Consider the following 57,360-nt stretch of genomic DNA (forward strand, 5'->3'; position numbering starts at 1 on the left):
GCCACCCGCTGAGCCTAAAACCCGGGCTGTTAGTGCGTGAAATCAGCTCGATCACGGCGAGAACCAGCAGGTCACAGACGTGAGCCGTCGTTCATGCCGAATACGTGAGCCAACTCAGGACAGGACGTGCTTCCCGTCTTCGAGGAATCCGTGCCCGAGGACCGTCGTCCACGTTCAGCACTCGATGCGGCGCGAGAATTCGTCGACGGTGCGCGACGAACGAGACTCCAGCGCGTCGCCGCCCTGGATGCCCACCGAGCTGCGAAGGATGCACCGACGGAAGCGGCTTCCCTCGCCGCGCGGTGTGCCGGCGATGCCGCCGCGGCTGCCTATCTGCACCCGATCGCGAAGGCCACTCAGGTCGGGCACATCCTGCGTACCGCTGCGAGTGTCGCTCGCATCGCCGAACTCCGTGCGGGCGGAGACCCGACGGCAGCTGAGGACTCGCTCGACGACGCCCGGCGCCGTGCGACCCCCGTGGTGGTCGACGTCCTGTCCAGATATCCGATCGCCCCTACCTCGAGAAGTCGTGTCGGACAGTTGATGAGCGCACTGGATGCATCTCTGCGCCCTCGGAACTAGGCGGTCGGTGCCGGGGGAAGCTCTCGCGTGCTCAACCACGCCTCCCACAGCGGCCGGAGCGAGACGTCCGAGAAACGTGCGGCGAGATCCTTGAACTGCGCCGTTGTCACGTTGCCGTGCCGGTGTTCCGCGGTCCACGTCCGTAGGAGGGTGAAGAACGGCTCGTCGCCGAGCTGCACTCGCAGGGCGTGCAAAGTCAGTGCTCCGCGCTTGTAGATGCGGTCGTCGAACATGTCCTTCGGGCCCGGATCCTCGAGCAGGATGTCCTGCGGCTTGCGGGCCAGACCCCGGTGGGCGTCGAGCGCATGTGCATGCGCCGACCTGCCGCCCGAGTTCTCCGACCACAACCACTCCGCGTAGCACGCGAATCCTTCGTGGAGCCAGATGTCGCACCAACGGTTCAGCGTGAGGCTGTTGCCGAACCACTGGTGCGCCAACTCGTGTGCGACGAGCCGTTCCTCGCGGCCGGTGCCGTCGCAGAAGTTCGCGCCGAAGATCGACAATCCCTGTGCTTCGAGGGGGATCTCGAGGTCGTCGTCGGTCACCAGAGCGGTGTAGTGCGCGAACGGGTACGGGCCGAACAGGAGCGTGAACAACTCGAGCATCTCGGTCTGGCGAGCGAAGTCCCGATCGAACGCCGCGCGCAACCGAGGCGGATGGATGCCGTACTGGGGCACGGGTTCGTTTGAGAGGGTGCGTATCTCGTAGTGCCCGGTCTGGACCGTGGCGAGATAGGTCGCCATGGGTTCGGGTTGCTCGTAGACGCGGGTGGTGCGACTCGCCTTCGTGGTCTTGTGCACGAGGGTGCCGTTCGCGATCGCGACGAACGGAGCGTCGGTGGTGACCGCGATGCGGTAGGTGGCTTTCGAACCGGGATGGTCGTCGCAGGGGAACCAGGTGGGTGCGCCGTTGGGCTGACTCGCGACGAGCGAACCCTCGTCGAGTTCTTCCCAACCGACCTCACCCCACATGGTCCGCAGTGGGGTGGGGGTTCCCGAGTACTGCACACCGAAGACGAGGACCGCCCCGGCAGGGAGTTTCTCGGCGGGGGTGACGGTGAGCTTGCCGCCACGATGCGCGAACTTGGCGGGACGTCGCCCGTTGACGGTCACCTTCGTGACTCGCATCGACTGCGCGAGATCGAGCGAATACTTGGCGCGCACGTCCGTAGTCGTGGCGATGATCTTCGCCCGGCCGTCGAGCCGATTGGACACGACCTTGTAGGTGAGTTCGAGTTCGTAGCGGGAGGCCCGGTAGCCGCGGTTCCCGCTCTCGGGCAGATAAGGGTCGAGCGGCCGGTCCGCGGCGACCGGCGCGACGGGCTTGGCGGCCTTGATGGGCTTCACCGCGGCGACCAGTCGTTCGGCGTGGTCCACGGCGTGATCGGATTGCCCTGCCAGCGAGTGGACGGCGGGACGACGTCGCCGCGCATCACCAGCGAGGCCGGGCCGACGGTGGCACCGTCGCCGATGCCCGAGGCGGGCAACGCGACGCATTGGGGGCCGAGCGTGGCGCCGGCGCCGAGGGTCACGGTGTCCATGGACATGATCCGATCATGGAACAGGTGGGTCTGTACAACGCAACCGCGTTCGACGGTCGCACCGTCGCCCAGGGACACCAGGTCGGCCTCGGGCAGCCAGTAGCTCTCGCACCACACACCGCGCCCGATCCTCGACCCCAGCGCGCGCAGCCACAGGTTCATCACGGCGGTGCCCGCCGCGGCCCGGGCGAACCACGGTGCCGCCACGGTCTCCACGAAGGTGTCGGAGACCTCGTTGCGCCACACGAACGAACTCCACAGCGGGTGCTCGACGCGTCCGATCCGACCGACGACGAGCCATTTCGCGATCACGGTCACGAGGCACGCCACGGCTCCGGCCACCATGAGCACGAGACCGCCCAGCAGCGCAGCGGCGAGATAGCCCCAGTGCACGGCGAGGGTGTTGAGTGCGAAGAGCACACCGAGCCCGATGCCGTAGGTGACGACCATGGGCACGAGCCGGAAGGTCTCCACCGCGCCGCGCGCGATCTTCAGTTTCAGCGGCGGTGCGAAGGTGCGGCTCGCGTCGCTGTCACCGCTTGCGCGCCGCAGGCGCACCGGGGGACTGCCCAGCCACGACGAGCCGGATTTCGCCTTCTCCGGAGCCGCGGAGAGCACCGCGACGAGCCCGTGCTTCGGGACGCGCCGACCCGGCGCCGCCATACCCGAGTTGCCGAGGAAGGCACGCTTGCCGACCTTCGCATGCGAGATGTACAGCCACCCGCCGCCGAGTTCGTAGGAGGCGACCATCGTGTCGTCGGCGAGGAACGCTCCATCGGCGACCTTGGTGAACTTGGGAACCATCAGCACGGTCGACGCCTCGACGTCCTTACCGATGTCGGCGCCGAGCAATCGGAGCCAGATCGGGGTGAGCATCGACGCGTAGAGCGGGAACAGGAAGGTGCGTGAGGAGTCCATGAGGCGCTCGGTGAACCACACCTGCCAGCCCACGCGGCTGCGCACGGGATGCCAGCCCTCGGTCATCCCGACGGCAAGCAGTCGCACGGCCGTCAGGGTGAGCAGGGCGAAGACGAACATCGTCAGCAGCGCCGCGACGGGCAGCATCGCCAGGGAGTGCACCACGGCGTCGGAGACGGTGGGGGTGTCGTGCACCCACCACACGAGCAGCGCGACCCCGGCGGCGATCGAGACGACGGGCAGACCGCCGAGCAGGATCGACGACAGCGCGTAGACCGGCACCCACCTGCCGCCCCGCGGCGGTGTCGCGGCGGGCCACGGCCGGTCGGCCTTGCCGGCCTTGCGGGCGGGGGAGCCCGACCAATTCTGCCCGGCCTTCACGCGACCGAACACCGCGGATCCGGCCTCCACTTCGGCGTCCTTACCGATCCGCGCGCCGGGGGCCAGGAACGAGCGGGCGCCCACCGTGGCGCCGGCACCGATCCGGATGCTTCCGATGTGGACGAGGTCGCCGTCCACCCAGTAGCCGCCGAGGTCCACCTCCGGCTCGACGGCACACCCGTCGCCGAGTTCGAGGAGACCGGTGACCGGTGGAAGACTGTGCAGGTCGACGTCGCGGCCGACCTTCGCTCCCAGCGCCCGCGCGTACTGCCGCATCCAGGGAGCGCTCGAGATGTTCACGGCACCCACGGCCTCGGACAGTCGCAGAGCCGTCCACAGCCGGAGATGGACGCTCCCACCGCGTGGGTAGCTTCCGGGCTCTATGCCGCGCAGGAGCAGACGCGAACCCGCGACGGAGATCGCCATGCGCCCGACGGGCGTGAGGAACAGCAGGACACCGAGCGCGACCCACCACCACGACAGGGTGACGGTCCACGGCACGTCGACGACGAGCGCGACGATGTTGTTCAGGATCGCCAGCCAGGTCACCCACTGCAGTCCGGTGAGGGTGGTGAGGACGGCGGTCACCGCGATCTGCCCGAGCTGGGCGAGTCGCGGCACCGGCATCACCTCTCGCGGTGTCGCCGCTTCCGTCGGTGCGAGTTCGTCGAGATAGACGGCGAGCGATCCGAGCCTCGGGTGGTCGTACAGTTCTGCGACGGTCATCTCCGGATACCGGCTCCGCAGCGCCGTGACGAGTTGCGCCGCCGCGAGGGAACCACCGCCGAGTTCGAAGAAGTCGTCGTCGACGCCCTCGATCCGGGCGCCGAGGATGTCGGTCCACAGTTCGGCGACCCATTCGGCGGTGGGATCGAGACCGAGTGCTTCCACCGAGTCGGCATCGGCGCCGGGCAGCGGCCACGGCAGAGCGTTGCGGTCGACCTTGCCGGACGTGCGGGTGGGCAGTTCGTCGACGAGCGCGAGTCGGGGGACGAGCGCGGCCGGGAGTTGTTCGGACAGCAGGTCGTGGGCCGACGCGATGTCGAAGTCCGGATCGGTGGAGGCGAGGTATCCCACGAGGATCGAATGTCCCGCGGCCGTCTTGCGGACCGCGCACGCACCGCCCGCCACGCCGGGCAGGTTCTGCAGTGCGTTGTCGACCTCGCCGAGTTCGATGCGGCGGCCACCGATCTTGACCTGGTCGTCGGCGCGTCCCTGGAACAGCAGACCGGCGCGGTCGAGCGTCACGAGATCACCGCTGCGGTAGGCGCGGTCCCAGCCGAGCGTGGGCATCGGAGCGTACTTCTCGGCGTCCTTCGCCGGATCGAGGTAGCGCGCGAGGCCGACACCACCGATGACGAGTTCACCGGTCGCGCCCTCCTCGACGGGGTTGCCGTCGGCGTCCACGACGGCGAGATCCCATCCGTCGAGGGGCAGGCCGATGCGGACCGGTCCGGTGCCGTCCATCAGCGACGCGCAGGCCACGACCGTCGCCTCGGTGGGGCCGTAGGTGTTCCACACCTCGCGTCCCGGAACCGCGAGACGTTCGACGAGATCGGGTGGGCAGGCCTCGCCACCGAAGATGAGCAAACGCACCGCCTCGAGGGCTTCGGCCGGCCACATCGCCGCGAGGGTGGGCACCGTGGAGACGACGTTGATGTTGCGCGAGACGAGCCACGGCCCGAGGTCCATGCCGGAGCGGACGAGCGCGCGGGGCGCCGGAACCAGGCAGGCGCCGTGCCGCCAGGCGAGCCACATCTCCTCGCACGAGGCGTCGAACGCCACGGACAGCCCGGCCAGGACCCGGTCGCCGGGACCGAGCGGCTCCCCTTGGCAGAACATTCGCGCTTCCGCGTCGACGAAGGCCGCCGCATTGCGGTGGGTGACGGCGACACCCTTCGGTGTTCCGGTTGAACCGGAGGTGAAGATGATCCACGCGTCGTCATCGAGGTTCGGGCCCCGCACCACCGGGGTGCCCGACGGCGCGGCCGTGCCCGGTCCGATGCCCTCGTCCGTGACGATGGCGGTGACCTGCGCTTCCGAGAACACGAGTTCGGCCCGCTCGTCGGGATCGTCGGCGTCGACGGGGACGTACGCGGCGCCCGCGGCGAGAATGGAGAGAATCGTCACATACAGGTCGCTGCGCCCGGAGGTCATGCGGACCCCGACCCTGTCGCCGGCCCCGACGCCCGCGTCGTTCAGCGCATACGCACCGGCGATCACCGCCTCGACCAGTTCGGCGTATTCGAGGACCGTCGCGCCGTCGTCGATCGCGGGGGCGTCGGGATGTGCTTCGGCAGTGCTCCGCAGCAGGTCGACGAGGGTGCGGGCGGGTGGAGTGTGCGACGCGCGGAGGAACTCGTCGGGGATGGGGGACCGGCCGACGGGGGTCGAGGTTATGGCTGGCAATTCCGCGGGTCCTTCTGCTCGATGGTGCTTCCGGTTATCTCACGTCCGGGTGGACGGCAGGTGAACGTTCGGCGCGCAGAACGCGTGTCGGCGTCGTGCGGTGCCGGGCGACGCGGAGCTGTGCGGGGTTGACACGGCCCGGTCGTCCTGCCATTCTCTTCGCCAGGTCATGAGTACCAGCGTCAAGCCCCGGCTAGCTGGTCGGCAACCCTCCAACCGCGGTGGGGTGCTCCGGGTGACGACCGGGCCGTGAATCCACTACCGGACACGGCAAGCGCGGACTCCGCCGGCGACGAGAATTCTCCGTCGTAGGCGTCACCGGCGGGTCCCCGAGTACACAAGGGATTTGTCATGACTGCTGTAGCCACCACCACCTGCATCGCTCCCTTTGCCACCGTTTCCGGCTGTGACGTGCAGGTTCCGCTCGTCCAGGGGGGTACCTGCACCTATGCGAACTTCGACTACGCGGCGAGCGCACCGGCGCTGTCCGCCGTCACCGACCGCATCACCGAGCTGCTGCCCTTCTATGCGAGCGTGCACCGCGGCGCCGGATACGCTTCGCGGATCAGCACCACCGCCTACGAGGACGCCCGCTCCTCCGTGTCGCGCTTCGTCGGCGCGGCCGACGACCAGGTCGTTGTCTTCACGCGCAACACCACCGATTCGCTGAACCTGCTCGCGAGTGCGGTGCCCGGCGATGTCGTGGTGCTCGACATCGAGCACCATGCGAATCTGCTGCCCTGGAAGAACTCTCGCATCGTCGAGGCTGCGGACACCGTCTCCGAGACGGTATGGCGTCTCGCGGTCGAACTGCAGCGCGCACCCGCGGCCCTGCTCGCCGTCACCGGTGCTTCCAACGTCACCGGTGAGGTCTTGCCGATCGCCGAACTCGCCGAGCTCGCACACGCTTCCGGTGCCCGGATCCTCGTCGACGGTGCGCAGCTCGTGCCCCATCGCCGTGTCGATCTCGTCGAGCTCGGTGTGGACTACCTCGCCTTCTCCGGCCACAAGCTGTACGCGCCGTTCGGTGCGGGAGTGCTCGTCGGCCGCCGAGACTGGCTCGACGCCGCCGAGCCGTACCTCGCCGGTGGCGGCGCGGTGCGCGAGGTGCGCCTCGATCACACCGAATGGTCCTGCGCCCCTGCGCGTCACGAGGCCGGCACCCCCAACGTGCTCGGCGTCGCCGCCCTTGCCGCCGCGTGCGATGCGCTCGCCGGTTTCGACGCCGACGCGGTGATCCGTCACGAGGAGGCCCTGTGCGCCCTGCTCGTCGACGGTCTGCAGGCCATCGACGGCGTGGAAGTGCTTCGGCTGTGGAACGATTCGGCCGACAGTGTCGGGATCGTCACCTTCACGGTCGACGGCTACGAGCCCGGCCACGTCGCCTCCTATCTGTCCGCCGAGTACGGCATCGGCGTCCGTGACGGACGCTTCTGCGCCCACCCGCTGCTCGCGCGGGTCGGTCGTGCCGGCGGAGCCGTCCGGGCGTCGCTCGGACTCGGCAGCTCGTCCGACGATGTCGAGCGGCTCCTCGGAGCGCTCCGGTTGCTGGTCGAGAACGGGCCGACGTGGGTGCACGCGAAGACCGCCGGCGTGTGGAACCCCTCGCCGGAGACGCGTCCCGGCCTCGGAGCGACCGACGGCGACGCATCTCCGTGCGTCTAACGGTCGACAATTCCCCATAGGATCAGTAGGGTAATTCGCATGGGACGGGCGAGGACGATCGCTGCGGCACGCTGGTGCCGTCGCCATGTCGACCTCTGCCGTACGGCATCGGGAATCTGTCCGGACTGAAGGTCTTCTCCCTCACAGTCTTCCGGCTCACAGGCCGATCCCTCCGTGCCGCTCCGCGGCCCGTACCGAGAGGTATCCCATGTCCGTCGCATCCACCGTCACCCCTGTATCCGCAGACCCGGCCGTCGTCGAGTCCGCCGCGATCCGGCCGTTGCGCGTCGCCGTCGAACTCACCGGTCACTCCGGGCCCGACTACTGGGCCGACCTGACCCTGGGACGTGTCGGCGACCCGCCGCTCGACCTCAGCGCCGATGTATCCAACGTCGTGCGGGTGCGTGCCGCCGACCTGCGTGAAGCCGGGAAACTGCGCGACCGCATCCGCGCAGAGGCCGCCGAGGGGGGCCGCGATCCCGATTCGGTCACGGTGCTCGTCGACGTCGAGATCGTCCTCGCCTCCGATGCCCGCACCGCCCGCACCCGGCGCACCCGCCCGGAATCGACTCGCGGGGAGGCCGGCACGCTGTCCTATGTCGGAACGCCGCACGGTCTCGCCGGGCTGATCGCGGACATCCATGCCGTGCAGGTCGCCGACGGCGTCACGCTGATCCCGTTCGCCGCGCCGTTCACCGTCGAGCATCTCGTCGACGGAACGCTGCCGTGGCTGGAGTCGCGCGGCCTCGTCGAGGTCTCGCCGACCGTCGTCGAGGTCCTGCGCCGGTTCGGTGAGGGCGCTCGGACATCCGTGCGCGCTTCCTGACACGCATCGGTATTGCGAAGGAGGGGCAGGAGTTTCGACTCCTGCCCCTCCTTCGCATGCGTTCACGCCGTACGGCGGTCGAGTGATTCGACGACGTGTACGCGCGGATCGGGATCGAACCGGTAGCCCGACCTGCGGACAGTGGTGATGATGTTGCCGAAACGTCCCAGCTTGGAACGGATCCGGGAGACATGGACGTCGACACTGCGGTTGCCGCGGTCGGTGTCGAAGTCGTCGTTCTCCGAGTATCCGGCGCCGAGCGGCCTCAATGCCGCGCGGGACACCACGACGCGGGGCCGACGCACCAGGTGCGCGAGGATCTCGAATTCGCTGTGACTCAACTCGACCCGCTGATTGTCGAGCACCAGCCCCCGGGCCGGCAGATCGATGACCAGAGGGGTCGGGCCGGGGCTGAGAAGAGTGTGGGTGCGCGCACCCGGGAGCAGATCGAGCGCGGTCTCCCGCAGAGCATCGGCGAGGGCGGCGAGATCGCCCGCCGACCCGGCGTTCGTGTCCGAGATCTGCACGATGAGAACGAGTTCGGGGGAATCGACCGAGCTGCCGGCCGGGTTCTCGATGGAGGACGTGGTCATGGAAGGGCTCCGCTGGTCGGAAGGTGAACGGCGCCGGGCAGGCAACTACCCGCAGCAGTGCGGCGCCGGAAAAGAGGAAGGGATGGTGCGGATCTCAGAACGCACAGAGGCACGAGCGGGTACGACACAGGTCGACATGCCTGCGGCTCCACGCTCGGACTGTCACGACGGAAAGTGTACCCGGATGGAGATGCCGGTGTACCGGTAGGTGGACGGTCTCAGTCCACGTCGACGTCGATCGCCGCGGTGATGCGCATGAGCTCCGAATAGACGGTCCGGAACAGTGTGTTCGGGCATCCACCCGACGCCCACAGATCCGGGTGGAGCTGCAGCGCACGGTCGATGTAGGTGGGCAGGTTCGTGGGATGACCGAGCGGTGCGACGCCACCGAGCGGCTGGCCGGTGACCTCCGTGACCAGGTCGGAGGAGGCCGGCACGAGTTCGCCGCCGAGCCGGTCGCCGGTCCGCTCGACCGACACGCGATGCGCCCCGGACACCAACAGCAGGATCGGGTCGTCATCGAGCAGGAAGACGAGCGACTTCACGATCGCGCCCACCTCGACACCGACCGCGGCGGCGGCCTGCTCAGCGGTGTGCACGGTCTCCGGCTGCTGGACGATCAGACCGTGATGGCCGCGGGCGATGAGCGTGTCCGAGACGCGGTGGGCATTCGGATGCAGCGACCTGGTCATGGATCAAGAGTAGGAAAATCGCCGCCGGATGGGCGCGGTTCCGAGGACGCGTCGTCGTCGTGTCGTGTCGTGGGGTGGCTCGATACAGTCCGTACGTAAACAAGTTACCCTTCGGTATTAACGCCTCTCCTGCCAGAAGGCAGGAGATCCCCGGCTCGGACCGCAACCGAACCACCCAGGAGGTGATCCGCCTGTCTGACGTCGTCGACACCGGTGTGGCCACGCTCCGCTACAGCCAGAATCACTCTGGCAGCGTTCCGGTCCCGGCATGCGCTGTAGTCGCAGGCCGAGCATCGGAAGGTTCGTTCGCCGAGTTCGAGGCGTTGCTTGGCTCTCGCGAAACATCTCGAACACGTCATCGACGTGTATGCGGGCCGTACCAGCACCACCTTCCGGCCGGCCCGCGTGCCCTGCTCGACGAGTTCGCGCTTCGCAGCGCCGATCGCGGCGTCCGCCGCTTTCCTCGCCATCGTGGATCGGGCGAGGAACTGGGGGCGGAAATCCTCCACGGCGATCAGTGCGTGGTGTGCGACCACCCCGCGCGCCCACATCCGTGCCTCGTGCTGGTTCCGCCGAGCGGCCTTCTTCTGCACCTGCGACGCACGTTTGCGGGCTCGCCGGTATCCGTTGGACGGTCGGCTTCCCTTGGGTCTGCGTCGGCGAGCCATGGTTCGTTGCGCCTTCGCCAGCTCCGCCGCGCAACGCTTGCGATGACCCCGGTGCGGCAGGTCGAACCGCTCGTCGGTGGTGGTCGCCGTGTGGGTCACTCCCCAATCGACACCGATCGCCGAACCAGGCGGCGCCGGAGCCGGAGGTTCGGTGCTGCGGGTGACGACGAACGACGCGTACCAATCTCCGACCGAGTCGCGGGTGATGCGCACACTCGACGGTTCGGATGGCAGTTTCCGCGACCACACCACCGGAATTGTGACGCCCTTCGGCAAGCGCAATCGGCCTTCCTGGATCCGGAAGCTGCGACGGGTGTACTCGAGAGTCGGCGACGTTTCCTTCCGGGACTTGAACTTCGGGCGGTTGCGTCCTTTCACCGCGAACGACGAGTCGAGCGCACGAGCGTAGGTCCGCAACGTCTGTTGTTGAGCGACCTGGGAGCCGGCCCGCAACCACGCCGATCGTCTGCGCGTCTCGGTCAGCTGTTTGCTCAGCTTCCCGGAAGTGGGTCGTGCGCCCGTCTTCTGGAGGTGCACGGCTTCGTTCCACAGGAACCTGCAGCGATGCCATTCGTCGAGCAGCGCGCGTTCGGCGTTGCTGCCCGCACGCAACCGGAAGTTGTAACGCACAACCTCGACCCCCATGCCCGGGCACGCTATCGACGCCCACCGACAGATTCCGTCGTCACCATCACAAGCCCGACCCTGGAAGGAGGACGGCGGTTCTCACCCTTGTGAGGGCCGAGAGCCGCCGAACACACATTGTCCGATCTCTCGCCTTGGAAAGCGTTCACCGTCGAACGCAAGGATCACGTCGCACAGGTCACGCTCATCGGCCCCGGCAAGGGCAACGCCATGGGCCCCGACTTCTGGGCGGAATTGCCCGTCCTGTTCGGTGAGCTCGACGCCGACCCCGAAGTCCGCGCCGTCGTCCTCGCCGGTTCCGGCCGGAACTTCTCCTACGGCCTCGACCTCGTCGCCATGGGCGGCAGCCTCGGCGCCGTCGTCTCCGGCAAGGCGCTCGCGAAGCCGCGCACGGACTTCCACACGTTGATCAAGAACATGCAGGCGGCCATCACGGCCGTCGCCGACTGCCGCAAGCCGGTCGTCGCCGCGGTCCAGGGCTGGTGCATCGGCGGAGCGGTCGACCTCATCTCCGCCGCCGACATCCGCTACGCGAGCGCCGACGCGAAGTTCAGCGTCCGCGAGGTCAAGGTCGGAATGGTCGCCGACGTCGGCACCCTCGCCCGGCTCCCGCTCATCATCGGCGACGGTCACGTCCGCGAGCTCGCGCTCACGGGCAAGGACATCGACGCCGCCCGCGCCGAGAAGATCGGTCTCGTCAACGACGTCCACGACGACGCCGATGCAGTGCTGGCCGCCGCTCACGCGACCGCCGCGGAGATCGCCGCCAACCCGCCGCTCGTCGTCCAGGGCATCAAGAACGTCCTCGACCACACGCGCTCGCCGCAGGTCGACGACAGCCTCCGCTACGTCGCGGCGTGGAACGCGGCGTTCCTGCCGTCGGAGGACCTCACCGAGGCGATCACCGCCGTCTTCGAGAAGCGCCCGCCGCAGTTCAAGGGCGAATAGACCCCGCAGACGACGGATCCCCCGGACGATCGCATCGTCCGGGGGATCCGCGTTGTACAGGCTCGGTGTCAGTGCCCGCCGTTGTTCTTCAGGCGCTCGACCGACGCGGTCACCTCGGCCTCGGCCTCGGCGCGACCGACCCAGTCGGCGGCCTCGACGTGCTTGCCCGGCTCGAGATCCTTGTAGTGCACGAAGAAGTGCTTGATGGCGTCGAGCTCGAACTGCGAGACGTCGCTGATGTCCTGGACGTGATCCCACCGCGGGTCGCCGGCCGGGACGGCCAGGATCTTGTCGTCGCCACCGGCCTCGTCGACCATCTTGAACATGCCGACGGGGCGGGCCTCGACGATCACGCCGGGGAAGACCGACTCGGGCAGCAGGACCATGCAGTCGAGCGGATCGCCGTCCTCACCGAGGGTGTTCTCGATGTAGCCGTAGTCGGCCGGGTAGCCGAACGAGGTGTACAGGTAACGATCGAGCTTGACGCGTCCGGTCTCGTGATCGACCTCGTACTTGTTCCGCTGTCCCTTGGGGATCTCGATGGTGACCTCGAACTCCACGCCTTGCCTCACTTCGTCGGTGTTTTTCCGGCGGATACGACATCCGTATCTGCGGTGATGGTCCGCAGAGAGGATAACGGTCGCGGCGCTAGGCTGGAGGTGCAGGTACCGGGGCCCCGAGTGCGTCACAGCAGTGTGCGGCCGGCAGCGGGAAGTGCGGGTAGCTGGTCGACCAGTGTGTGCAGGATGCAGCGGAGGCGTGTTGACGGGGCAGGGCGGCAACAAGAAGCAGGGTTCACTGGCAACCAGGCGACGACGGAACATGAAGATCCTCTTCGGGATCTGGGGAGCGGGTTTCCTCGCTCTCGTCGTGGGCGGAGCCTTCGCGATCTACGACGTGCGGGCGTCCGCCGGCGCGGTCGTGCTCCCCGCACCGGCACCGGTGATCGCGACCCCCGCGGTCGCCGCGGTCTCGCCCGACGCTCCGACGCCCGACCCGACCTCGCTGGCGGCGGCACTCGACCAGGCGGTGAACAATCCCGGCCTCGGTGACTTCGCCGGGTCGATCACCGACCCCACGACCGGCACGGTGCTGTGGTCGAAGGACGCCGATCGCGCGCTGATCCCGGCCTCCACCACGAAGATCCTCACCGCCGCGGCCGCCATGCTCGTGCTGCCCTCCGATCATCGGATCACCACGCGTGTCGTCGAGGGTTCGAAGCCGGGGGAGATCGTCCTCATCGCGGGTGGCGACCCCACCCTCTCGGCGATGCCGCCCGGCGAGGAGAGCTTCTACCCCGGTGGTCCCCGCATCGCCGACCTCGCCGAACAGATCCGGCGCAGCGGCACGACGGTCGAGACGGTCCTCGTCGACACGAGTCTGTACAGCGGGGGTCCGCTCGCGCCGGGCTGGTTTCCCCAGGACGTCGGCGACGGTTACGTCGCACCCATCGAACCGGTGATGCTCGACGGCGCCCGGTCGAACCCACTCGAGGACGAATCGCCTCGCAGCGCTACGCCCGCCCTGGACGCCGGTCGTGCACTGGCGACGGCGCTCGGTGCCGACCCCGCGCGGGTAGCGCTCGGATCCGCCTCACCCGGTGCGGCGCCCATGGCGTCGGTCCAGTCGGCGCCACTCACTGTGCGTCTCGGTCAGATGCTGCGCCGATCCGACAACGTCCTCGCGGAGACCATCGGACGGGAGGTCGCCGTCGCGACGGGCAACGAGCACTCGTTCGAGGGCACGACGAAGGCGGTGACCGGTACCCTGCAGCAAGCGGGTCTGGACGTCACCGGTGTGACGTTGCGCGACGTCAGCGGGCTCTCGGTCGAGAACCGGATCCCTGCTCGTACGCTCGATCGCGTGATCTCCGAGGCGGCCGGACCGAACAGGACGGAGCTGCGGCCCATGCTCGACTATCTTCCCGTCGCCGGAGCGACCGGCACGCTCGCCGACCGCTACGGCACCACGACCCGTGCCGGAGCCGGATGGGTGCGGGCGAAGACCGGCACTCTGACCGAGGTCAACGGACTCACGGGATACACCGTCGACTCCGACGGCCGCGTGCTGTCGTTCGCTCTGCTGTCCAACGGCCGGTCCCCGAGCGAGGCTCGGCCCGCCCTCGACGCCGTGGCGTCGGTACTGCGTGAGTGCGGTTGCCGATGACCGGCAAGGAGCGGGCACTCGGCGACGCGATCGACTGGTCGTTCGCGGCCGGGGTCGGCGTGCGCCTCACCCGCTCCGAACCCGCGATGTCGCGGTACACCCGCGATGCGGTGCAGGACGAGTTGTTCTCGGCCGCCGCGCGCGCCGAGGGACCGGTGCGCGAGCACACGCGTCTCGACGACGGAACCGAGCCGCCGCCCGCGCAGGTCGTCGACCGGCCGGGCTGGGTACGTGCGGCCGCGGCGTCGATGGCCGACCTCACCGCGACCTCGGGCGAGGATCCGGCCGGCTCCTCCCTCCGCTGGGTGGGCAAACCGGCGGGCGCGCAGGCCGGCGCGATGCTCGCCTACCTGTCGTCCGCGGTGCTCGGACAGTACGACCCGTTCTCTCGTTCGCTGCTGCTCGTCGCGCCCAACGTCGTCGCGGTCGAACGCGCCCTGAAGGTGCCGCCCGCCGACTTCCGGCTGTGGGTGTGCCTGCATGAGGTGACCCACCGCGTGCAGTTCGCACAGGCACCGTGGATGGCCGAGCTGATGCGCGAGGCCGCCGCCGACCTCGCCACCGCGGTCGACGAACCGATGGGCGACGTCGCGACCCGCGTGGTGTCGGCGGTGAAGGACCTGCGCACTCCCGGCGACAAGGCGATGTCGGAGCGGGGCATGCTCGGTGTCGTGCGGGCGCTGCAGGCACAGTCTCAGCGCGAGTCGTTCGATCAGATCCTCGCGCTCGGAACGCTGCTCGAAGGCCACGCCGATCATGTAATGGACGGTGTCGGCCCGGCCGTGGTCCCGTCGGTCGCGCGGATCCGGCGGGCGTTCGACAACCGGCGGCACCGCAACAGCAGCCCGGTGCATCGCCTCATCCGGCTCGTCCTCGGCATGGACGCCAAGATGGCCCAGTACGTGCACGGCAAGAAGTTCGTCGACGCCGTCGTCGCGAAGGTCGGCACGGACGACTTCAACGCCGTGTGGTCCGGTCCGGACGCCCTGCCCACCCTGACGGAGATCGACCATCCCGATGCGTGGATCGCGCGGGTGCTGAGCTGATCGTGGCTTCACCGTCCAACGATCGTCCGCTGCTGCCCGAAGCCTCGGCGATCCACGAGGTGCGCCTCGCCGTGCGGGCCTGGCTGGGCGCGCACCCGGCCGACGCGGTGACCGTCGCGTTGTCGGGCGGGGCCGATTCCGCCGCCCTGACCGCCGCCGCCGTCGCGGAGACCGAGGCGGTGCACGCCGTCGTCGTCGATCATCGCCTCCAGTCCGGTTCCGAGGTCGTCGCCGCGCGGGCCGCGGAGTTCGCCCGGGCCCGCGGCTGCGCGACCGTCATGGTGGTCGGTGTGGACGTCACCGGTGGGGGAGGCCTCGAGGCCGCCGCGCGCGCGGCCCGCTACCGGGCGCTCGACGAGAACCGCGACGACCGGACCGTGTTGCTCGGGCACACCCTCGACGACCAGGCCGAGACGGTGCTGCTCGGTCTCGGCCGCGGATCGGGGCTGCGTTCGATCCGCGGGATGGCACCCTTCGACCCGCCGTGGGGCCGGCCGCTGCTCGGCGTGCGCCGCGACACGACCCGCCGGGCGTGCGACGAACTCGGCTACCGCCCGTACGAGGATCCGCACAACACCGACGACCGGTTCACGCGCGTGCGTCTGCGCCGTGAGGTACTGCCGCTGCTCGAGGACGTGCTCGGTGGGGGCGTCGCCGAAGCCCTCGCGCGCACGGCCGGGCAACTGCAGGACGACGGCCACGCCCTCGATGTCTGGGCCGGCGACCTGCTCGCGACAGCGCGGCGCGAGGACGACCTGCTCGACACCGACACTCTCGCGGCGGCTCCCGCCGCAGTACGACGCAGAGCCCTCCGATCGTGGCTGATCGATCACACCGTCACGCCGAACGAGACGATGCTGCGGACGGTCGACGATCTAGTAGCGGCGTGGCGCGGACAGGGCCCGGTCGCTGTCGGACGGGGCCCGCGGACGGGGACGAGGTTGGTGGTGTCGCGTCGGCGTGGCACGCTTGCCGTGGAGTACGTCGACCGGGCGAAGGTCCGGGCGACCGGCAGCAGAAGGTAGGGAAGGACCCCGGTGTACGAGAACGACATAGCGTCGGTGCTGATCTCCGAAGAACAGATCAAGGAGCGGACCGCAGAACTGGCGCAGTCGGTCGCCGAGCGTTACCCGGTGGGTGCGCCGGAAGGCGATCTGCTGCTCATCGGGGTGCTCAAGGGCGCCATCTTCTTCATGACCGACTTCGCGCGCGCTCTGCCGATCCCGACGCAGATGGAGTTCATGGCCGTCAGTTCGTACGGGTCGTCGACCTCGTCCTCGGGTGTCGTGCGCATCCTCAAGGACCTCGACAAGGACATCGCCGGTCGCAACGTCCTCATCGTCGAGGACATCATCGACTCGGGTCTGACGCTGTCGTGGCTGCTCAAGAACCTCTCGACGCGCAACCCCGCGTCGCTCGAGGTCGTCACGCTGCTCCGCAAGCCGGAGGCCGTGAAGATCGACGTCGAGGTCAAGGACGTCGGATTCGACATCCCGGACGAGTTCGTCGTCGGCTACGGACTCGACTACGACGAGCGCTACCGCGACCTGCCCTACATCGGCACGCTGGATCCCAAGGTCTACAGCAGCTGACCTCCGGTCGAGCCGCGTCGTGAGGTCCCCGGCCCGGGGAACTCCGGTTCCGTCCCGATCGTTGTCGATTACGACGTATTCCCGGTGTCGGCTCCGGCCGGTGCCGGGGCGACCGCTCGTTGCTGCGCGGTAACCTTGCGTTGCCTGGTCAGTGACCGTCGCGGCGTGCGGCCACCCCGGGCGCGAAGCGCCGCGACTGCGAGACCCCGACGAACTCGATCGAAAGGACCGGCCGCTCGGGCCGAACCTGTATGAACCGCAAGACAGTGTTCCGTAATCTGGCGATCGTCGCCGGCATTCTGCTGGTGATCTACGCCTTCAGTTACTTCGGCGACGACACGCGCGGTTTCACCCAGGTGGACACGTCCGTCGCGGTGTCCCAACTCGAATCGCAGAACGTCAGCGAAGCCCGCATCGACGACCGCGAACAGCAGGTGCGTCTGTGGCTCGAGAACGGCAACGACGCGACCGAGGGCAGCACCGAGATCATCGCGAAGTACCCCGCGTCGGCCTCCGAACAGATCTTCGACCTGGTCGCCGCGTCGGGCGCGCAGAAGTACGACACGAGCGTCACCCAGGAGAGCTGGCTGACCTCGATCCTCATCTTCGTCCTGCCGATGATCATCCTGCTCGGCGTGTTCTTCTTCGTGATGAGCCGCATGCAGGGCGGTGGTCGCGGCGGCATGATGGGCTTCGGCAAGTCGAAGGCCAAGCAGCTGTCGAAGGACATGCCCAAGACGACCTTCGCCGATGTCGCCGGCGCCAACGAGGCCGTCGAGGAGCTCTACGAGATCAAGGACTTCCTGCAGAACCCGGCGCGCTACCAGGCGCTCGGCGCGAAGATCCCCAAGGGCGTACTGCTCTACGGTCCTCCCGGCACCGGTAAGACCCTCCTCGCGCGTGCCGTCGCCGGCGAGGCGGGCGTCCCGTTCTTCACGATCTCCGGTTCGGACTTCGTCGAGATGTTCGTCGGTGTCGGCGCCTCCCGCGTGCGCGATCTGTTCGAGCAGGCCAAGCAGAGCGCTCCCTGCATCATCTTCGTCGATGAGATCGACGCGGTCGGCCGCCAGCGCGGCGCCGGCCTCGGCGGTGGTCACGACGAGCGTGAGCAGACCCTCAACCAGCTGCTCGTCGAGATGGACGGCTTCGGCGACCGCTCCGGCATCATCGTGATGGCCGCGACGAACCGCCCCGACATCCTCGACCCGGCACTGCTGCGTCCCGGCCGTTTCGACCGTCAGATCCCGGTGACGAACCCCGACCTCGCCGGTCGCCGGGCGATCCTCGCCGTGCACTCGAAGGGCAAGCCGATCGATCCCAACGCGGATCTCGGTGCGCTCGCCAAGCGCACGGTGGGCATGTCCGGTGCCGACCTCGCGAACGTCGTCAACGAGGCCGCGCTGCTTACCGCCCGTGAGAACGGCACGGTGATCACCGAGGCGATCCTCGAGGAATCGGTCGACCGTGTCATCGGCGGTCCCCGCCGCAAGAGCCGCATCATCAGCGAGCACGAGAAGAAGATCACGGCCTACCACGAGGGTGGTCACACCCTCGCCGCGTGGGCGATGCCCGACATCGAGCCGGTTTACAAGGTCACCATCCTCGCCCGCGGCCGCACCGGCGGTCACGCGATGACGGTGCCCGAGGACGACAAGGGCCTGATGACGCGTTCGGAGATGATCGCGCGCCTCGTCATGGCGATGGGCGGTCGTGCCGCGGAGGAACTCGTCTTCCGCGAGCCCACCACCGGCGCCTCGTCCGACATCGACCAGGCCACGAAGATCGCGCGCGCGATGGTCACCGAATACGGCATGAGCGCGAAGCTCGGCGCCGTCCGCTACGGCCAGGAGCAGGGCGACCCCTTCCTCGGCCGGTCGATGGGCGTGCAGTCCGACTACTCGCACGAAGTGGCACGCGAGATCGACGAGGAGGTCCGCAACCTCATCGAGGCCGCGCACACCGAGGCGTGGGCGATCCTCAACGAGTACCGCGACGCCCTCGACGTGTTGGCGGGCGAGCTGCTCGAGCACGAGACGCTGACCCGCAAGGATCTCGACCGGATCCTGGCCGACGTGAAGAAGCGTCCGCGGATCACGACCTTCAACGATTTCGGTGATCGGGTCCCGTCCGACAAGCCGCCGATCAAGACGCCCGCCGAGCTCGCGGCCGAGCGTGGCGAGCCGTGGCCGCCGGAACCGCCGTCGCTGACGAAGCCGGCGCATCAGCACCCGCAGTATCCGGGCCAGGGCGAGGCGCCCGCTCCCGCCGGCTACCAGCCCGGCGCGCAGCCGCAGTACCACCCGGCGAACGGCTACCCCCAGCCCCAACAGCAGTCGCAGCCCCAACAGCAGCCCCAGCCCCAACAGCAGCCGCAACCCCAACAGCAGTCGCAGCCGGTCCCGGCCTCCGAGCCGCTTCCGGGCTTCCAGCCGACGGCTCCGTATCCGGGTGGTCCGCGGCACGCGACGCGTCCGGACTACGGTGCTCCCGCCGGATGGTCGGCTCCCGGCTGGCCGCCGCGCGAGCAGACCCCGCAGGAACAGCAGGGTCACGGGCCGCAGGGCCCCGGACAGCCTCAGGGATACGGATATCTGCAGGGCCATCAGGGGCAGAACCCCCAGAGCTACGGACAGCCCAGCTACGGACAACAGGCCCAGGAAACGCAGAGTTTCGGGCGTCCGCAGGAGCCGCAGGACGCCGACCGTCCGTCGGACTCCGGCCAAGACGGTGCGGCAGATGCGCACCGTGGTGAGAACCACGTGGGAGACTCGCAACCGCGCGATGGTTACGGCGCTCCCGAACCCCCTCCCACACAGCGGTGGGAAGGCCCGGCCGGCCGGCACTGATCCGTGTCGGTGAGTCGGTACGGGGCGCGCATCGGGGCCGTCGGTTCCGATGGAGACGAGTGAGCGAAGAGTGGAGGGCGAGCGGGTGTCGGTGAACCACCTGAAGTCGGATACGGGTTCCGACCCGGAGGATGTGACGACCCACGAATTGAGCGTGGACGCGGGTCGTACGTTCGACCAGGCCCGAGCCGAAGCGGCCGTGCGTGAACTGCTGATCGCGGTGGGTGAGGATCCGGACCGCGAGGGCCTGCGCGACACTCCCGCCCGGGTGGCCCGTGCCTACCGCGAGGTGTTCGGGGGACTGTTCACCGACCCGGACGAGGTCCTCGACACGACCTTCGACGAAGGTCATCAGGAACTCGTCCTCGTGCGAGACATCCCGATGTACTCGACGTGCGAACATCACCTCGTGTCGTTCCACGGCGTCGCCCACGTCGGATACATCCCGGGCCCCACGGGCCGCGTCACGGGTCTGTCGAAGCTGGCGCGTGTCGTCGACCTCTACGCCAAGCGTCCGCAGGTCCAGGAACGCCTCACCCGCCAGATCGCCGACGCCATGATGCGCAAGCTGCAGCCGCGCGGCGTGATCGTCGTGGTCGAGGCGGAGCACCTGTGCATGGCGATGCGCGGCATCCGCAAGCCCGGTGCCAGCACCACCACCTCCGCCGTGCGCGGGCTGTTCCAGACCAGTTCGGCGTCGCGTGCCGAGGCCCTGGACCTGATCCTGCGCCGGTGACCGTCTTCCCCGCCGAACAGTGGCCTGTCGTGATGGGCGTACTGAACGTCACCAGTGATTCCTTCTCCGACGGCGGTCGATATCTGGACTGCGAGACCGCGATAGCCCGCGGCTTCGAGCTGCGCGAGCTCGGCGTCGACATCGTCGACGTGGGAGGCGAGTCCACCCGGCCCGGGGCCGTGCGCGTCGACCCGGAGGTCGAGGCGTCCCGCGTGGCGCCGGTCATCGCCGCTCTGGCGGAGGCAGGCATCCCCACGAGCGTCGACACGATGCGCGCCTCGGTCGCCGAGGCGGCCGTGGAGGCCGGGGTGACCATGATCAACGACGTCTCGGGTGGGCGCGCCGACGCCGACATGGCCGCGGTGGTCGCCGAGGCAGGGGTGCCGTGGATCCTCATGCACTGGCGTTCCCTCGGCGAGTTCGTCCACGCGGGCGGTTCGACGCACTACGAGGACGTCGTCCGCGAGGTCCGCGACGAGCTGCTCACGCAGGTCGACATCGCGGTGGCCGCAGGCGTGGACTCCGACAAGATCGTGCTCGATCCCGGTTTGGGTTTCGTGAAGGAACCCGACCACAACTGGCAGTTGCTGCAGCGCCTGCCCGAACTCACCGAACTGGGTTTCCCGGTGCTCATCGGGGCGTCCCGGAAGCGATTCCTCGGATCGCTGCTCGCGGCGCCCGACGGCACGGTCCGCCCGCCCTCGGGTCGTGAGGTCGCCACGGCCGTCGTCTCGGCGCTCGCCGCCACACACGGCGCATGGGGCGTACGCGTCCACGACGTGCAGGCATCCCGCGACGCGCTCGCGGTGGTGCGTGCCTGGCAGCGCGGCAGCGCGGAAGGAGTGCACGCGTGAGCGACCGCATCGAACTACGGGGACTGACGGTCCGCGGCAACCACGGCGTCTTCGAGCACGAGAAGCGGGACGGTCAGGACTTCGTCGTCGACATCGTCGTGTGGCTCGATCTCGCGCCGGCCGCGGCATCCGACGAGCTGGCCGACACGCTGCACTACGGCGAACTCGCCGAGCGAGCCGCGGCGATCATCGCCGGTCCGGGCCGCGATCTCATCGAGACGGTCGCGGGGGAGATCGCCAACGAGGTGCTCACCGACCCGCGTGTCGCCCGGGTGGAGGTCACGCTCCACAAGCCGTCGGCGCCGATCCCGCTGACCTTCGGCGACGTCGCCGTGGTGATCGACCGCTCCCGCAGCGATGTGACGGGGAGCGCCTGATGAGTCGTGCCGTGCTGTCCATCGGATCGAACATCGGCGACCGGCTCGCGCACCTGCGGTCGGTCGTCGACGCATTGGGCGAGCGGGCCGTCGCCGTCTCGGCGGTGTACTCGACGGCACCGTGGGGCGGCGTCGAACAGGAGGATTTCCTGAACGCGGTCGTCGTCGCGGAGGATGCCGCCTTCGGTCCGCGCGACTGGCTGCGGTTCGGCCAGGAACTGGAGGAGGCCGCCGAACGCGTCCGGATCCAGCGCTGGGGTCCGCGCAGCCTCGACGTCGACGTCGTGACCTGCGTCAGCGGCGAGGGTGAGGTGCGCAGCGACGATCGGGAACTGATCCTGCCGCACCCGCGCGCACACCAGCGGGCGTTCGTGCTCGTCCCGTGGCTCGACGTCGAACCCGAGGCCGTGCTCACCGCCGAGGGCCGGCGGCTGGGCATCGGCGACTGGCTAGACGAACTCGACGCCGCCGAACGGGAAGGTGTGCACCGCACCGACCTGACGCTGGCCGGGCCGAAGACCCAGGGACACGCCGAGTGCTGAAACAGACCCGGATCCGAGATCTGCTGGCGCTGGCCGTGCTGGCAGCGATCGTCGCGTGGTTGCTCGTCCGCACAATGTACGGTTCGCTGCCGCCCATCCCCGTCTACGCGGGAGCCTCGCTGTATCCCGTCGCGGTCATCGAGGTGATCCTGGCGTTCATGATCCGGTCGCGGGTCGGCAAGCACGAGATCGGTGAGGGCCCCGGCAGGTTGCATCCCATCACCGCCGCCCGCGCGGTCGCGCTCGCCAAGGCGTCCGCACTGGTGGGTGCCGCGAGCGCCGGAGTGTGGGCCGGTTTCCTGCTGTATCTCGTACCGCAACGCGGCGTCGTGCAGGCCGCCACCGACGACACGTCGGGGGTGCTCGTCGGAGCCCTCGCCGGCATAGCGCTGGCGGCGGCCGCGTTGTGGCTCGAATACTGTTGCCGGACACCGGAAGACCCCGACGAACCGAACGAACCGGCGCTCTGACATCGGATTTCGGGGTGGGGAAGGGCGTGTCGTCCGGCTCCGATCCGAGGACCCACCCAAGTACCCTGATGGTCATGGCAACCTCGGCGCGACCAGACAGGAATCGCCGTCCGTGGCGCAGTACCGGCTCGATGATCGTGGCCGGTCTGCTCGCTCTGGCGATGATCGCCTCGCTGCTGTTGATCTTCAGTGAGAGCGTGCAATTGCTGCGTGTCGCGGTGGTCGTCGCCCTGTGGGCTGCCACTGTCGGAGCCATCGCGATGAACAAGTACCGCCGGGAATCGGCGCTCGATCGGGCGAAGGCCGACGACCTGAAGACGGTCTACGAACTGCAGTTGCAACGGGAGATCGCGGCGCGGCGCGAGTACGAGCTGACCGTCGAGGAGAAGGTCCGTGCCGATCTGAAGCTCGACGCCGGGGAGATGGCGGCCCTGCGCACCGAGCTGGCCACCCTGCGCCGCACGCTCGAGATGTTGTTCGACGGCCGGCTCCCCGACGATGTCGTCGCCCTCGAGGGCCAGGCGGAGAAGCTGCGTGGACTGAGCGAGGCGGCGCGGGTGTCCGCTCCGCGTCCGTCGGGACCGGCCTTCGCCTCTCCCGACGACGAGCCGGTCACCGCGGAGACCGAGTCGGTCGAGGCGGCCATGCGGGCGGCGGAGGCGTCGGAGAAGACGTCCGCGAAGGGTGATGTCGAAGAACCGCGTGCCGAGAAACAGGCGAAGGTTGATTCTGTGACGGGGAAGTCCGCTACCGGGAAGGTCACGGTCGAGAAGGCGACGGCTGGAAAAGCGGCCGCAGGACCGGACGTCAAGGACGCCGAGATCGAGGACGCGGAAGTCGAGGATCAGAAGGTCGGAGACACGAAGACGGGGGACCCGAAGACCGGGGACTCGAAGACGGGGGACCCGAAGACCGGGGACGCGAAGGTCGCGAGCGCCGAGAAGGCGGCGGACGGGAAGCCGGAGCCGCAGAAGCCCGGCAAGCACGAGCCCGGATCCGATCCCGACCCGCAAACGGACGCAGACGGGGCCGGAGCGAAGACGAAGGGCGATGACCCCGCGGAGGGGAAGGACACCGCCGCGAAGGCCGATGGAGCTGCGGAAACGACCCAGGAGGACGACGAGGACGACCACGAATCGTCCGGACGTCGCTCCCGGCGCCGTCGCGCCGACGGTGAGGGCCGGACGGTCGCGGAGATCCTCGCGTCGTTGTCGGCCGAGCGCTGATCGCGGGGCGATCGCGCGGCAGGTCGCACCCGCCCCACCTCGGACGATGAGGCGCAGATCACTCGGCTCGACCGTGGCGAGCCCCGGAAAACGCGCGCTATTGTCGAGCGGAACGTCCGGTACCCGCTGAGCGGGACTGGAACGAACGAGAGGACTCCCGTGAATTCCTTCGGGATCACCAACGCACCCGCGCCTGCGCGCCTGTCGGTAGGAATCGTGTCCGCCGGACGGGTCGGCACTGCACTCGGCGCAGCTTTCGAACGCGTTGGTCATGTCGTCGTGGCCTGCTCGGCCGTCTCCGACGTCTCGCGGCACCGTGCCGCCACGCGCCTGCCGGATTCGCAGATCCTGCCGGTCGACGAGGTTGCCGGCCGCTGCAATCTCCTTCTTCTCGCCGTTCCCGACACCGAACTGTCGTCCCTGGTCAAGGGCCTCGCAGCCACCGGTTCGGTCGCCGCCGGCACGATCGTCGTCCACGTCTCCGGTGCTCACGGCACCGCGATCCTCGAGCCGCTGACCGAGCAGGGCGCCGTGCCGCTCGCGATCCATCCCGCGATGACCTTCACCGGCCACGACGAGGACATCGACCGGCTCTCCTCCGCGTGCTTCGGCATCACGGCCGCCGACGAGATCGGCTACGCCATCGCGCAGTCCCTCGTCCTCGAGATCGGCGGCGAGCCGGTCCGCGTCCCCGAGTCCATGCGCATGACCTACCACGCTGCGCTCGCGCACGGCAGCAACCACCTGGTCACGCTGGTCGCCGACGCCGTCGAGGCCCTGCGCAGCGCCCTGCAGGGGGAGGAACTGCTCGGCCAGCAACTCGTCGACGACGCCCCCGGTGGAGTCGCCGAACGGGTGTTGCAGCCGTTGCTCTCCGCAGCGCTCGACAACGTGCTGCGGCGCGGGCCCTCGGCCCTCACCGGGCCGGTCGCGCGCGGCGATGCCGACGCCGTGGCCGCGCACCTGCGTGCGCTCGAGGCCGTCGACCCGCTGATCGCCGCCGGGTACCGCGCGCTGTCGCTGCGATCGGCGCAACGGACCGGGTCGAAGCCGGAACTGATGGCAATTCTCGAAGGAGCTGAATACGGTGAGTGAAGCAGGACAGCGCGGATACGTGCGAGGTGAACTGACCGTTCACCACGATCCCGCAGGCCTGACCAAGGTCACCCGGGCTCTGCGCGGCGTCGGCCGCACCGTCGCACTCGTACCGACGATGGGTGCGCTGCACACCGGTCACCTCGAACTCGTGCGCCAGGCCAAGCTCACCGGGGCCGTCGTGGTCGTGTCGATCTTCGTCAACCCGCTGCAGTTCGGGAAGAACGAAGATCTCGACGCCTACCCGCGTACTCTCGACGCCGACTTCGAACTGCTCCGCGAAGCGGGCGTCGAACTCGCCTTCGTGCCGACGGTCTCGGCGATGTACCCGCAGGGCCCGCGCACCACGATCCACCCGGGTCCACTCGGGTCGGAGCTCGAAGGTGCTGCGCGTCCCGGTCATTTCGCGGGCATGCTGACGGTCGTCGCGAAGCTGTTCAACATCGTCGGTCCCAACACGGCGTTCTTCGGTGAGAAGGACTACCAGCAGCTCACCCTGATCCGTCAGATGGTCGCCGACCTGAATCTCGACATCCGCATCCTCGGCGTTCCCACCGTGCGCGAACAGGACGGGCTCGCGCTGTCCTCCCGCAACCGCTATCTCGACCCCGAGCAGCGCGAGATCGCGACCACGCTGTCTGCGGCGCTCGTCGCCGGCGCACACGCCGCAGCGGGCGGAGCCGAGGCGATCTTGTCCACGGCACGCGACGTGCTCGCGCAGAGTCCGCAGATCGAGGTGGACTATCTCGAGGTGCGCGGCGCCGATCTGGGGCCGGCACCCGAACGCGGCGACGGCCGACTGCTCGTCGCCGCACGACTCGGCTCCACACGCCTCATCGACAACGTCGGGGTCGCCGTCGGCACCGGCTTCCTCGAACGAGCCACCGGTCCGGTGGATCCCGACGCCGAAGACAACCTGACGAACCGCTGACCCACCGATCGAATTCGGAAACGAGAAAGAAACCGAGGACGAGCATGTTCCGCACCATGATGAAGTCGAAGATCCACCGCGCCACCGTCACCCACGCGGATCTGCATTATGTCGGTTCGGTGACCGTCGACCAGGATCTGATGGACGCCGCGGATCTGCTCGAGGGCGAGCAGGTCTGCATCGTCGACATCGACAACGGCGCCCGGCTCGAGACGTACGTCATCGCCGGTGAGCGTGGATCGGGCGTCATCGGGATCAACGGTGCCGCAGCACGTCTCGTCAGCCCCGGCGATCTCGTCATCCTCATCGCCTACGGCGTGATGAACGAGCAGGAGTGCAAGGACTACGACCCGCGCGTGGTGTTCGTCGACGCCGACAACCGCCAGGTCGAGCTCGGCAACGATCCCGCCCACGCTCCCGAGGGCTCGGGCCTGATCACGCCGCGGATGCTGTCGACTCTCGACTCCCCGTCCCTGGTCTAGAGGTGCTCCTCACCGTCGACGTCCGCAACACCAATATCGTCCTGGGGGTGTTCGCGGGCAGCGGCTCGCACGCGCGGCTGCTGCGCGACTGGCGCGTCCGTACCGACCCCAGGATGACCGCCGACGAGATCGCCCTGCTGTTCCGCGGTCTGCTCGGCGAATCCGCCGAGCAGGTCACCGGGGTGGCGGCGTTGTCGACCGTGCCGTCGGTGCTACGTGAGCTGCGCGTCATGCTCGACCGCTACTGGTCGTCGGTGCCGCACGTGGTGGTGGAGCCGGGGGTGCGCACGGGAGTGCCGCTGCTCGTGGACAACCCGAAGGAGGTCGGCGCCGACCGCATCGTCAACAGTCTGGCGGCCTACCACTTCTACGGATCCCCGTGCATCGTCGTGGATTTCGGGACCTCCACGTGCGTCGACGTCGTGTCGGGCAAGGGGGAGTTCCTCGGCGGGTCCATCGCTCCGGGTGTGGAGATCTCGATGGATGCGCTGGCGTCGCGGTCGGCGGCGCTGAGGAAGGTCGAATTGCTCCGTCCCCGAGGTGTTCTGGGAAAGAACACCGTCGAGTGCATGCAGTCGGGAGCCGTCTTCGGGTTCGCCGGGATGGTCGACGGCATCGTGCGGCGGATCTGCGCCGAGGTGCCCGGTTTCGACGGTGACGACGTGGCCGTCATCGGCACCGGCGACAGTGCGCCGCTGATCATGCCGGAGTCGCGCACTCTCGAGCACCACGAGCCGGATCTGACCCTCGAGGGACTGCGTCTGGTGTACGAGCGGAACCAGGTGAGACGAGCGGCACGCGGAACTGCGGGTTCCGCTGAGCGTCATTCTGTGTAAAGATGTTCCTCGTGATCCGTTGCATGAGCACCCAGGAGTGTTGTCGAGGCTGACCGCCGCCTCGACCGATAACACATTCCTGGGAGTTTTCTCATGCGCGCTGCGCTTCTTTCCACCACTTCTGTTTCCACCGCTGCTCCGGTTGCCACTATTGCTCCGGTCGCCTTCCACCGGCTCGCCGTCGAGCGCACGTACCCCACCGAACTGTCCGCAGCGGTCGCCCGCGGCGCCGTCGTCGTCGACATCCGCTCGAACGCCGAACGTGCCGCTCAGGGAACACTTCCCGGTGCACTGGCCATCTCCGCCGATCTCGTCGCCGAGCGACTCGATCCGAGCGGCCCGGGCCGTCTCGCCCTCGCCGTCGACCGCGACGTCGAATGGATCCTCGTCTCGTCCGACGGCGCGAGCTCGCACGGTGTGGTCACCGAACTGCACGCGCAGGGTCTGCGCCGGGTCACCCACCTCGTCGGAGGCTACGACGCCATCCGCGCGGCCCGCCTGATCGGCGCAGTCGCCGAGGCCCAGCACGTCGCGCAGGACGTGGCGCGGGTCACCGCTCACTGAAAGCGCGCATCTGCAGGAATAGTGACCTCGGGTGTCCGATAGTCTGGTTACCCGTGAGTGATGCCACCGTTCAGCAGCCCGACGACACCCCCGAGCAGATGCGGGTTCGCCGCGAGAAGCGCGAACGGCTCCTGGCACAGGGTTCGGAGGCCTATCCCGTCGAGATCCCGCGCACCCATACGCTCGCGGAGATCCGCGCCGAGTATCCCGACCTCGAGCCCGACACCGCCACCGGCACCGTCGTGGGCGTTGCCGGCCGCGTGATGTTCTCGCGCAACACCGGCAAGCTGTGCTTCGCGACGTTGCAGGAGGGCGACGGCACCCAGCTGCAGGTCATGCTCAGCCTCGCCGGCGTCGGCGAGGAGGTGCTCGCCGCCTGGAAGTCCGAGGTCGACCTCGGCGACATCGTGTTCGTGCACGGCGAGGTCATCAGCTCCCGTCGCGGTGAGCTCAGCGTCATGGCCGACTCGTGGACCATGGCGTCGAAGGCGCTGCGTCCGCTGCCGGTCGCGCACAAGGAGATGAACGAAGAGGCGCGGGTGCGTCAGCGCTACGTCGACCTCATCGTGCGTCCCGAAGCACGTCGCAATGCACGCATGCGTGTCGCGGTGGTGCGCGAGCTGCGCAACGCGCTCGAGCGTCGCGGCTTCCTCGAGGTCGAGACGCCCATGCTGCAGACCCTGCACGGCGGTGCGGCGGCCCGCCCGTTCGTGACGCACTCGAACGCACTCGACATCGATCTGTACCTGCGTATCGCGCCGGAACTGTTCCTCAAGCGCTGCGTCGTCGGCGGTATCGAGAAGGTCTTCGAGATCAACCGCAATTTCCGTAACGAGGGTGCCGACTCGACGCACTCGCCGGAATTCTCGATGCTCGAAACGTACGAGGCGTACGGAACCTACGATGATTCGGCGCGGATGATCCGCGAGATCATCCAGGAGGTCGCGTTCGGGGTCTTCGGCACCCATGTGGTGACGCTCGCCGACGGTACGGAATACGACTTCGGGGGTGAATGGAAAACTCTCGAAATGTATCCCTCGCTGTCCGAGGCGATCGGCACGGACGTGACCCCCGACACCACACTGGAGGAATTGACGGCTCTCGCGGATCGTGTCGGTCTGGAGATTCCCGAGGGCAAGGGCTGGGGTCACGGCAAGCTCGTCGAGGAGCTCTGGGAGCACATGTGCGGCGACCAGCTGCACGAGCCGACCTTCGTGCGTGATTTCCCCGTGGAGACGTCGCCGTTGACACGCGATCACCGCACGGTGCGCGGGGTCACCGAGAAATGGGATCTGTACGTCCGAGGTTTCGAACTCGCCACGGGTTACTCGGAACTCGTCGATCCGGTGATCCAGCGCGAGCGTTTCGTCGACCAGGCGCGTCTGGCCTCGGAAGGGGACGACGAGGCAATGGCTCTCGACGAGGACTTCCTCGCCGCGATGGAACAGGGAATGCCGCCGACCACCGGTACCGGAATGGGAATCGACCGTCTGTTGATGGCACTTACCGGTCTGGGAATCCGCGAAACAATCCTGTTCCCGATTGTTCGACCGAACACCCGTTAATCGGATTTCGCCGCTCCATATTGCGATGCGTTAATCGGCGGGTAGTGTGGTGCCCGTCCCGCGGGGGGAAGCGCATTTGAGAGGATTTACACCACATGGCGAAAAAAGTCACTGTCACCCTGATCGACGATGTGGATCAGGAGTCGGCGGCGGACGAATCGGTGGAGTTCGGTCTCGACGGAGTGACGTACGAGATCGACCTTTCCGAGGACAATGCGGCACGGCTGCGCGAGCAGTTGGAATTCTGGATCGAACACGCTCGTAAGGTCGGCGGCCGCAAGCGGAGCAAGACCGCTGCCGGAACTGCGCCGGCTGCGCGCAAGAGCGGATCCGGAAGTGCCGGTCGCGAACAGACGGCCGCTATCCGTGAATGGGCACGGAACAACGATCTGCCGGTGTCGGCCCGTGGCCGAATCTCTGCGGAGATCGTCGAGGCGTACAACAAAGCGCACTGACGAATCCTCGTCCGTGGGGCGTCGTCCATCCGTGGACGGCGCCCCACAGTCGTCGGTGGACGGGTTGGGTTGTGGCACAGTGGCGCCTGTCACACACGTCGATCGTGCGGACGACCCGGCACGATGCGGTCGGGGAGTAGCATCCGCTCATGGCCGAGACCGTGCTCGAACCAGGTTCCACCTGCTGGCGAATTGCGCGAGCGGAGAGGTTGACCTGCATAGTCGACGCCGCCGACTATTTCCGTCACGCCAAGGCGGCGATGCTCCGGGCGGAAAAACGCATCATGCTGATCGGGTGGGATTTCGACACCCGGATCAAGTTCGAACCCGAGGGTGCAACTCTCGAGGGACCGAACAAACTTGGTGAATTCCTCGAATGGCTTCCCGAACGTCGACCCGGTCTCGATATTTATCTGCTCAAGTGGAACATCGGTGCGTTCAGTGCCCTCGCACGCGGAATGACGCCGGTGTTCGTGCTCGATTGGCTCACCGACCCGAGCCTGCACTTCGAAATCGACGGGGCGCATCCCGTGGGCGCGGCGCACCATCAGAAAATTCTCGTCGTCGACGACAGCATCGCTTTCTGTGGCGGTATCGATATGACCGTCGACCGCTGGGACACCCCGGATCATCCGGACCGGAGCCAATACCGGCGGGAGCCGAGCGGTAAACGCTACGGACCGTGGCACGACGTGACGACCGCCGTCGACGGCGACGCCGCGCGGGCCCTCGGTGACCAGGCCCGCGCCCGGTGGAAGGCTGCGACGGGGGAGGAGCTCGATCCCGTGCCGGAGCCGGAGCCGATCTGGCCCGACGATCTCGAGCCGACCCTCCGCGGTGTGGACGTGGGCATCGCGCGCACGCTGCCCGCCTACGACGGGAAGGACGGCGTCCACGAGATCGAGGCGCTGTACCTGTCGGTGATCGAGAAGGCGCGGCACACTCTCTACCTCGAGAGCCAGTACCTCGCTTCGCGCAGGATCGCGGAGGCTCTCGCCGAGCGACTGCAGGAACCGGACGGCCCCGAGATCGTGGTGGTGATCCCACGCAACGCCGACGGCTGGCTCGAACGCAAGGCCATGGACGGTGCCCGGCGGGCCCTGCTGCACATGCTGTGGGAGGCCGACGTGCACGGCCGTTTCGCCGCCTACTATCCCGTCACCGCCGGCGGGGAGCCGATCTACGTGCACGCGAAGGTCGTCGTCATGGACGAGACGTTGCTGCGGATCGGGTCGTCGAACCTGAACAACCGTTCGATGGGCTTCGACACCGAATGCGACCTGGCCATCGAGTCCGCCGAACCCGGGGACGCGGTCGGCCGCGCCGCCGTCGAGCTGCGCAACATCCTGGTGGCGGAACATCTCGACGTCGACCCCGAGGTGATCGCGGAGGCCACGAAGGACGGTGGTTCGCTCATCTCCGTCATCGAACGGTTGCGCGGTCCGGGACGTTCGCTGCGGCCGTTCGAACCGGGTACGGTGTCGGACGAGGGCAGTGTCCTCGCAGAAAGTGCTCTGGCCGATCCCGAACGCGCCTCGCGGAGCTTCGGACGCAGGATCGAGCGATTCTTCGCCCGTTGATCCCCCACAGCCTCTGTTCGCTTGTGGCGTACAGCTTGCGGAAACGTATCCGCCACGTGCAGCGTTGACTTCTGAAACCGGGTTTTCTCGCCGCCTTCCGAAGGGTAGAGGGAAAGCGAGTCGATACCACGGCCACTAGAGTGTGGAGTGGGAGCTTGGAACCTCTGAAAGGTTCCGACGAACGACTCGAGTGCCGGAGCTTAAGAGCGGCAGCAGGGTGCGGGACGATCGGCGTACCGGACCGGCGGCCGGAGAGTGTGAGGGAGTGCGATGTTCGAAAGGTTCACCGATCGCGCGCGGCGCGTCGTTGTCCTGGCTCAAGAAGAGGCCAGGATGCTCAACCACAACTACATCGGCACGGAGCACATCCTCCTCGGCCTCATCCACGAGGGTGAGGGTGTGGCGGCGAAGTCGCTCGAGTCGTTGGGTATCTCCCTCGAAGGTGTGCGCAGCCAGGTCGAAGAGATCATCGGCCAGGGTCAGCAGGCGCCCTCGGGGCACATTCCCTTCACTCCTCGTGCCAAGAAGGTCCTCGAGCTGAGCCTTCGCGAAGCGCTCCAGCTCGGACACAACTACATCGGTACCGAACACATCCTGCTCGGTCTCATCCGCGAGGGTGAGGGCGTGGCGGCGCAGGTGCTCGTCAAGCTCGGCGCCGACCTCAACCGGGTGCGTCAGCAGGTCATCCAGCTGCTGTCCGGTTACCAGGGCAAGGAGCCCGCAGAATCCGGCACGAGCCGTGGCGAGACCGGCACTCCGTCCACGTCGCTCGTCCTGGACCAGTTCGGCCGCAACCTCACGCAGGCAGCTCTCGAAGGCAAGCTCGACCCGGTCATCGGCCGGGCGAAGGAGATCGAGCGCGTCATGCAGGTGCTGTCGCGTCGTACGAAGAACAACCCGGTGCTCATCGGCGAGCCGGGTGTCGGCAAGACCGCCGTCGTCGAGGGCCTCGCGCAGGCCATCGTCAACGGTGAAGTCCCCGAGACCCTCAAGGACAAGCAGCTCTACACGCTCGACCTGGGCTCGCTCGTCGCCGGCAGCCGTTACCGCGGCGATTTCGAGGAACGCCTGAAGAAGGTCCTCAAGGAGATCAACAGCCGCGGCGACATCATCCTGTTCATCGACGAGCTGCACACGCTCGTCGGTGCCGGTGCTGCCGAGGGCGCGATCGACGCTGCGTCGATCCTCAAGCCCAAGCTCGCCCGCGGTGAGCTGCAGACCATCGGTGCGACGACCCTCGACGAGTACCGCAAGTACATCGAGAAGGACGCCGCTCTCGAGCGCCGCTTCCAGCCGGTGCAGGTCGGGGAGCCGACGGTGGAGCACACCATCGAGATCCTGAAGGGTCTGCGCGACCGCTACGAGGCGCACCACCGCGTCTCGATCACCGACAAGGCGCTCGTCGCGTCGGCCACTCTCGCCGACCGCTACATCAACGACCGCTTCCTGCCGGACAAGGCGATCGACCTCATCGACGAGGCCGGTGCCCGCATGCGCATCCGTCGCATGACCGCGCCGCCGGACCTGCGCGAGTTCGACGACAAGATCGCCGACGCCCGTCGCGAGAAGGAATCGGCGATCGACGCGCAGGACTTCGAGAAGGCCGCGAGCCTGCGCGACAAGGAGAAGCAGCTCGTCGCGCAGCGTGCCGAGCGCGAGAAGCAGTGGCGTGCGGGCGATCTCGACGTCATCGCCGAGGTCGACGAGGAGCAGATCGCCGAGGTCCTCGCCAACTGGACCGGTATCCCGGTGTTCAAGCTCACCGAGGAGGAGACCACGCGTCTGCTCCGCATGGAGGACGAGCTGCACAAGCGGATCATCGGCCAGGAGGACGCCGTCAAGGCCGTCGCCAAGGCGATCCGTCGTACGCGTGCCGGCCTGAAGGACCCGAAGCGTCCGTCCGGTTCGTTCATCTTCGCCGGCCCGTCCGGTGTGGGTAAGACGGAGCTGTCCAAGGCGCTCGCGAACTTCCTGTTCGGCGAGGACGACGCGCTCATCCAGATCGACATGGGCGAGTTCCACGACCGCTTCACCGCGTCGCGCCTGTTCGGTGCTCCTCCCGGCTACGTCGGCTACGAAGAGGGCGGCCAGCTCACCGAGAAGGTGCGCCGCAAGCCGTTCTCCGTGGTTCTGTTCGACGAGATCGAGAAGGCCCACCAGGAGATCTACAACACCCTCCTGCAGGTCCTCGAGGACGGTCGCCTCACCGATGGCCAGGGACGCACGGTCGACTTCAAGAACACCGTGCTGATCTTCACGTCGAACCTGGGCACCGCCGACATCTCGAAGGCTGTGGGGCTCGGCTTCTCGGCCGGAACGGGCGAGGCGTCGAACTACGAGCGGATGAAGAACAAGGTCCACGACGAGCTGAAGAAGCACTTCCGGCCCGAGTTCCTCAACCGTATCGACGACATCATCGTCTTCCACCAGCTCACGCAGGATCAGATCATCCAGATGGTCGACCTGATGGTCGGACGTGTGGAGACGCAGCTGAAGAACAAGGACATGGGTATCGAGCTCACCGAGAAGGCGAAGTCGCTGCTCGCCAAGCGCGGCTTCGACCCGGTGCTCGGCGCACGTCCGCTGCGTCGCACGATCCAGCGCGAGATCGAGGATCAGCTCTCCGAGAAGATCCTGTTCGGCGAGATCGGCGCAGGCCAGATCGTCCTCGTCGACGTCGAGGGCTGGGACGGCGAGGGCGCCGGCGAGAACGCGAAGTTCACGTTCACGCCGAGCGAGAAGCCGGCCGAGGTCCCGGACACCCCGGCGGTCGCGCTGGCCAAGTCCAGCGAGGGCGAGTCCGAAGCCGGATAAGCGTCCGCTGCCTGTGGGAGCGGGCACGTGTTGCTGCCTGTGGGAGCAGGCACGTGTTGCTGCCTGTGAGAGCAGGCACCTGCTGTACCGAGAGGGGCGGCACCCGAGAGGGTGTCGCCCCTCTCGTCGTCCGACGCACTTGACCTTCAGTCGGCTCGAGGTTGCACGGTGGTGGTGACCGGACGACGACCAGGAGGTACCGCGATGCGGCAAGTACTGCCCGATCTGTGGGAGACGCAGGAGGACAATCCGTTCCCGGGGCTGAGGACGCACGCCTATCTGTGGACCGGGACGAACAACGTGCTCTTCTACTCGGTCGCGGGTGAGGCCGATTTCGACGAACTGGGCCGCCTCGGGGGGATCACCGACCAGTACCTGTCCCACCAGGACGAGGCCGGTCCGATGCTCGGCAGGATCGCCGAGCGCTTCGGGCCGAGACTCCACGCGGCAGCGGCGGAGGCCGACGTGGTCGGCCGGCACGCCCGCATCGACGTCCCGCTGACGGAACGTCATGTGGACGACAACGGGGTGGAGATCGTTCCGACACCCGGGCACACGGTGGGCAGCACCTGCTATCTGGTGCCCGGCGCGGACGGGACCCGCTACCTGTTCACCGGCGACACGCTGTATCGCGGTGCTTCGGGGACGTGGCGGGCCGGCTACATCGAGGGGATGAGCGACGCCCGTGTGCTCGCCGACAGTCTGCGCCTGCTGGCGAAGACGGAACCCGATGTGGTGGTCTCGAGTGCGTTCGCGGGGGAGGCGGGCGTGCATCGGATCGACGCCCGGGAGTGGCCCGCCCACGTCGACCAGGCTCTGAGCGGGTTGTCTGCCGCGGTGCAGGGCTGAGCAGAGATCTTCTTTCCGGCCGATCTGCCCTGCCGCGGGTCGCGGCCGACCTTGCCGCCTGCTTATCTGCCGATGGTCGGCATGTGCGCGGTGAGTGTCGACAGGGTGCTGGCGACGATCTCGGTGAGTTCGTCGGGACGGATGTCGAGCGTGCCGTCGAGCCAGCCGCGGACGAGCTCGACGGCGCCGGCCATGACGACCACCGCACGCAGTTCGGCCTGCCGGGAGTCGAGGCGGGTGCCCACCGCGTCGCTCTGCTTGGCGAGTTCGTCGGCGGCGGACCGGATGAACGCGCTTTTCCGCTCGGCGAGCGGGGGCGCGTCGGAGATGAGGAAGCGACCCTGCTGGGGGTTGCGTTCGACGGCGCCGACGATCGCTCCCACCGCGGCGCGTGCCTTGGCGTGCAGCTCGTCGGGGGCCGCCGCGATGGCGTCGACGGCGCGTTCGAGCAGGGTCGCGCCGAGCTCGTCGTAGGCGGTGGTGACGAGGTCGGTCATGTCGGTGAAGCTCTCGTAGAAGAAGCGCGGGCCGACTCCCGCGGTGGCCGCGACCTTCCGTACCGTCGTCGCCGACCAGCCCTCGTCGGCGACGACGTCGATCACCGCGTTCTGGAGACGCTTGCGGCGTTCGGCGCGCCGGTCGGCCGGGGCGACGCCGCGATACGCGCGGGTGGCTTCGGGCTCGGACACATCGTCGAGTGTGGCACAACACGACCAGACTTCCAGAATCGACCAATTCCGGAATCAAGTGTGTACTAATTGTGGAATCCTCGTCATGGTCGGTCCCCGAATCCGGACGAGGAGGAAACGTGACGATCGATGCATCGTCGATTGCCCACCTGCACGACCGAACCGATCGACTCGCACCGAAGCCGATCCTGCGAGAAGGCGGCCCGCGTCTGGCGATGTCGTTGCTCGTCGGCGACTCGGTGCGGCCCACCAGGGCCCAGTCCCGGGCGTTCGCCAGGTTCGCGCACACCTGCGATCCCGTGGCCGACGATCTGGTCGCCGCGATACGCCGCGACCGGCTCCGCATCCGCACGCAGTTCGAACAGGCACTCGAACACGGCATCGAGACCGTGGACGATTCCGCGCCCGAGATGGCAGCGTTCATCGCCACCCTCGACGGCGTGCCGTTCCGGGCCGACTACGACAAGCTCGATCTTGCCGCGCGGGCGATCGTGCGGATGCCGATGAGCACCTTCATGGCGTTCACCACCGCCATCGCTTTCCCGGCCAGCTACCCTCTGCGTCTGATCTGGCTGGCGGTCTGGTCGGCGGTCGACCCCGACGACTCGTCCGCCGCTCTCACCGAGGCCGCGCTGAAGGCCGTTCCCTGCATCTACGGGGTCGACGGCCCGGGTGCGCAGAACCGCATCAGGAGCAGGGCGCGCTATCACTTCCACGCCGACCTGGCCCGCCTGTCGCTGGGCTCCGGATACGCCGACGTTGTGGGTGTTCCGCGACTGAACCCGATGGCGGCGCCGTACCCGGTGTGGTTCGCGCGCAACCTCCTACGCGACCGTCTGAATGTCCTGGTGCCCGGAGGCGCCGGACACGCCGCCCGGCGGGGTCACGCCGAGCGTATGCGGGAGATCGCCGAGGTGAAGCGGCGGCTCGAGGCGCGGCCTTACGAACGGGACGGAGCCGTGCAGTCGATCCGTGAGCGCGACCGCGAACTCAGGGCGCGATCGGCCTGATCCGGACATCAGGAACGCTCTGGCGCGAACGGCCCTCGCCACCACGACGACTCTGCAAGTGTGGTTCGTGAAGCACTGTCTTCGTGAAGCACTGTCGCATGCAGTGCTGTCGCACCCAGAGAAGGAGAGGTCATGCCCACTCGTACCGCACGGACCGCATGGAACGGGGATCTGCAGAAGGGCTCCGGTCAGGTGGAGCTCACCAGCTCGGGCCGTGGCACGTTCGACGTGTCGTTCCCGAAACGCTCGGCGGAGAACGCGGACGGCACCACCAGCCCCGAGGAGCTCATCGCCGCCGCACACTCGTCGTGCTTCGCGATGCAGTTGTCCGCGCTGATCGCGGAGGCGGGCGGCACGCCGCAGAGCCTCGAGGTCACCGCCGACGTCTCGCTGGGGCCCGATCCGGCGGGCGGATTTCGACTCACCGGAATCCGGTTGAAGGTGCGGGGCGAGGTCGACGGCCTCGACGCCGACGGCTTCGTCAAGGCCGCGGAGGACGCGAAGGCCGGATGCCCTGTGAGCAAGGCACTCACCGGCGTCGAGATCTCCCTGGACGCCGCGCTCGAGAGCTGACGGGTTCGTGGACCGATCGGCCGGGAACAGAGCACGTCAGGGCCGGGTTGTAATCGAATATGAGCATGCCTGACGTACTTCTCCCCACCGCTCACATCGAGATCTGGTCCGACATCGCCTGCCCCTGGTGCTACATCGGCAAGCGGCGCTTCGCGGAGGCCCTCGAGTCCTTCGGCGACCGCGACCGGATCGAGGTCACCTGGAGGTCGTACCAGCTCTCGCCCGACACGCCGGTCGGGCGACGGGTCCCCGAGGTGGAGGCGCTCGTCGCGATGAAGGGGATGCCGGCCGAGCAGGTGAGGCAGATGTTCGCGCAGGTCTCGGACACCGCTGCCGACGTTGGACTCGAGATCGACTTCGACAACGTCGTCGCCGCCAACACCTTCGATGCGCACCGACTCGTGCATCTGGCGGGCGACAAGCGCGACGAGGTGCTCGAAGCGTTGTTCCGTGCGCATTTCGTCGACGGCGAGGTGATCGACGACGTGGATGTCCTCGTGAAGGTCGCCGCCGAGGTCGGGCTCGATCCGGAGTCGACGCGCGCGGCGCTCGACGGCGACGATCCCGCCGGTGAAGCGGCGGCCGACGCCGTGACCGCCGATCTCTTCGACGCGCGACGGATCGGCGTGCAGGGAGTGCCGTTCTTCGTGGCCAACCGCGCCGTCGCGGTGTCGGGTGCGCAGCCTGTGGACGTCTTCCGTCAGTTCCTGCGCAGGGCCGTCGACGATGTGACGGTCAAGCTGTGAGTGCCGCGAGATAACGTCGCGCGATCTGCTGCTGGAGCAGGTGCCCGACGGGACCGGCCAGCTTCGTGTACCAGCGGGCGGGGCGGGAGAACGCGAGCACCGTTCCCCGCACCCGTCCGTCCACGGTGCGCTCGACGACGAAGGTCTCCTCGCCGCTGGCGGGATGACCGGGGAGTGTGCCGTAGGTGAACCCGCGTATGTCCGGGGTGTCGACGATCTCGATCACGCGGCACCGCGCCGACGCGCGCACCGGTCCGAGACCGAAGCCGAGATCCACTTCGACGCCGGGTACTGCGAGGGGCGTGCCGGGCGGGATCCGTATGCCCGCGCCGCGGTGCATGTCCCACGAGAACAACTGGGCAGCGGCGACCTCGAACACGGTGTCGTCGCGGCCCAGTTCGCTCTCGACCCTCAGATGTCGATAACCGGAGGGGAGCGGTGCCTCGTCCCGGAAGGCACGCAGGCTCGCTCCCACCTCCGCATAGGTGAACTCACGCCCGGACCCGCCGGACGCGGACATCTCAGGACTTCTTGACGTCGAGGACGACCTCGAACTCGAGCAGCGATGCGCCGGTCGCGACGGGCTTCTTCGCCTCACCCGCGTGGGCAGCACGTGCGTCGCCGTCGCGCCACGCGGCGAAGTCCTCCTCGGACTCCCACTGAGTCACCACGAAGTACCGGTTCTCGCCCGCGGTGGGGCGGAGCAGCTGGAAGCCCAGGAAGCCGGGGGAGTTGTCGACGGTGTGCGCCCGATTGGCGAATCGCTTCTCCAGCTCGGGGCCGGCGCCTTCGGGAACTTCGATTGCGTTGATCTTCACGACTGCCATGCGCGAGAGCCTACTCCGCTAACTTGGTCGATTGTGTTGCACGACGAGGGCGGAACCGGACGACCCATCCTGCTGTTGCACGGTCTCATGGGCAGCGCCCGCACGTGGCGTCGTCACGTGCCGTGGCTGCGCGAACACGGACACGTGTACACCTTCGACGCCGCCGGTCACGGTCGTCCCGCTCCCGACGAACTCACCACCGAGGCGTTCGTCGCCGATCTCGAAACCCATCTCACCGGGATCACCGAACCGCTCGTCGTGATCGGGCATTCGATGGGTGCCCTGCACGCGTGGTGCTTCGCTGCGACCCATCCCGAGCGGGTCACCGCGCTGGTGCTCGAGGACATGGCGCCCGACTTCCGGGGACGCACGGCCGCGAACTGGGCGGCCATGATCGCGCAGTGGCCGCAACCGTTCCCCACCGGGGATGCGGTGTTCGACTTCTTCGGGCCCGTCGCGGGTCGCTACTTCCTCGACTCGTTCGTCCGCCGCGATGACGGCTGGTATCTGCACGGCGAGGTCGAGACCTTCCGCGACATCTCGGAAGAGTGGGGGTCGCGGCACTTCTGGGACGAGTGGAACTCGATCCGCGTGCCCGCGCTGCTGCTCGAAGGCGAGTTCACCATCACCCCCGCGGGGCAGATGCGGCGGATGGTGACGCGACCCGGCACCGACCACGTCCTCGTCGACGGCGCCGGGCATCTCGTGCACGACGACCGGCCCGACGAGTTCCGCACCGCAGTGGAACACTTCCTCACCGCGCACGCACTGTCGGCGAGCCGACTCGAGTAGCACTGTCGGCGAGCTGACTCGAGTAGCACTGTCGGCGAGCTGACTCGAGTAGCACTGTCGGTAAGCCGGATCTAGGAGGTCGATCCCTCGCCGGCGAGCGCGAAACGGCCGTCGTCGGTCTGCTCGACGAGACCGTCCACGAGCAGTGAATGCAGGGCGCGGTCGCGCTGGCCCGGATCCGTGGTCCACACGCTGTCGAGGACGGGACGCTCCACCGGGACGCTGCTCTCGCGCAGCACCGCCATCAACCGGCCGCGCACCTGCCGGTCGGTGCCGGCGAACTTCTGCACCTTCCGGGGTGGTCCGTCGTGGGCGGGCCGCCCGGCCTGTACCCATGCGCACTCGGGCAGCGGGCAGCGTCCGCAGTCGGGCGTGCGAGCGGTGCACACGGTCGCACCGAGTTCCATCAGCGCCGCGGAGAAGGTCGCCGCACGTGAACGCTGACGCGGAAGGATAGCCTCGACGTCGGCGAGATCCCTTGTGGTCGAAGGGTTTCCTGGCTCCGCCCGACCGTGGACGGCGCGGGCGACGACACGACGCACGTTCGTGTCCACCACCGGCACACGCTGTCCGTATGCGAAGCACGCCACGGCGCGGGCGGTGTAGGCGCCGACGCCGGGCAGGGTCAGCAGGACGTCGACGTCCTCGGGAACCCGGTCGTCGTGCTCGGCGGCGAGTACGCCGGCGCACTCGTGCAGGCGCAGCGCGCGGCGCGGATAGCCGAGCTTGCCCCACGCCCGCAGCACCTCGGCCTGGCTCGAGGCGGCCATCGCGGACGGCACGGGCCAGCGCCGCACCCACTCCTCCCAGATCGGAGCGACCCGGGCGACCGGCGTCTGCTGCAGCATGACCTCGGACATGAGGATCTGCCAGCCCGTCACCCCGTCGCGGCGCCACGGCAGGTCGCGCGCCTGCGCGGCATACCAGCGCAGCAACGACGGTGCGTCCACGGACATCTCGGGTCTCCTCCGGTCACGGGGTCGGGTGTGGGGATCCGCTGAGGAGATGTCGAACGAAATCGGACATGTGCGCAGGTGAATAATGTAGGCATGCCGAACTCCAATCCCATCTCCGCCTGGAAAGCCCTGACCGAGGGTAATCATCGTTTCGTCAGCGACACGCCGCTGCACCCGAGCCAGGGAATCGATCGTCGCGCCGAACTCGTCAACGGCCAGCACCCCACCGCCGTGCTGTTCGGCTGCGGAGACTCCCGCGTCGCCGCAGAGATCATCTTCGACCAGGGGCTCGGCGACATGTTCGTGGTCCGCACCGCGGGTCACGTCATCGACAGTTCCGTCCTCGGTTCCATCGAGTACGCAGTCGACATCCTCAACGTTCCGCTCATCGTCATCCTCGGTCACGACAGCTGTGGTGCCGTGGCGGCGACCATCGATGCCCTCGACAAGGGCACGGTGCCGGGCGGCCACATCCGCAGCCTCGTCGAGCGTGTCGCTCCCTCGATCCTCATGGGCAGGGCCGAGGGTCTGTCCACCGTCGACGAACTCGAGGGGCGCCACGTCGTCGAGACGGGCAAGCTGCTCACGGATCGTTCGCGGATCATCGCCGACCGCATCGCCGACGGCCGCTGCGCCATCGTGGGCGTCACCTACAAGCTCGAGGACGGCAAGGTGAGTCTGCGGGGCCACTTCGGAGACATCGGCGAGGTCTCCGACAACTGAAGGCGGGTGCACCTGCGGTCACAACGATGTGACTGCAGGTCACAGCGACACGCCGACGGCGGTGTAGCCGTGCGCAGCCTGTGGCACATACCGTGGGGGGCGTGCTTGAACCGACCGGTCCTCTGCCCCCCGAGATCTACTGGCGACGACGCATTCTCGCGATCGGAGTCTCGGTGGTCGTGCTGGCTCTGGTCATCTGGCTCGTAGTGGCGCTGACCGGCGGCGACGACCCCGATCAGAATCCCGAACCCGCAGCAGCGGAGGTGACGACCTCCGCCACCACGACGGCGGCCGATGCGTCCGCCGACGCGGCGTCCGCGAGCACCACCCGGAGCGGTGGATCCTCGGGTTCGTCCGGGACGCGTAGTGCAGGGGATTCGGCCTCGGAGGACGCGAACGACGAGGACAACACGTCCACGTCCGCCACCACCTCCGCTGCTCCGGTTCCGCCGGGGCAGTGCTCCGATCAGTCGCTCGCCGTGCGGGTGACGGCGGACGAGCCGAACTACAGGGTCGGTTCCGAACCCGATTTCACGATCGTCATCACCAACATCGGCACGTCGCAGTGCGAACGCGACCTCGGTGCGGGCCTTCAGCAGGTGCTCGTCTACAGCCTCGACGGCAACGAGCGACTCTGGGCGAACACCGACTGCTTCCCCGAATCGACCGCCGACATCCGGTCGCTCGCTCCGGGCGACCAGGCCGCCTATTCCGTCAAGTGGTCGGCGACGACCTCCGAGCCCGGCTGCCAGGCGCCGCGCGAACCGGTCGGTCCCGGCGCGTACACCGTGGTCGGGCAGCTCGGCGGCCTGCGCAGCGCGCCCGAGCCGTTCAACATCACGCCCTGACCTGCTGCTCGTCCGGTAGTTGTTCAGTCGTAGTGGTTGATCGCGGCTTCGGCGAGCCGCGACAGTCCCTCGCGGATGTACCGGGCCCACAGGGCGCCGACCCCGTCGACCGCCTGCAGATCGGCAGCGGTGGCCGCGAGCAGGCCCTGCAGTGTGCCGAACGCACCTACGAGCCGGTTGATCTGCCGGGCCTGCAGGCGCGGCACCCGATGGAGCACGCGATAACCGCGGGGACTCATCGAGGTGTCGAGGGCCTCGATGGTGCCCGAATAGCCGAAGGCGCGGGCGAGGCTCGTCAGGTCGAGCAGGTCGACGTCGGTCAGGTGTGCGAGACGCTCGAGCGCCTGCTCGACCTCCTGCTGGGTGGGGACGTGCTCGCCCGCAAGATAGTCCCGCACGATGAGCTGCCGGGCGAGCTGGTTGTCGCCGACGAGTTCTTCGAGCTGGAGGGCCAGCTGGCGACCGTCGGTCCCGAGTTCGAGCACGTCCTGCTCGATCTCCACGGACAGGCGGTGCATCATCTCGAGCCGCTGCGCCACGGTGAGCGCGTCGCGCAGCGTGACGATGTCCTCGATCTCGACCACGGACAACTGCCGGGTCACCTCGTCGAGGCGGGCCTTGTAGCGCTCGAGTGTCGCGACGGCCTGGTTGGCCCGGGACAGGATGGTCGCGGAGTCGTTGATGACGTGGCGGCGACCGTCGACGTACACGCTGACGATGCTCATCGACTGGCTGACCGAAACCACCGGATATCCGGTCTGGATTGCGGTGCGTTCCGCGGCGCGGTGCCGGGTGCCGGACTCCACGGTGGGGATGCTCGGATCGGGCACGAGTTGCACGTTGGCACGCACGATGCGCGAACCGTCGGTGGACACGACCACGGCGCCGTCCATCTTCGACAGCTCCCGAAGTCGGGTGGGGGCGAACTCGACGTCGAGTTCGAAACCGCCGTCGCACAGCTCGGCGACCTTGTCGTCGAAACCGAGGACGATCAGGCCGCCCGTGCGGCCGCGGAGGATGCGTTCGAGACCGTCGCGTAGCGCGGTGCCGGGCGCCAGACGAGCGATGGTGTCGCTCAGCGTCGATGCCGGCGCCGACTCGGTCATCTGGACTTCCTTCCCCTGTGCGGTCTGCGGTCGTCGTCACAATGCGCGGACTCGTGGATCGGCGCCCCGACCGCGCAACTACATTACTTGCTTATGCGCAGCACCTGGACTTTGCCCGACGACCTCGTCGTTCCCGATCTACCGGAAGATCATCCCGGCCCGGGTGCGCCGGTACCGCAGCATTGGAACAAGTGCTTCGGGTGTGGTGACGACCAGCCCTCCGGCCTCGCGATGGAGTTCACGATCGGCGAGGGCCTCGAGGTGCTCGGCCGTCTCGACGTCGCCACGCGCTACCAGGGCGGACCGGGATTCATCCACGGCGGCATCCTCATGACGGCCTTCGACGAGGTCCAGGGAATGGCGTGCAACGCCGCCCTGCGGACCGCCGTCGTCACCGGGCACTTCGAGACGGACTTCGCCCGTCCCATCCCCCTGGGCTCGGTGCTCGAGTTCCGCGCCCGCGTCGACGGCTTGGTGCGGCGCAAGGTCTACACCAGTGCGGAGGCGCGCATCGTCGCCGGTCCGCCGGCCGATCCGGACGTCGTGGTGGCGTCGTCGGTCGGGTTGTTCGTCGTCGTCGGGCACGAGCACTTCGCGAAGGGCCGCGACTACGCCGACGGCATCCCGCAGAGTGAACACGACATCTCCGCCGTCTGACATCTCCGCCCTCCGGGTTTTCGCGTTCAGGTCTCCGGTCCGTCGGGGAGCAGCGGAACACCCGGCCGGTGGTCGCGTCCGAGCAACGCCGCGGAAGTGACCGCGCCCGCGCCGTAGCGGGAGTGCAGATCGTCCAGGACGGCATCGAGGGCATGCCGGTCGACGGCGCGGTGCTGCGTTCGCGTGTCTCCAGTACTGTCCCCGGCGGCCTCGACCGGCTCGTCGAACGGCAGCTCGAGTTGCTCGACGCCTTCACCGACGAGATTCGTCACCGCGATCCCGATGAGCGTGAGACCGCGCTCGGCGATGAGCGGTCGGGTCTGCTCGAGCAGGTCGTGCGCCGCCGCCGACAGCAGATCGGTGCGTGCGGTGGCCCCGGGCAGCGTGTGAGAGCGTGTCGCGCGGGTGTAGTCGGCGAAGCGCATCCGCAGGACCACCGTGCGGCCGAGGCGTCCGGCCCGGCGCATCCGCCGGCCCACGCGGTCGACGAGCAGTTGCAGCGTCTCGCCGACCGACTCGAGGCTGTGGGGTCCGCGGCCGAGCGCGTGCTGCGCGCCCATCGAACTGCGCCGCCGATGCCGGACCGGACGCGGATCGTGACCGATCGCGAGCGCGTGCAGGTGGCGTCCCGCCGTGCGTCCGAGCAGCGAGACGAGATCGGACTCGGAGTGGGCGGCGACATCGGCCACGGTCCGCAGACCGTGCGCGTGCAACTTCGCCGCCGTCACCTTGCCGACGCCCCACAACCGCTCCACCGGCAACGGATGGAGGAACTCGAGTTCGGCGTGCGGAGGGACGAGGAGCAGTCCGTCGGGCTTGGCCACCCCGCTCGCGACCTTGGCGAGGAACTTGGTGCGCGCGACACCGACGGTGATCGGCAGCCCCACCTCCTCGGCGACCGTGCGGCGCAGGCGTGCGGCGATGTCGACGGGTCTGCCGGCGATGCGCCCGAGACCGGAGACGTCGAGGAACGCCTCGTCGATGGAGATCCCCTCCACGATCGGTGTGGTGCGATCGAAGATCGCGAAGACGTCGCGCGAGGCCTGCGCATAGGCCTCCATGCGGGGAGGCACCGAGATCAGTCCCGGGCACAGGGCGCGGGCGGCTCGGCCCGACATCGCGGTGACGATGCCGTGAGCCTTGGCCTCATAGCTCGCCGCGAGTACGACGCCCCCGCCCACGACGATCGGTTTGGCGCGCAGCCACGGATCGTCGCGCTGCTCCACCGACGCGTAGAACGCGTCGAGATCGGCATGCAGCACCGTCGCATCGGACACGAACACATGTTCGCACCGGCCGCCGACACCTCGGCAGATCGGCGCTGCCGACATGTCCGCAGGTCAGCGTGTGAGGGTCGACAGTGCCTGCGCCACGTTGGACACCTCGAACTTCTTCATGCCCTTCGGGACACCCTCGACATCGCGCGGAACCACCCCGCGGTCGAAGCCGAGCCGGTTCGCCTCCGCGAGTCGGCGACCCGCACCGACGACACGACGGACCTCCCCGGCGAGACCGACCTCGCCGAGCAGCACGGTGCCGGCCGGGACGGGCTGGTCGCGTACGGCTGAGGCGACGGCGAGTGCGAGCGCGAGGTCGGCGGACGGATCGGTGATCCGCATACCGCCGACGGTGGAGGCGTAGACGTCGCAGTTACCGAGCCGGCCGAGCCCGCAGCGACGCTCGAGCACCGCGAGCACCATCGCCACCCGCGCCGAGTCGAGACCGCTCACGGCGCGTCGCGGTGAAGGATTGTGCGTGGGCACCACGAGCGCCTGGACCTCACCGAGGAGCGGGCGTTTGCCGTCCATCGTGACCGTGACGGCAGTGCCGGGCACGGCCTCGTCGCGGTGCTGCAGGAACAATCCCGACGGGTCGCTGACGCCGACGATCCCGTCCTCGGCAAGTTCGAAGCAGCCCACCTCGTCGGCGGCTCCGAACCGGTTCTTCACCCCGCGCACCATGCGCAGCGTGGAGTGCTTGTCGCCTTCGAAGTGCAGCACCACGTCGACGAGGTGCTCGAGGGAACGCGGACCGGCGACCGCGCCGTCCTTGGTGACGTGGCCGATGAGCAGCACCGGGATGCCGCTGGACTTCGCGAGGGAGGTCAGGGCGCTGGTGACTGCGCGGACCTGCGTGACACCGCCGGTCACGCCGTCGACGTCGGCGGCGAGCATCGTCTGGACGGAGTCGACGACCAGCAGCGTGGGCTTGACCTGCTCCACGTGCCCGAAGATCGTCGCGAGGTCGTTCTCGGCGGCAAGATAGACCCGGTCGTGCACGGCGCCGGTGCGGTCGGCGCGCAGGCGCACCTGACCGGCCGACTCCTCGCCGGTGACGTAGAGCGCGCGATCGGCTTCGCCGCGCAACGCCCAGCGGTGCACCACCTCGAGGAGCAGCGTGGACTTGCCGACACCGGGCTCGCCGGCGAGCAGGACGACCGAACCGGGTACGACACCGCCGCCGAGGACGCGGTCGAGCTCGGGGATGCCCGTGGGCTTCGCGTGGGTGGCCTTGCCGTCGATCTGCGACAGCGGGGTGGCCGGGGTGCTCGGCAGCACGGCGGCGGCACCGGCGCGGGCGAGCGAGGTACCCGACCGCGAGGCGACCGCGACCGGTTGGACGGGTGCTTCGTCCATCGACCCCCACGTTCCGCATTCGGGACAGCGCCCGACCCACTTCGCGACGGTGTGCGAGCAGTCGGAACAGCGGTAGAGGGTCTTGGTCTTTGCCACGGCCGGAGGATAGTCGGTCGCACCGACACCGGAGCGGATGCGAGGAGGGCCCGGCCGAGCTGTGCTCGACCGGGCCCTCTCGTAAGGAATTCCTAGTGTGCTTCGCCCACGATCGGCGAGAGTTCCGACTCGTCGCGGGGAAGCTCCGGTCCGGCGTCGACCGGCACGGACAGGGTCACGTCGCCGGCCTCGGCGAAGGTGAAGGTGACGGGGATCGTCAGGCCCGGACGGACACCCTCGGAAAGGTTCACGAGCTCGACGCTGTTGACGACGCTGGCCGGAGCGGGGGAGGGGGTCTCCTCGGTGCTGTTCGGACGCGGCGACTCGTCGACCTCCTCGACGAGGGCGGCGTTCGCCTCGGAGACGCCGGCGACCACGGAGGACTGCGGAGGGACCTCGATGGGAGTGCCCGTGACCGAAGCCGCGAAATCGGTGGAGATACCGGTGAGGTTGTCGCCCACGTACGGGTCGAGGTTGACGATCGTGAAGCCGAGCTGGGCGGTGCCGCCGGGCTCGATGCTGTACTCCTCGGAGTTCGGGTAGATCACGTGCACGTTGCGCAGCGCGAGGCTGCCGGCGTCCACGTTGGAACCGTTGATGGCCGCGACCTGCGTCGAGGTCTGGGTGATCTGACCGGCGCTGCACGCGGACATCGTGAGCGCCGCTCCCGCGGCAAGGGCGAGAGCGGTCACGACTCGACGAGTCGGCGCTTTGAGAGCAGTCACGGGTTCCTCCACTCGAGTAAGGCTCGCAATCCACTAGGCAGAGTAGTAGTTCCCGTGTGCGCTGTGTACGTCGGGGCCGGATCTCGTGCGGATTCGCGCGCGGAAGACGAGATCGACAGGCGCCCACGGGCGGGTGTGTCGGAGGTCACCCGATACACGGAAGCAACTGCCTGTCAAGCCCTACGCTCAGTGCTCGGTGCCCCTGACCTGCATCGTTGACGGGAGGGTGATGTGGTCACGTGTTAAACTGGGAGAATCGAAAGGGGCACGGGACACATGATTTTCAAGGTCGGAGACACCGTCGTATACCCCCACCACGGTGCGGCGCTGATCGAAGCAATCGAAACACGCACCATCAAGGGTGAGCAGAAGGAATATCTGGTTCTGAAAGTCGCGCAGGGCGACCTGACGGTCCGGGTACCTGCAGAGAACGCGGAGTACGTCGGAGTGCGCGACGTCGTCGGGCAGGAAGGCCTCGACAAGGTTTTCCAGGTGCTGCGCGCACCCCACACGGAAGAACCCACCAACTGGTCACGGCGGTACAAGGCCAACCTCGAGAAGCTGGCCTCCGGCGATGTCAACAAGGTCGCAGAAGTTGTGCGCGACCTGTGGCGCCGGGAGCAGGACCGCGGCCTGTCCGCAGGTGAGAAGCGGATGCTCGCCAAGGCACGTCAGATCCTCGTCGGTGAGCTCGCGCTCGCCGAGGGCACCGACGACGTCAAGGCGGAGACCATGCTCGACGAGGTTCTCGCCGCCGCTTCCTGACGCGCGAGACATCGGCAAACTGCACATGAGCGATCGCAACGGGCCGGTCGTCGGAATCCTTCCGGCGGCCGGCCGCGGTGTTCGCCTGGGAGAACCACTGCCCAAGGCGTTCGTGGAACTGGACGGCCGCACGATGCTCGACCGCTCGGTCGAGGCGATGCTCGCTTCAGCGGTCATCGATCGAGTGGTGATCGTCGCGCCGCCCGAACTGGCTGCGACGCCCGCGGACCGGCTCGTCGGCGAGTCGTTCGCCGACCGGGTCACCGTCGTCGCGGGTGGCGCCGAACGCGCCGACTCGGTGCGCGCCGGTCTTGCGGCGGCATCGGGCGCGCGGTTCGTGCTCGTCCACGACGCCGCGCGTGCGCTCACCCCGGCCGAGCTGTTCGTCCGGGTCGTCGACGCGTTGCGGGCCGGCAGCGACGCGGTGATCCCCGTCCTGCCCGTCGTCGACACCATCAAGAGTGTCGACAAGGACGGAGTCGTCACCGGGACTCCCGACCGGTCGACCCTCCGCGCGGTGCAGACGCCGCAGGGATTCGACGTCGAATTGCTCGAGCGGGCCAACCGCGACGCCGCCGACGCGACCGACGACGCGGGACTCGTCGAGCGGTTGGGGGAGCGGATCACCACCGTCGTGGGAGACCCTCTCGCTTTCAAGATCACCACCCCACTGGACCTGGTGCTGGCACGGACCGTGCTCGCGTCCGGCGTCCGCACCGAGAAGGAGATGTGAGCATCGTGCGTGTCGGCATCGGAACGGACGTGCATCCCGTGGAGGCCGGACGGCCGTGCTGGATGGCCGGTCTGCTGTTCGAGGGCGCCGACGGGTGCGCGGGTCACTCCGACGGGGACGTCGCTGCGCACGCGCTGTGCGATGCGGTGCTCTCGGCCGCCGGTCTCGGCGACCTCGGATCGGTCTTCGGCACGGGCCGACCGGAGATGGCCGGCGCCTCCGGTGTCGCGATGCTCGGCGAGGTACGTCGCCTGCTCGACGACGCCGGCTGGGTGGTGGGCAATGCCGCCGTCCAGGTGATCGGGAACCGCCCGAAGATCGGGCCGCGGCGCGAGGAGGCACAGGCGGTGCTGTCCGAGGCGCTCGGCGGTCCGGTCTCCGTGTCGGCGACCACCACGGACGGACTCGGGCTCACCGGCCGGGGAGAAGGTGTGGCGGCGGTTGCGACCGCACTGGTCCTGGCCCAGCAGGACGAGCGGTAGGATAGACGGTCGTGACCTTGCGCTTATACGACACCGAATCGCGGGCCGTGCGGGATTTCGAACCGCTGGTCCCCGGCCAGGCCTCGGTGTACCTGTGTGGGGCCACCGTCCAAGGCGAACCCCATATCGGGCACGTACGCAGCGGCGTTGCGTTCGACGTGCTCCGCCGGTGGCTCGCTACCAAGAGTCTCGATGTCTTGTTTGTGAGAAATGTCACAGACATCGAGGATAAGATCCTCCGCAAGGCGGCAGAGGCAGGTCGGCCGTGGTGGGAGTGGGCCGCGACCTACGAGCGGGCCTTCAACCGCGCCTACGATGCGCTCGGTGTGCTTCCTCCCTCGGTGGAACCTCGCGCGACCGGCCACATCACGCAGATGGTCGAACTCATCCAGCGCCTCATCGACGCCGGGCACGCCTACGCGGCCGACGGCGACGTCTACTTCGACGTGCTGAGCTACCCCGAATACGGTGCCCTCTCCGGACACCGCATCGAGGACGTCCACCAGGGTGAGAGCGCCGGACTCGGCAAGCGCGACCCCCGCGACTTCACGCTGTGGAAGGCCGAGAAGCCCGGTGAGCCGTCCTGGCCCACCCCGTGGGGACGTGGTCGCCCCGGCTGGCATCTCGAGTGCTCCGCGATGGCCGGCTTCTATCTCGGCGGCACCTTCGACATCCACTGCGGAGGCATGGACCTCGTCTTCCCGCACCACGAGAACGAGATGGCGCAGTCCCGCGCCGCCGGCGACGGCTTCGCCCGCTACTGGTTGCACAACGGCTGGGTGACGATGGGCGGCGAGAAGATGTCGAAGTCGCTCGGTAACGTGCTGTCGATCCCCAACGTGCTCGCCCGCGTCCGGCCGCAGGAACTGCGCTACTACCTGGGCAGCGCCCACTACCGTTCGATGCTCGAATACTCCGACGATGCGCTCGCCGAAGCGGCCGCAGCGTACCGGGGACTCGAGTCGTTCGTGCTCAAGACCCGCGACCGCGCGGGCGAGGTGCCCGTGGGCGAGTGGACCGAGGCCTTCGCCGAGGCACTCGACGACGATCTCGGTGTGCCCAAGGCGCTCGCGGAAATACACCGCAAGCGCAGCAAGGGCAACAAGGCGCTCGACAACGGCGATCTCGACACGGCCGTGCAGATCGCCTCGCAGGTCCGGAGCATGCTCGGCATCCTCGGTGTCGACCCGCTCGACGAGCACTGGTGCTCCACCGACGATTCAGGGTCGGCCGCACTCGCGGCACTCGACGTGCTGGTCGGCGCGGATCTCGAACGCCGCACGACCGCCCGGGCCGAGAAGAACTGGGCGGTGGCCGACGAGGTGCGGGACCGCCTCACAGCCGCGGGGGTCGAAGTGACCGATACGCCCAACGGACCCGAGTGGTCTCTGAAAGCAGGACAGTGATGGCAGGCAATTCCCAGCGTCGCGGCGCTATTCGTAAGGGCGGCACGAAGAAGGGTCAGGTCGTCGGGTCCGGCGGGCAGCGGCGACGCGGGCTCGAAGCGCGTGGCGCTACCCCCAAGGCCGAGGACCGGCCCTACCACCCCGCCGCACGGCGTGCCCGGGCCGCGGCCAAGGCCGCCGACCCGCGCGGTGGCGGTCGTCGTCCCGCGGCCGGTCGCAAGGCCGAGGACGGGCCCGAGATGGTGCTCGGCCGCAATCCGGTCGTCGAGTGCCTACGTGCCGGTGTGCCCGCGACCGCTCTGTACGTCGCCCTCGGCGCCGAGGCCGACGAGCGGCTCAAGGAAGCCGTGCAGCGCTCGGCCGAGATGGGCATCTCGATCCTCGAGGTCTCGCGTTCCGAACTCGACCGTCTGTCGTCGAACGGGATGCACCAGGGCATCGGCCTGCAGGTGCCGCCGTACCGCTACGCGCACCCCGACGACCTGCTGGCCCGCGCCGCGGAGAACCACGAGCGTCCGCTGCTCGTGGCCCTCGACAACATCTCCGATCCGCGCAATCTCGGCGCGGTGATCCGTTCGGTCGCGGCCTTCGGCGGCCACGGTGTGGTCATCCCGCAGCGCCGTTCGGCGTCGGTGACGGCCGTGGCATGGCGCACGAGCGCCGGTGCCGCAGCGCGACTGCCCGTCGCGCGTGCCACCAACCTCACGCGCACGCTCAAGGACTGGCAGTCCCGCGGTGTCCGCGTCGTCGGTCTCGATGCCGGTGGCGACACCAACCTCGACGATTTCGACGGCACCGATCCCGTCGTCGTGGTCGTGGGGTCGGAGGGCAAGGGACTCTCGCGCCTGGTGCGGGAGACCTGCGACGCCGTTCTCTCCATCCCGATGGCCGGAGACGTCGAGTCGCTCAACGCCTCCGTCGCGGCGGGCGTGGTGCTCGCGGACATCGCGCGGCAGCGTCGGGTCTGATCGAGTCTGCCCGAGCTGCGGTCGCGAGGGCCTAGTCTGTCCTCGTGGTCGCATCCCTGCCGTTCCGTACGAAGGTGTTCGCCTTCCTCGAACGCTTCGCCGACAAGTCCATTGCCGACGCGTCCGTCGACGAGATCCCGGCACGTCGTGCTGCGCGCACGAAGCTCCTGTCGTCCCCGGTCGGACGGCTGATCTCGGGCCGGACGCATCCCGGCGTGCGGATCGAGGACCGATGGGTCGATCTCGAGCACGAGGTGATCGACGATCTCGCCCCCGAGGACTCCCCGGTCCGGACCCGTCTGCGGATCTATCGGCCCTCGGCGCGAACGAGCGGTCCGCTGCCGGTCGTGCTGCTGTTCCACGGCGGCGGGTGGGTGCTCGGCAATCCGGAGCAGAACGAGTGGTGGGCGAGCCACACCGCCGCGCGGACCCCGAGCGTCGTGGTGTCGGTGGACTACCGGCTCGCCCCCGAACATCCCTATCCCGCAGCGGTGCTGGACTGCTGGGCGGCGTTCCGGTGGGTCGTCGCACACGCTGCGGAACTCGACGGTGATCCGTCCCGCGTCGTGGTCGCCGGTGACAGTGCCGGAGGCAACCTCGCCGCGGTCGTCGCCGACGTGGCCGGCCGCTCGGGTGGTCCGCTGCCGGCCGGTCAGGTGCTGATCTATCCGGCGACGGAGATGGAGGAGGAGTTCCCGTCGGAGCGGCAGTTCGCGAACGCTCCCGTGCTCACCTCCCGCGGTATGCGGGCGTTCGTGCGCCTGTATCTGGCCGGAGCCGATCCGTATGCGCCGACCGCGGCTCCCCTGCGCGGCACGCTCGCCGGTGCCGCCGTACCGGCCCTCGTCCAGATCGCCGGGCACGACCCGTTGCGCGACAACGCCGTTCGATACGCCGAAGCATTGCGGGCCAAGGGCGGCAACGTCGCGGAGACCGATTATCCCGACACCGTGCACGGCTATCTCAGCCTGCCCGGCATCTCTCCGCCCGCGACACACGCACTCGACGAGGCGATCACCTTCGTACGTCGGGTGACGGCTACCGACCCGACCGACGAGGACGACACCTCCGTGCCGTCACGCGCCTGACGGTCACCCAGCAGCGATCACCGTACCGGCACGAACCGCACCCGCTGTCCGGGACGCAGTTGCGCCGCGACCGGCAGATCGGCGGCGACCGCCACCGCGGCCACCGGATAGCCGCCCGTGACGGGATGGTCGACGAGGAACAGCACCGGATGCCCGTCCGGCGGTATCTGCAGCGAGCCGGGAACCATGCCCTCGCTGGGCATCTCCTCGTGCCGTGCCCGGTGCAGTCGGCCGGGACCGTGGAACCTGATACCCACCCGGTCGAGTTCCGGTGTCACCGTCCACGTCTCGTGGAACAGCGCCCGCAGTGATCCGGGCGTGAACCAGTCGTCGCGCGGGCCGGACCGTACCCGGATCTCTACGGGGTCGTCCATCGGCGGTGGTGGTGGGAACTGCTCCTCGTCGGGCAGGTGACCCGACATCGCCCCGACGAGCAGACTGTCGCCGGCGCGAACGGGTGCCGGTCCGGTGTGCGACAGGATGTCGGTGGATCTACTGCCGAGTACCTCCCGCACGTCGATGCCGCCGCGTACCGCGAGGTAAATCCGCAGGCCTTCGTTCGGGACGCCGATCCGCAGCACGTCGTCGTTGCGGAGGGTGATGCGCGCCCAGTCGCCGACCGGCCGGTCGCACACGGTCACGTCGGCGCGGGCACCGGTCACGGCCACGATCGTCTCGCCGACGCTGCGGACGGCGAGACCACCGCCGGTCACCTCGAGTGTCGCCGCGTCCGGCTGGTTCCCCACGAGCCGGTTCGCGGCGTCGTGTGCGCGCCGGTCGGCGGCACCGGACCGGGTGAGGCCCGAGGAACTGTAACCGGGACGTCCGCGATCCTGGACCGTCGTGAGCATTCCGCCGGAGAGCACCTCGAACCACGCCACGATGTTCATTCTCACTCACCGGCTTCGATCGCACGTCCGCACTCCGGCCGAACGATCGCGTTAGGTTGAAGATCATGAGGAAGGAGGTGACGATCATGGATGAAGCAGACGTCCGGGCGGCGACGACGCGACTGATCGAGAAGGCCGTCGAGGCCGACGACCTTCAGGCCGCGCACGACGCTGTCGCGGAACTGAGCGTCGAACAGGTCGTCGACGTGCTCGAACGGCTCGGTCGGACGGATCGAGCAGTGCTCTACCGGTTGCTGCCCAAGGACCGGGCGATCGACGTCTTCGAACAGCTCGACCCGAGCATGCAGAGCGAACTGCTCCGCGGGTTGCGCGACGATCAGGTGGCCGCAATCTTCGCCGACCTCGAACCCGACGACCGGGTGGAACTGCTCGACGAACTGCCCGCGACGGTCGCGTCGACCCTCATGCGCGGCCTGCCGCCCGCCGACCGCGAGGTGACCGCCACGATCCTCGGCTATCCGCAGCGGTCGATCGGCCGGCGGATGAGCCCGGCCTTCGTGTCGCTGCGGCAGGACATGACCGTCGAGCAGGCGATGGACGCCGTGCGTCGTCGGCTCGACGACGCGGAGACGGTGTACACGCTGCCGGTGGTGGACGACGGTCGTGTGCTCGTCGGGGTGGTCGGTCTGCGCGAGCTGATGACTGCGGCGCCGGGAACGGTGCTCGCCGACATCATGAACGAGCCCTACTGGGCGCGCGTGACCGACGACGCCGAGGAGTCCGCGCGCCGCTGCGCCGAACTCAAACTGCTGGCGTTGATCGTCGTCGACAGCGAGACCAGGTTGGTGGGCATCCTGACCGTCGACGACGCCCTGCGGATCCTCGAAGCCGCCGACAGCGAGGACCAGGCGCGCATCGGCGGTACCGAGCCGCTGCGCCGGCCCTATCTCGCGACACCCGTCGGGCAGTTGGTGCGCTCGCGGGTGGTGTGGTTACTCTTCCTGGCACTCGGCGCGACCCTCACGGTCCAGGTCCTTGAGGTATTCGAGTCGACCCTCGATCAGGTGGTCACCCTGGCGCTGTTCGTGCCGCTGATCATCGGCACCGGGGGCAACACCGGAAACCAGGCCGCCACCACGGTCACCCGCGCATTGGCGCTCGACGACGTGACGCCACGCGACATCGGCGGGGTGATCGCCCGCGAGCTCCGGGTGGGTCTGTCCCTCGGTGTCCTGCTGGGCTCGGTCGCGTTCGTCCTGACGTCCCTGGTCTACGACTCGTCGGTGGGCGCGGTGATCGGGCTGACGCTGGTGAGCATCTGCACCCTCGCCGCCACCGTCGGTGGTGCGATGCCGTTGGTGGCCAAATCGATCCGCGCCGACCCCGCGGTCTTCTCCAATCCGTTCATCACGACCTTCGTCGACGCGACCGGCCTGGTGATCTATTTCCTCGTCGCGAAGGCCGTGCTCGGTATCTGAGCGCAGCGGCGCAGTGGATCCGGGGACGGTTCAGATCGCGACGAAGCGCACCGCACATCCCGGTCGCAGCAGCGCCGCAGGAGTCCGGTCCGGTTGCCACAGCGGGGCATCGGAGGTTCCGATGAGTTGCCATCCTCCGGGCGACTTCCGCGGGTAGACGCCCGAGAACTCACCCGCCAGTCCCACGGCGCCGGACGGGACGGAGGTGCGCGGTGAACTGCGACGCGGCACGTGCAATCGAGAATCCCCGCCGGTGAGATACGCGAAGCCGGGCGCGAACCCGCCGAAGGCGACCGTCCAGAGGCCGCCGGTGTGGGCGGCGATCACGCCGTCCGCGCCGAGGCCGGTCAACTCGCCGACCTCTTCGAGATCGACGCCGTTGTACCGGACTTCGAGCGTCACCTCCTCGATGTCGACGTCGTCCCCGGACACCGGTGGGGTGGTGGTGACCCACTTGTGCACGACCTGCGCGCCGGTCTCCGACGGATCGAAGCACACCAGCAGTGTCCGCGCCGCCGGCACGAGATCGACGACGCCACGCGGCCGCTCGCGGTCGAGTGCCCGGAAGTGGGCGAGAACCTCGTCGAGGGAATCGAATTCGGCGAGCAGGGCGCTGTCTCCGGCACGAAGGATTTTCATCGGTGGACCTCGCGATGTCGGGCGTTCACACGAACGCCCGGATGTCGATCTTCTCGGCGTCGAGCCGGCGGCGCACGGCGACGGCCATCGCCGTGGCGTCGGGGGAGTCGCCGTGGATGCACACCGACTGCGCGTTCACGCGTATGTCGCTGCCGTCGATGGCGGTGACCACCCCCTCGGTGACCATGCGCAGGACCCGCTCGGCGACCTCCTCCGGATCGTGCAGTACCGCACCGGGTTCGCGTCGGGAGACGAGCGTGCCCTCGGGGGTGTAGGCGCGGTCGGCGAACGCCTCGGCGACCACCTTCAGTCCGGCCCGTTCGGCCTCCTCGAGGAAGACGGAGCCGGGCAGTCCGAGGACGGGCAGCGAGGCGTCGTAGGCGCGTACCGCATCCACGACCGCACGGGCCTGTTCGCGGTGATGGACGATCGCGTTGTACAGCGCGCCGTGGGGTTTGACGTAGCTCGCCGACGAACCGGCCGCCCGGGCGAGACCGTCGAGCGCGCCGATCTGGTAGATGATCTCGGCGGTGAGATCCGCCGACGGCACCTCGATGAAGCGGCGGCCGAAACCGCCGATGTCGTTGTAGCCGACCTGGGCACCGATCCTTACCGCGCGCTTCGCGGCGCCGTGGCACGTGTGCAGCAGTGTCGCCGGGTCGCCGGCGTGGAATCCGCACGCCACGTTGGCGCTGGTGACGATGTCGAGCATGGTCTCGTCGTCGCCGAGACGCCACCGGCCGTAGCTCTCGCCGAGGTCGCTGTTGAGGTCGATGCGGGTCACGACCCGAGTCTATGCCCGCTCAGAAGACCGTTCCGACGTCGCGGACGACGATGTCGTCGAGGGCGCGTTCGACGACGGCGGCGATCGTCATCGACGGGTTGCACGCGGCGGTGTTGCCCGGCATGAGGGCTCCGTCGAGCACGTACAGCCCGCGCTGGCCGAACACCCGGCCCTCGAGATCGCACACCGTGCTCATGCTCGCGCCGCCGAGCGGGTGCCAGGTCGACGGGACGATCGAGTTGGTGTCGGTCAGGATGCTGCGTTCGCCGGCGATGCGGCGCACGGTGGGGTCGATGTGACCCGTCTGCAGCACCGCGTCCCCTTCGTGCGGCCAGCGCAGGACGGCGTCGTCGCGAGCGGCGTCGTAGACGAAGTGCCCGCGACCCTCACTGACGCCGTAGCCCACCAGTACGGTGCTGCGCATGTCGATCCCGTAGAAGCCGGGAATGGAGGCCTGGATGACGGTGGACGCGGAGTTCGGGTCGTCCCAGTTCTTGCTGCCGTAGACGACGGGACCGCCCTGCACCGCGCCGAACTCCTCTTCGAGGTTCGTCCAGAGGTAGATGCGGTCGGCGTTCGAACCCCAGCCCTGTCCGACGCCGTCGGGCAGGTCGGAGATGAGATCCTTCGCGGCGGCCTTCATCAGCAGCCGGGTGGTGTTCATGGTGCCCGCAGACAGCACCAGCGCGTCGGTGGTGAGGATCTTGTTCTCGACGACGGCACCGGAGGTGTCGATGTGGTTCACGTGCACCGTCCACCGGCCGTCCTTGGCACGCTCGATGTCGGTGACCTCGTGTTGCGTCGCGACGGTGACCAGACCGGTCGCCTCGGCCTCCGCGATGTAGGTGACGTCGACGGAGTGCTTGCCGCCGTTGTTGACACCAATCGC

General features: G+C 68.5%; 57 protein-coding genes and 1 riboswitch (1 of these 58 only partly in view). Of the genes, 39 read left to right on the forward strand and 18 right to left on the reverse strand.

Annotated elements, in window-relative coordinates; translation table 11 throughout:
* The first annotated feature begins 126 nt into the window (after positions 1-126).
* Complete coding sequence (locus K3M35_RS12095) at positions 127-582, forward strand: putative immunity protein (protein WP_374107761.1); 456 nt, start codon at positions 127-129, stop codon at positions 580-582.
* Here the strand turns inward: K3M35_RS12095 and K3M35_RS12100 are convergent.
* On the reverse strand, positions 579-1,958 hold the full coding sequence (locus K3M35_RS12100; protein ID WP_374107762.1) for a M1 family metallopeptidase: 1,380 nt from the start codon (positions 1,956-1,958) through the stop codon (positions 579-581). The two genes, K3M35_RS12095 and K3M35_RS12100, sit on opposite strands and share 4 nt — an antisense overlap.
* A complete protein-coding gene (locus K3M35_RS12105; RefSeq protein WP_220666465.1) occupies positions 1,925-5,830 on the reverse strand; it encodes a Pls/PosA family non-ribosomal peptide synthetase in 3,906 nt (1,301 codons plus the stop codon). Before K3M35_RS12105 ends, K3M35_RS12100 begins: the two co-directional genes overlap by 34 nt.
* Positions 5,831-5,995: 165 nt before the next feature.
* Positions 5,996-6,113: riboswitch (SAM riboswitch) on the forward strand.
* Between the two features lie 68 nt (positions 6,114-6,181).
* On the opposite strand from K3M35_RS12105, the gene K3M35_RS12110 reads away from it, so the two are divergent.
* Both K3M35_RS12110 and K3M35_RS12115 read left to right on the forward strand, forming a co-directional pair.
* Positions 6,182-7,495: an aminotransferase class V-fold PLP-dependent enzyme gene (locus K3M35_RS12110; RefSeq protein ID WP_039957820.1), complete on the forward strand. Its 1,314-nt coding sequence runs from the start codon at positions 6,182-6,184 to the stop codon at positions 7,493-7,495.
* 208 nt (positions 7,496-7,703) lie between these two features.
* Complete coding sequence (locus K3M35_RS12115) at positions 7,704-8,321, forward strand: hypothetical protein (protein ID WP_220666466.1); 618 nt, start codon at positions 7,704-7,706, stop codon at positions 8,319-8,321.
* A 62-nt stretch (positions 8,322-8,383) separates the two neighbouring features.
* On the opposite strand, the gene K3M35_RS12120 is transcribed toward K3M35_RS12115, so the two are convergent.
* The 3 genes from K3M35_RS12120 to K3M35_RS12130 form a co-directional block, all read right to left on the reverse strand.
* On the reverse strand, positions 8,384-8,914 hold the full coding sequence (locus tag K3M35_RS12120) for a winged helix-turn-helix domain-containing protein (RefSeq protein WP_138841499.1): 531 nt from the start codon (positions 8,912-8,914) through the stop codon (positions 8,384-8,386).
* Between the two features lie 218 nt (positions 8,915-9,132).
* Positions 9,133-9,606 (reverse strand): YbaK/EbsC family protein, encoded by a 474-nt coding sequence (locus K3M35_RS12125; RefSeq protein ID WP_220666467.1) that lies wholly within the window; start codon positions 9,604-9,606, stop codon positions 9,133-9,135.
* A 104-nt stretch (positions 9,607-9,710) separates the two neighbouring features.
* The gene (locus tag K3M35_RS12130; RefSeq protein WP_220666468.1) at positions 9,711-10,919 is read right to left on the reverse strand and encodes an RNA-guided endonuclease TnpB family protein; all 1,209 of its coding nucleotides are present in this window, start codon (positions 10,917-10,919) and stop codon (positions 9,711-9,713) included.
* A 117-nt stretch (positions 10,920-11,036) separates the two neighbouring features.
* Here K3M35_RS12130 and K3M35_RS12135 point away from each other — a divergent pair, with 117 nt between their 5' ends.
* Positions 11,037-11,867 carry a crotonase/enoyl-CoA hydratase family protein gene (locus K3M35_RS12135; RefSeq protein ID WP_033096936.1) on the forward strand — a complete coding sequence of 277 codons (831 nt, stop codon included), beginning with the start codon at positions 11,037-11,039 and terminating at the stop codon, positions 11,865-11,867.
* Positions 11,868-11,935: 68 nt separating this feature from the next.
* Here the strand turns inward: K3M35_RS12135 and K3M35_RS12140 are convergent, their stop codons facing one another.
* A complete protein-coding gene (locus K3M35_RS12140) occupies positions 11,936-12,427 on the reverse strand; it encodes an inorganic diphosphatase (RefSeq protein WP_006550524.1) in 492 nt (163 codons plus the stop codon).
* A gap of 262 nt (positions 12,428-12,689) precedes the next feature.
* On the opposite strand from K3M35_RS12140, the gene dacB reads away from it, so the two are divergent.
* From dacB to K3M35_RS12245, 21 genes are all read left to right on the forward strand, one after another.
* On the forward strand, positions 12,690-14,033 hold the full coding sequence (gene dacB, locus K3M35_RS12145) for a D-alanyl-D-alanine carboxypeptidase/D-alanyl-D-alanine-endopeptidase (RefSeq protein WP_220666515.1): 1,344 nt from the start codon (positions 12,690-12,692) through the stop codon (positions 14,031-14,033).
* Positions 14,030-15,079 carry a zinc-dependent metalloprotease gene (locus tag K3M35_RS12150; RefSeq protein ID WP_220666469.1) on the forward strand — a complete coding sequence of 350 codons (1,050 nt, stop codon included), beginning with the start codon at positions 14,030-14,032 and terminating at the stop codon, positions 15,077-15,079. Before dacB ends, K3M35_RS12150 begins: the two co-directional genes overlap by 4 nt.
* Entirely contained in the window at positions 15,055-16,104 is a 1,050-nt protein-coding gene (tilS, locus tag K3M35_RS12155) for a tRNA lysidine(34) synthetase TilS (RefSeq protein WP_220666470.1), read from the forward strand. Before K3M35_RS12150 ends, tilS begins: the two co-directional genes overlap by 25 nt.
* 12 nt (positions 16,105-16,116) lie before the next feature.
* A complete protein-coding gene (gene hpt / locus K3M35_RS12160) occupies positions 16,117-16,671 on the forward strand; it encodes a hypoxanthine phosphoribosyltransferase (protein WP_006550520.1) in 555 nt (184 codons plus the stop codon).
* A 251-nt stretch (positions 16,672-16,922) separates the two neighbouring features.
* A complete protein-coding gene (gene ftsH, locus K3M35_RS12165) occupies positions 16,923-19,517 on the forward strand; it encodes an ATP-dependent zinc metalloprotease FtsH (RefSeq protein WP_220666471.1) in 2,595 nt (864 codons plus the stop codon).
* A gap of 70 nt (positions 19,518-19,587) precedes the next feature.
* Entirely contained in the window at positions 19,588-20,253 is a 666-nt protein-coding gene (folE, locus tag K3M35_RS12170) for a GTP cyclohydrolase I FolE (RefSeq protein WP_006550518.1), read from the forward strand.
* Positions 20,254-20,285: 32 nt separating this feature from the next.
* Positions 20,286-21,107 carry a dihydropteroate synthase gene (gene folP, locus K3M35_RS12175; RefSeq protein ID WP_220666516.1) on the forward strand — a complete coding sequence of 274 codons (822 nt, stop codon included), beginning with the start codon at positions 20,286-20,288 and terminating at the stop codon, positions 21,105-21,107.
* On the forward strand, positions 21,104-21,484 hold the full coding sequence (gene folB / locus K3M35_RS12180) for a dihydroneopterin aldolase (RefSeq protein WP_220666472.1): 381 nt from the start codon (positions 21,104-21,106) through the stop codon (positions 21,482-21,484). The genes folP and folB overlap by 4 nt, the downstream gene beginning before the upstream one ends.
* Positions 21,484-22,026 (forward strand): 2-amino-4-hydroxy-6-hydroxymethyldihydropteridine diphosphokinase, encoded by a 543-nt coding sequence (gene folK, locus K3M35_RS12185; RefSeq protein ID WP_006550515.1) that lies wholly within the window; start codon positions 21,484-21,486, stop codon positions 22,024-22,026. Before folB ends, folK begins: the two co-directional genes overlap by 1 nt.
* The gene (locus K3M35_RS12190) at positions 22,020-22,496 is read left to right on the forward strand and encodes a DUF3180 domain-containing protein (protein WP_019290198.1); all 477 of its coding nucleotides are present in this window, start codon (positions 22,020-22,022) and stop codon (positions 22,494-22,496) included. Before folK ends, K3M35_RS12190 begins: the two co-directional genes overlap by 7 nt.
* Positions 22,497-22,570: 74 nt before the next feature.
* Entirely contained in the window at positions 22,571-23,722 is a 1,152-nt protein-coding gene (locus tag K3M35_RS12195) for a DUF6779 domain-containing protein (RefSeq protein WP_220666473.1), read from the forward strand.
* A gap of 159 nt (positions 23,723-23,881) precedes the next feature.
* Positions 23,882-24,817 carry a Rossmann-like and DUF2520 domain-containing protein gene (locus tag K3M35_RS12200; RefSeq protein WP_024102843.1) on the forward strand — a complete coding sequence of 312 codons (936 nt, stop codon included), beginning with the start codon at positions 23,882-23,884 and terminating at the stop codon, positions 24,815-24,817.
* A complete protein-coding gene (panC, locus tag K3M35_RS12205) occupies positions 24,810-25,748 on the forward strand; it encodes a pantoate--beta-alanine ligase (protein ID WP_006550511.1) in 939 nt (312 codons plus the stop codon). Before K3M35_RS12200 ends, panC begins: the two co-directional genes overlap by 8 nt.
* 44 nt (positions 25,749-25,792) lie before the next feature.
* The gene (gene panD / locus K3M35_RS12210; RefSeq protein WP_006550510.1) at positions 25,793-26,230 is read left to right on the forward strand and encodes an aspartate 1-decarboxylase; all 438 of its coding nucleotides are present in this window, start codon (positions 25,793-25,795) and stop codon (positions 26,228-26,230) included.
* Between the two features lie 2 nt (positions 26,231-26,232).
* Complete coding sequence (locus tag K3M35_RS12215; protein ID WP_006550509.1) at positions 26,233-27,066, forward strand: type III pantothenate kinase; 834 nt, start codon at positions 26,233-26,235, stop codon at positions 27,064-27,066.
* 93 nt (positions 27,067-27,159) lie between these two features.
* Entirely contained in the window at positions 27,160-27,630 is a 471-nt protein-coding gene (locus K3M35_RS12220) for a rhodanese-like domain-containing protein (RefSeq protein WP_006550507.1), read from the forward strand.
* Positions 27,631-27,728: 98 nt separating this feature from the next.
* Entirely contained in the window at positions 27,729-29,195 is a 1,467-nt protein-coding gene (lysS, locus tag K3M35_RS12225; protein WP_230826494.1) for a lysine--tRNA ligase, read from the forward strand.
* A 95-nt stretch (positions 29,196-29,290) separates the two neighbouring features.
* Positions 29,291-29,650: an Lsr2 family protein gene (locus K3M35_RS12230; RefSeq protein ID WP_006550504.1), complete on the forward strand. Its 360-nt coding sequence runs from the start codon at positions 29,291-29,293 to the stop codon at positions 29,648-29,650.
* A gap of 149 nt (positions 29,651-29,799) precedes the next feature.
* The gene (locus K3M35_RS12235) at positions 29,800-31,230 is read left to right on the forward strand and encodes a phospholipase D-like domain-containing protein (RefSeq protein WP_220666474.1); all 1,431 of its coding nucleotides are present in this window, start codon (positions 29,800-29,802) and stop codon (positions 31,228-31,230) included.
* A gap of 270 nt (positions 31,231-31,500) precedes the next feature.
* Positions 31,501-34,044 carry an ATP-dependent Clp protease ATP-binding subunit gene (locus K3M35_RS12240; protein ID WP_006550502.1) on the forward strand — a complete coding sequence of 848 codons (2,544 nt, stop codon included), beginning with the start codon at positions 31,501-31,503 and terminating at the stop codon, positions 34,042-34,044.
* Positions 34,045-34,248: 204 nt separating this feature from the next.
* On the forward strand, positions 34,249-34,893 hold the full coding sequence (locus K3M35_RS12245; RefSeq protein ID WP_024102848.1) for an MBL fold metallo-hydrolase: 645 nt from the start codon (positions 34,249-34,251) through the stop codon (positions 34,891-34,893).
* Between the two features lie 62 nt (positions 34,894-34,955).
* Here K3M35_RS12245 and K3M35_RS12250 read toward each other — a convergent pair whose 3' ends face one another.
* Entirely contained in the window at positions 34,956-35,582 is a 627-nt protein-coding gene (locus tag K3M35_RS12250; protein WP_024102849.1) for a TetR/AcrR family transcriptional regulator, read from the reverse strand.
* Between the two features lie 119 nt (positions 35,583-35,701).
* Between K3M35_RS12250 and K3M35_RS12255 the strand changes: the two genes are divergently transcribed.
* The 3 genes from K3M35_RS12255 to K3M35_RS12265 all read left to right on the forward strand — a co-directional run bounded on the left by K3M35_RS12255 (position 35,702) and on the right by K3M35_RS12265 (position 37,911).
* Positions 35,702-36,592: a hypothetical protein gene (locus K3M35_RS12255; protein WP_220666475.1), complete on the forward strand. Its 891-nt coding sequence runs from the start codon at positions 35,702-35,704 to the stop codon at positions 36,590-36,592.
* A gap of 132 nt (positions 36,593-36,724) precedes the next feature.
* Positions 36,725-37,165 (forward strand): OsmC family protein, encoded by a 441-nt coding sequence (locus tag K3M35_RS12260; RefSeq protein WP_006550498.1) that lies wholly within the window; start codon positions 36,725-36,727, stop codon positions 37,163-37,165.
* Positions 37,166-37,224: 59 nt separating this feature from the next.
* Positions 37,225-37,911, forward strand: a complete 687-nt coding sequence (locus K3M35_RS12265) for a DsbA family protein (protein ID WP_064061077.1) — start codon at positions 37,225-37,227, stop codon at positions 37,909-37,911.
* Here the strand turns inward: K3M35_RS12265 and K3M35_RS12270 are convergent.
* Both K3M35_RS12270 and K3M35_RS12275 read right to left on the reverse strand, forming a co-directional pair.
* Entirely contained in the window at positions 37,901-38,431 is a 531-nt protein-coding gene (locus K3M35_RS12270) for a DUF1990 family protein (protein ID WP_220666476.1), read from the reverse strand. The genes K3M35_RS12265 and K3M35_RS12270 overlap by 11 nt on opposite strands.
* Before the next feature lies 1 nt (position 38,432).
* Positions 38,433-38,738: an antibiotic biosynthesis monooxygenase gene (locus tag K3M35_RS12275; protein ID WP_006550495.1), complete on the reverse strand. Its 306-nt coding sequence runs from the start codon at positions 38,736-38,738 to the stop codon at positions 38,433-38,435.
* Between the two features lie 33 nt (positions 38,739-38,771).
* Between K3M35_RS12275 and K3M35_RS12280 the strand changes: the two genes are divergently transcribed.
* The gene (locus tag K3M35_RS12280) at positions 38,772-39,530 is read left to right on the forward strand and encodes an alpha/beta fold hydrolase (protein WP_220666477.1); all 759 of its coding nucleotides are present in this window, start codon (positions 38,772-38,774) and stop codon (positions 39,528-39,530) included.
* A 71-nt stretch (positions 39,531-39,601) separates the two neighbouring features.
* Here K3M35_RS12280 and K3M35_RS12285 read toward each other — a convergent pair whose 3' ends face one another.
* On the reverse strand, positions 39,602-40,486 hold the full coding sequence (locus K3M35_RS12285; RefSeq protein WP_019290185.1) for an A/G-specific adenine glycosylase: 885 nt from the start codon (positions 40,484-40,486) through the stop codon (positions 39,602-39,604).
* Between the two features lie 93 nt (positions 40,487-40,579).
* Between K3M35_RS12285 and K3M35_RS12290 the strand changes: the two genes are divergently transcribed.
* On the forward strand, positions 40,580-41,209 hold the full coding sequence (locus K3M35_RS12290) for a carbonic anhydrase (RefSeq protein ID WP_019290184.1): 630 nt from the start codon (positions 40,580-40,582) through the stop codon (positions 41,207-41,209).
* 101 nt (positions 41,210-41,310) lie between these two features.
* Entirely contained in the window at positions 41,311-42,057 is a 747-nt protein-coding gene (locus K3M35_RS12295; RefSeq protein WP_220666478.1) for a hypothetical protein, read from the forward strand.
* A 23-nt stretch (positions 42,058-42,080) separates the two neighbouring features.
* Here K3M35_RS12295 and disA read toward each other — a convergent pair whose 3' ends face one another.
* Entirely contained in the window at positions 42,081-43,163 is a 1,083-nt protein-coding gene (disA, locus tag K3M35_RS12300) for a DNA integrity scanning diadenylate cyclase DisA (RefSeq protein ID WP_006550490.1), read from the reverse strand.
* A 93-nt stretch (positions 43,164-43,256) separates the two neighbouring features.
* On the opposite strand from disA, the gene K3M35_RS12305 reads away from it, so the two are divergent.
* Positions 43,257-43,820, forward strand: coding sequence for a PaaI family thioesterase (locus K3M35_RS12305; protein WP_006550489.1), 564 nt, complete (start codon positions 43,257-43,259; stop codon positions 43,818-43,820).
* Positions 43,821-43,846: 26 nt separating this feature from the next.
* Here K3M35_RS12305 and dinB read toward each other — a convergent pair whose 3' ends face one another.
* The 3 genes from dinB to K3M35_RS12320 all read right to left on the reverse strand — a co-directional run bounded on the left by dinB (position 43,847) and on the right by K3M35_RS12320 (position 47,277).
* Positions 43,847-45,103: a DNA polymerase IV gene (dinB, locus tag K3M35_RS12310; protein WP_006550488.1), complete on the reverse strand. Its 1,257-nt coding sequence runs from the start codon at positions 45,101-45,103 to the stop codon at positions 43,847-43,849.
* 57 nt (positions 45,104-45,160) lie between these two features.
* Positions 45,161-46,552 (reverse strand): DNA repair protein RadA, encoded by a 1,392-nt coding sequence (gene radA / locus K3M35_RS12315; protein ID WP_006550487.1) that lies wholly within the window; start codon positions 46,550-46,552, stop codon positions 45,161-45,163.
* A 92-nt stretch (positions 46,553-46,644) separates the two neighbouring features.
* A complete protein-coding gene (locus tag K3M35_RS12320) occupies positions 46,645-47,277 on the reverse strand; it encodes a hypothetical protein (RefSeq protein ID WP_220666479.1) in 633 nt (210 codons plus the stop codon).
* 276 nt (positions 47,278-47,553) lie between these two features.
* Between K3M35_RS12320 and carD the strand changes: the two genes are divergently transcribed.
* The 6 genes from carD to K3M35_RS12350 are packed head-to-tail and all read left to right on the forward strand — an operon-like array spanning position 47,554 to position 52,719.
* Positions 47,554-48,042 (forward strand): RNA polymerase-binding transcription factor CarD, encoded by a 489-nt coding sequence (gene carD, locus K3M35_RS12325; RefSeq protein WP_006550486.1) that lies wholly within the window; start codon positions 47,554-47,556, stop codon positions 48,040-48,042.
* Between the two features lie 25 nt (positions 48,043-48,067).
* Positions 48,068-48,775, forward strand: a complete 708-nt coding sequence (gene ispD / locus K3M35_RS12330) for a 2-C-methyl-D-erythritol 4-phosphate cytidylyltransferase (RefSeq protein WP_039583832.1) — start codon at positions 48,068-48,070, stop codon at positions 48,773-48,775.
* A 5-nt stretch (positions 48,776-48,780) separates the two neighbouring features.
* Positions 48,781-49,257: a 2-C-methyl-D-erythritol 2,4-cyclodiphosphate synthase gene (gene ispF, locus K3M35_RS12335; RefSeq protein WP_037217226.1), complete on the forward strand. Its 477-nt coding sequence runs from the start codon at positions 48,781-48,783 to the stop codon at positions 49,255-49,257.
* Between the two features lie 11 nt (positions 49,258-49,268).
* Positions 49,269-50,663 carry a cysteine--tRNA ligase gene (cysS, locus tag K3M35_RS12340; RefSeq protein ID WP_006550483.1) on the forward strand — a complete coding sequence of 465 codons (1,395 nt, stop codon included), beginning with the start codon at positions 49,269-49,271 and terminating at the stop codon, positions 50,661-50,663.
* Positions 50,663-51,631, forward strand: coding sequence for a 23S rRNA (guanosine(2251)-2'-O)-methyltransferase RlmB (gene rlmB, locus K3M35_RS12345; protein ID WP_006550482.1), 969 nt, complete (start codon positions 50,663-50,665; stop codon positions 51,629-51,631). Before cysS ends, rlmB begins: the two co-directional genes overlap by 1 nt.
* Positions 51,632-51,675: 44 nt before the next feature.
* Positions 51,676-52,719: an alpha/beta hydrolase gene (locus K3M35_RS12350; protein WP_220666480.1), complete on the forward strand. Its 1,044-nt coding sequence runs from the start codon at positions 51,676-51,678 to the stop codon at positions 52,717-52,719.
* A 17-nt stretch (positions 52,720-52,736) separates the two neighbouring features.
* On the opposite strand, the gene K3M35_RS12355 is transcribed toward K3M35_RS12350, so the two are convergent.
* Positions 52,737-53,609 carry a biotin-dependent carboxyltransferase family protein gene (locus K3M35_RS12355; RefSeq protein WP_220666481.1) on the reverse strand — a complete coding sequence of 291 codons (873 nt, stop codon included), beginning with the start codon at positions 53,607-53,609 and terminating at the stop codon, positions 52,737-52,739.
* A gap of 86 nt (positions 53,610-53,695) precedes the next feature.
* Between K3M35_RS12355 and mgtE the strand changes: the two genes are divergently transcribed.
* Positions 53,696-55,048 carry a magnesium transporter gene (mgtE, locus tag K3M35_RS12360; protein WP_024102862.1) on the forward strand — a complete coding sequence of 451 codons (1,353 nt, stop codon included), beginning with the start codon at positions 53,696-53,698 and terminating at the stop codon, positions 55,046-55,048.
* A 30-nt stretch (positions 55,049-55,078) separates the two neighbouring features.
* Here the strand turns inward: mgtE and K3M35_RS12365 are convergent, their stop codons facing one another.
* The 3 genes in view from K3M35_RS12365 to K3M35_RS12375 are tightly spaced (at most 25 nt apart) and all read right to left on the reverse strand, a layout consistent with a single transcriptional unit that may run on beyond the window.
* Entirely contained in the window at positions 55,079-55,687 is a 609-nt protein-coding gene (locus K3M35_RS12365) for an allophanate hydrolase subunit 1 (protein WP_064061070.1), read from the reverse strand.
* Positions 55,688-55,712: 25 nt separating this feature from the next.
* On the reverse strand, positions 55,713-56,471 hold the full coding sequence (locus tag K3M35_RS12370) for a LamB/YcsF family protein (protein WP_039583839.1): 759 nt from the start codon (positions 56,469-56,471) through the stop codon (positions 55,713-55,715).
* A gap of 19 nt (positions 56,472-56,490) precedes the next feature.
* Positions 56,491-57,360: the 3' portion of a GMC oxidoreductase gene (locus K3M35_RS12375; RefSeq protein WP_308257073.1), read on the reverse strand. The gene runs 492 nt beyond the window's last position; 870 of the gene's 1,362 nt are visible here — the last part of the coding sequence; the start codon falls outside the window, past its right edge; it ends in the stop codon at positions 56,491-56,493.

The organism is Rhodococcus sp. DMU2021, assembly GCF_019641445.1.
Classification (GTDB): domain Bacteria; phylum Actinomycetota; class Actinomycetes; order Mycobacteriales; family Mycobacteriaceae; genus Rhodococcus; species Rhodococcus pyridinivorans.

Coding starts and splice junctions, on each gene's coding strand:
- K3M35_RS12110 (WP_039957820.1), top strand. CDS start 6,182: ATGACTGCTGTAGCCACCACCACCTGCATCGCTCCCTTTGCCACCGTT.
- K3M35_RS12115 (WP_220666466.1), top strand. CDS start 7,704: ATGTCCGTCGCATCCACCGTCACCCCTGTATCCGCAGACCCGGCCGTC.
- K3M35_RS12120 (WP_138841499.1), bottom strand. CDS start 8,914: ATGACCACGTCCTCCATCGAGAACCCGGCCGGCAGCTCGGTCGATTCC.
- K3M35_RS12125 (WP_220666467.1), bottom strand. CDS start 9,606: ATGACCAGGTCGCTGCATCCGAATGCCCACCGCGTCTCGGACACGCTC.
- K3M35_RS12130 (WP_220666468.1), bottom strand. CDS start 10,919: ATGGGGGTCGAGGTTGTGCGTTACAACTTCCGGTTGCGTGCGGGCAGC.
- dacB (WP_220666515.1), top strand. CDS start 12,690: ATGAAGATCCTCTTCGGGATCTGGGGAGCGGGTTTCCTCGCTCTCGTC.
- K3M35_RS12150 (WP_220666469.1), top strand. CDS start 14,030: ATGACCGGCAAGGAGCGGGCACTCGGCGACGCGATCGACTGGTCGTTC.
- ftsH (WP_220666471.1), top strand. CDS start 16,923: ATGAACCGCAAGACAGTGTTCCGTAATCTGGCGATCGTCGCCGGCATT.
- folP (WP_220666516.1), top strand. CDS start 20,286: ATGGGCGTACTGAACGTCACCAGTGATTCCTTCTCCGACGGCGGTCGA.
- folK (WP_006550515.1), top strand. CDS start 21,484: ATGAGTCGTGCCGTGCTGTCCATCGGATCGAACATCGGCGACCGGCTC.
- K3M35_RS12195 (WP_220666473.1), top strand. CDS start 22,571: ATGGCAACCTCGGCGCGACCAGACAGGAATCGCCGTCCGTGGCGCAGT.
- panD (WP_006550510.1), top strand. CDS start 25,793: ATGTTCCGCACCATGATGAAGTCGAAGATCCACCGCGCCACCGTCACC.
- K3M35_RS12220 (WP_006550507.1), top strand. CDS start 27,160: ATGCGCGCTGCGCTTCTTTCCACCACTTCTGTTTCCACCGCTGCTCCG.
- lysS (WP_230826494.1), top strand. CDS start 27,729: ATGCGGGTTCGCCGCGAGAAGCGCGAACGGCTCCTGGCACAGGGTTCG.
- K3M35_RS12230 (WP_006550504.1), top strand. CDS start 29,291: ATGGCGAAAAAAGTCACTGTCACCCTGATCGACGATGTGGATCAGGAG.
- K3M35_RS12235 (WP_220666474.1), top strand. CDS start 29,800: ATGGCCGAGACCGTGCTCGAACCAGGTTCCACCTGCTGGCGAATTGCG.
- K3M35_RS12240 (WP_006550502.1), top strand. CDS start 31,501: ATGTTCGAAAGGTTCACCGATCGCGCGCGGCGCGTCGTTGTCCTGGCT.
- K3M35_RS12245 (WP_024102848.1), top strand. CDS start 34,249: ATGCGGCAAGTACTGCCCGATCTGTGGGAGACGCAGGAGGACAATCCG.
- K3M35_RS12260 (WP_006550498.1), top strand. CDS start 36,725: ATGCCCACTCGTACCGCACGGACCGCATGGAACGGGGATCTGCAGAAG.
- K3M35_RS12265 (WP_064061077.1), top strand. CDS start 37,225: ATGAGCATGCCTGACGTACTTCTCCCCACCGCTCACATCGAGATCTGG.
- K3M35_RS12270 (WP_220666476.1), bottom strand. CDS start 38,431: ATGTCCGCGTCCGGCGGGTCCGGGCGTGAGTTCACCTATGCGGAGGTG.
- K3M35_RS12275 (WP_006550495.1), bottom strand. CDS start 38,738: ATGGCAGTCGTGAAGATCAACGCAATCGAAGTTCCCGAAGGCGCCGGC.
- K3M35_RS12285 (WP_019290185.1), bottom strand. CDS start 40,486: ATGTCCGTGGACGCACCGTCGTTGCTGCGCTGGTATGCCGCGCAGGCG.
- K3M35_RS12290 (WP_019290184.1), top strand. CDS start 40,580: ATGCCGAACTCCAATCCCATCTCCGCCTGGAAAGCCCTGACCGAGGGT.
- disA (WP_006550490.1), bottom strand. CDS start 43,163: ATGACCGAGTCGGCGCCGGCATCGACGCTGAGCGACACCATCGCTCGT.
- K3M35_RS12305 (WP_006550489.1), top strand. CDS start 43,257: ATGCGCAGCACCTGGACTTTGCCCGACGACCTCGTCGTTCCCGATCTA.
- carD (WP_006550486.1), top strand. CDS start 47,554: ATGATTTTCAAGGTCGGAGACACCGTCGTATACCCCCACCACGGTGCG.
- ispD (WP_039583832.1), top strand. CDS start 48,068: ATGAGCGATCGCAACGGGCCGGTCGTCGGAATCCTTCCGGCGGCCGGC.
- rlmB (WP_006550482.1), top strand. CDS start 50,663: ATGGCAGGCAATTCCCAGCGTCGCGGCGCTATTCGTAAGGGCGGCACG.
- K3M35_RS12355 (WP_220666481.1), bottom strand. CDS start 53,609: ATGAACATCGTGGCGTGGTTCGAGGTGCTCTCCGGCGGAATGCTCACG.
- mgtE (WP_024102862.1), top strand. CDS start 53,696: ATGGATGAAGCAGACGTCCGGGCGGCGACGACGCGACTGATCGAGAAG.
- K3M35_RS12365 (WP_064061070.1), bottom strand. CDS start 55,687: ATGAAAATCCTTCGTGCCGGAGACAGCGCCCTGCTCGCCGAATTCGAT.